At 66.1% G+C, this 57,671-nt stretch carries 46 protein-coding genes, 1 tRNA gene, 1 other RNA gene and 2 pseudogenes; 27 read left to right on the forward strand and 23 right to left on the reverse strand.

The window, feature by feature from the left end:
- The first annotated feature begins 44 nt into the window (after positions 1 to 44).
- Positions 45 to 1,442 (forward strand): WS/DGAT domain-containing protein, encoded by a 1,398-nt coding sequence (locus tag ACQPXH_RS02110; protein WP_433600662.1) that lies wholly within the window; start codon positions 45 to 47, stop codon positions 1,440 to 1,442.
- Positions 1,443 to 1,718: 276 nt separating this feature from the next.
- Here ACQPXH_RS02110 and ACQPXH_RS02115 read toward each other — a convergent pair whose 3' ends face one another.
- The 3 genes from ACQPXH_RS02115 to ACQPXH_RS02125 form a co-directional block, all read right to left on the reverse strand.
- A complete protein-coding gene (locus ACQPXH_RS02115) occupies positions 1,719 to 2,723 on the reverse strand; it encodes a sigma-70 family RNA polymerase sigma factor (RefSeq protein ID WP_433600663.1) in 1,005 nt (334 codons plus the stop codon).
- Positions 2,724 to 2,872: 149 nt separating this feature from the next.
- Positions 2,873 to 3,865 carry a zinc-binding dehydrogenase gene (locus ACQPXH_RS02120; protein WP_433600664.1) on the reverse strand — a complete coding sequence of 331 codons (993 nt, stop codon included), beginning with the start codon at positions 3,863 to 3,865 and terminating at the stop codon, positions 2,873 to 2,875.
- A 459-nt stretch (positions 3,866 to 4,324) separates the two neighbouring features.
- Positions 4,325 to 5,182 (reverse strand): hypothetical protein, encoded by an 858-nt coding sequence (locus ACQPXH_RS02125; RefSeq protein WP_433600665.1) that lies wholly within the window; start codon positions 5,180 to 5,182, stop codon positions 4,325 to 4,327.
- Between the two features lie 524 nt (positions 5,183 to 5,706).
- Here ACQPXH_RS02125 and ACQPXH_RS02130 point away from each other — a divergent pair.
- Positions 5,707 to 6,015 carry a putative quinol monooxygenase gene (locus tag ACQPXH_RS02130; RefSeq protein WP_433600666.1) on the forward strand — a complete coding sequence of 103 codons (309 nt, stop codon included), beginning with the start codon at positions 5,707 to 5,709 and terminating at the stop codon, positions 6,013 to 6,015.
- On the opposite strand, the gene ACQPXH_RS02135 is transcribed toward ACQPXH_RS02130, so the two are convergent.
- Complete coding sequence (locus ACQPXH_RS02135) at positions 6,012 to 7,607, reverse strand: helix-turn-helix domain-containing protein (protein WP_433600667.1); 1,596 nt, start codon at positions 7,605 to 7,607, stop codon at positions 6,012 to 6,014. The genes ACQPXH_RS02130 and ACQPXH_RS02135 overlap by 4 nt on opposite strands.
- 35 nt (positions 7,608 to 7,642) lie before the next feature.
- On the opposite strand from ACQPXH_RS02135, the gene ACQPXH_RS02140 reads away from it, so the two are divergent.
- Together ACQPXH_RS02140 and ACQPXH_RS02145 are read left to right on the forward strand one after the other, a co-directional pair.
- A complete protein-coding gene (locus tag ACQPXH_RS02140) occupies positions 7,643 to 8,155 on the forward strand; it encodes a hypothetical protein (RefSeq protein WP_433600668.1) in 513 nt (170 codons plus the stop codon).
- A gap of 47 nt (positions 8,156 to 8,202) precedes the next feature.
- A complete protein-coding gene (locus tag ACQPXH_RS02145; RefSeq protein ID WP_433600669.1) occupies positions 8,203 to 8,976 on the forward strand; it encodes a hypothetical protein in 774 nt (257 codons plus the stop codon).
- A 375-nt stretch (positions 8,977 to 9,351) separates the two neighbouring features.
- Here ACQPXH_RS02145 and ACQPXH_RS02150 read toward each other — a convergent pair whose 3' ends face one another.
- On the reverse strand, positions 9,352 to 9,849 hold the full coding sequence (locus tag ACQPXH_RS02150; protein ID WP_433600670.1) for a hypothetical protein: 498 nt from the start codon (positions 9,847 to 9,849) through the stop codon (positions 9,352 to 9,354).
- A gap of 19 nt (positions 9,850 to 9,868) precedes the next feature.
- A tRNA-Ser gene (locus tag ACQPXH_RS02155) sits at positions 9,869 to 9,956 on the reverse strand.
- Positions 9,957 to 10,096: 140 nt separating this feature from the next.
- Here ACQPXH_RS02155 and ffs point away from each other — a divergent pair.
- Together ffs and ACQPXH_RS02165 are read left to right on the forward strand one after the other, a co-directional pair.
- Positions 10,097 to 10,191: signal recognition particle sRNA small type (gene ffs / locus ACQPXH_RS02160), an RNA gene on the forward strand.
- A 143-nt stretch (positions 10,192 to 10,334) separates the two neighbouring features.
- Entirely contained in the window at positions 10,335 to 11,624 is a 1,290-nt protein-coding gene (locus ACQPXH_RS02165) for an aminotransferase class I/II-fold pyridoxal phosphate-dependent enzyme (RefSeq protein WP_433600671.1), read from the forward strand.
- A 50-nt stretch (positions 11,625 to 11,674) separates the two neighbouring features.
- Here ACQPXH_RS02165 and ACQPXH_RS02170 read toward each other — a convergent pair whose 3' ends face one another.
- Positions 11,675 to 12,112: an SRPBCC family protein gene (locus ACQPXH_RS02170; RefSeq protein ID WP_433600672.1), complete on the reverse strand. Its 438-nt coding sequence runs from the start codon at positions 12,110 to 12,112 to the stop codon at positions 11,675 to 11,677.
- Positions 12,113 to 12,114: 2 nt separating this feature from the next.
- Positions 12,115 to 12,921: a methyltransferase domain-containing protein gene (locus ACQPXH_RS02175; protein ID WP_433600673.1), complete on the reverse strand. Its 807-nt coding sequence runs from the start codon at positions 12,919 to 12,921 to the stop codon at positions 12,115 to 12,117.
- A gap of 195 nt (positions 12,922 to 13,116) precedes the next feature.
- Here ACQPXH_RS02175 and ACQPXH_RS02180 point away from each other — a divergent pair, with 195 nt between their 5' ends.
- The 3 genes from ACQPXH_RS02180 (at position 13,117) to ACQPXH_RS02190 (ending at position 16,154) form a co-directional block, all read left to right on the forward strand.
- Entirely contained in the window at positions 13,117 to 13,710 is a 594-nt protein-coding gene (locus ACQPXH_RS02180) for an HhH-GPD-type base excision DNA repair protein (protein ID WP_433600674.1), read from the forward strand.
- A gap of 113 nt (positions 13,711 to 13,823) precedes the next feature.
- Positions 13,824 to 14,537 carry a hypothetical protein gene (locus ACQPXH_RS02185; RefSeq protein WP_433600675.1) on the forward strand — a complete coding sequence of 238 codons (714 nt, stop codon included), beginning with the start codon at positions 13,824 to 13,826 and terminating at the stop codon, positions 14,535 to 14,537.
- A gap of 351 nt (positions 14,538 to 14,888) precedes the next feature.
- Entirely contained in the window at positions 14,889 to 16,154 is a 1,266-nt protein-coding gene (locus tag ACQPXH_RS02190) for an ROK family protein (RefSeq protein ID WP_433600676.1), read from the forward strand.
- Between the two features lie 23 nt (positions 16,155 to 16,177).
- Here the strand turns inward: ACQPXH_RS02190 and ACQPXH_RS02195 are convergent, their stop codons facing one another.
- Both ACQPXH_RS02195 and ACQPXH_RS02200 read right to left on the reverse strand, forming a co-directional pair.
- Positions 16,178 to 17,113, reverse strand: a complete 936-nt coding sequence (locus ACQPXH_RS02195; RefSeq protein WP_433600677.1) for a hypothetical protein — start codon at positions 17,111 to 17,113, stop codon at positions 16,178 to 16,180.
- A 134-nt stretch (positions 17,114 to 17,247) separates the two neighbouring features.
- Positions 17,248 to 18,858 carry a DUF2207 family protein gene (locus ACQPXH_RS02200; protein WP_433600678.1) on the reverse strand — a complete coding sequence of 537 codons (1,611 nt, stop codon included), beginning with the start codon at positions 18,856 to 18,858 and terminating at the stop codon, positions 17,248 to 17,250.
- 208 nt (positions 18,859 to 19,066) lie between these two features.
- Here ACQPXH_RS02200 and ACQPXH_RS02205 point away from each other — a divergent pair, with 208 nt between their 5' ends.
- Both ACQPXH_RS02205 and ACQPXH_RS02210 read left to right on the forward strand, forming a co-directional pair.
- On the forward strand, positions 19,067 to 20,230 hold the full coding sequence (locus ACQPXH_RS02205; protein ID WP_433600679.1) for a neutral zinc metallopeptidase: 1,164 nt from the start codon (positions 19,067 to 19,069) through the stop codon (positions 20,228 to 20,230).
- Positions 20,231 to 20,234: 4 nt separating this feature from the next.
- Entirely contained in the window at positions 20,235 to 21,422 is a 1,188-nt protein-coding gene (locus tag ACQPXH_RS02210; RefSeq protein ID WP_433600680.1) for a neutral zinc metallopeptidase, read from the forward strand.
- Positions 21,423 to 21,447: 25 nt separating this feature from the next.
- Here ACQPXH_RS02210 and ACQPXH_RS02215 read toward each other — a convergent pair whose 3' ends face one another.
- Together ACQPXH_RS02215 and ACQPXH_RS02220 are read right to left on the reverse strand one after the other, a co-directional pair.
- Positions 21,448 to 22,743 (reverse strand): ammonium transporter, encoded by a 1,296-nt coding sequence (locus ACQPXH_RS02215; RefSeq protein WP_433600681.1) that lies wholly within the window; start codon positions 22,741 to 22,743, stop codon positions 21,448 to 21,450.
- A gap of 82 nt (positions 22,744 to 22,825) precedes the next feature.
- Positions 22,826 to 23,650, reverse strand: coding sequence for a hypothetical protein (locus tag ACQPXH_RS02220; protein ID WP_433600682.1), 825 nt, complete (start codon positions 23,648 to 23,650; stop codon positions 22,826 to 22,828).
- 465 nt (positions 23,651 to 24,115) lie between these two features.
- Here ACQPXH_RS02220 and ACQPXH_RS02225 point away from each other — a divergent pair, with 465 nt between their 5' ends.
- The 6 genes from ACQPXH_RS02225 to ACQPXH_RS02250 all read left to right on the forward strand — a co-directional run bounded on the left by ACQPXH_RS02225 (position 24,116) and on the right by ACQPXH_RS02250 (position 36,308).
- Positions 24,116 to 27,097, forward strand: coding sequence for a DNA polymerase III subunit gamma and tau (locus tag ACQPXH_RS02225; protein ID WP_433600683.1), 2,982 nt, complete (start codon positions 24,116 to 24,118; stop codon positions 27,095 to 27,097).
- Positions 27,098 to 27,350: 253 nt separating this feature from the next.
- Positions 27,351 to 28,565 (forward strand): acetyl-CoA C-acetyltransferase, encoded by a 1,215-nt coding sequence (locus tag ACQPXH_RS02230; protein WP_433600684.1) that lies wholly within the window; start codon positions 27,351 to 27,353, stop codon positions 28,563 to 28,565.
- Positions 28,566 to 28,728: 163 nt separating this feature from the next.
- A complete protein-coding gene (locus ACQPXH_RS02235; RefSeq protein WP_433600685.1) occupies positions 28,729 to 30,879 on the forward strand; it encodes a 3-hydroxyacyl-CoA dehydrogenase NAD-binding domain-containing protein in 2,151 nt (716 codons plus the stop codon).
- A 266-nt stretch (positions 30,880 to 31,145) separates the two neighbouring features.
- Positions 31,146 to 32,255, forward strand: a complete 1,110-nt coding sequence (locus ACQPXH_RS02240; protein WP_433600686.1) for an esterase-like activity of phytase family protein — start codon at positions 31,146 to 31,148, stop codon at positions 32,253 to 32,255.
- Positions 32,256 to 32,459: 204 nt separating this feature from the next.
- Entirely contained in the window at positions 32,460 to 32,600 is a 141-nt protein-coding gene (locus tag ACQPXH_RS02245; protein ID WP_433600687.1) for a hypothetical protein, read from the forward strand.
- Positions 32,601 to 32,723: 123 nt separating this feature from the next.
- Entirely contained in the window at positions 32,724 to 36,308 is a 3,585-nt protein-coding gene (locus ACQPXH_RS02250) for a protein kinase domain-containing protein (protein WP_433600688.1), read from the forward strand.
- A gap of 22 nt (positions 36,309 to 36,330) precedes the next feature.
- On the opposite strand, the gene ACQPXH_RS02255 is transcribed toward ACQPXH_RS02250, so the two are convergent.
- Entirely contained in the window at positions 36,331 to 37,647 is a 1,317-nt protein-coding gene (locus ACQPXH_RS02255; protein WP_433600689.1) for a class I SAM-dependent methyltransferase, read from the reverse strand.
- Positions 37,644 to 39,080 (reverse strand): FAD-binding oxidoreductase, encoded by a 1,437-nt coding sequence (locus ACQPXH_RS02260; protein ID WP_433600690.1) that lies wholly within the window; start codon positions 39,078 to 39,080, stop codon positions 37,644 to 37,646. Before ACQPXH_RS02260 ends, ACQPXH_RS02255 begins: the two co-directional genes overlap by 4 nt.
- 313 nt (positions 39,081 to 39,393) lie before the next feature.
- Here ACQPXH_RS02260 and ACQPXH_RS02265 point away from each other — a divergent pair, with 313 nt between their 5' ends.
- Both ACQPXH_RS02265 and ACQPXH_RS02270 read left to right on the forward strand, forming a co-directional pair.
- Entirely contained in the window at positions 39,394 to 39,828 is a 435-nt protein-coding gene (locus ACQPXH_RS02265) for an SRPBCC family protein (protein WP_433600691.1), read from the forward strand.
- Positions 39,829 to 39,966: 138 nt separating this feature from the next.
- Positions 39,967 to 40,611 (forward strand): hypothetical protein, encoded by a 645-nt coding sequence (locus ACQPXH_RS02270; protein WP_433600692.1) that lies wholly within the window; start codon positions 39,967 to 39,969, stop codon positions 40,609 to 40,611.
- Between the two features lie 134 nt (positions 40,612 to 40,745).
- On the opposite strand, the gene recR is transcribed toward ACQPXH_RS02270, so the two are convergent.
- Both recR and ACQPXH_RS02280 read right to left on the reverse strand, forming a co-directional pair.
- Positions 40,746 to 41,354, reverse strand: coding sequence for a recombination mediator RecR (gene recR / locus ACQPXH_RS02275; protein WP_040685989.1), 609 nt, complete (start codon positions 41,352 to 41,354; stop codon positions 40,746 to 40,748).
- A gap of 13 nt (positions 41,355 to 41,367) precedes the next feature.
- The gene (locus tag ACQPXH_RS02280; protein ID WP_387294117.1) at positions 41,368 to 41,700 is read right to left on the reverse strand and encodes a YbaB/EbfC family nucleoid-associated protein; all 333 of its coding nucleotides are present in this window, start codon (positions 41,698 to 41,700) and stop codon (positions 41,368 to 41,370) included.
- A 211-nt stretch (positions 41,701 to 41,911) separates the two neighbouring features.
- Between ACQPXH_RS02280 and ACQPXH_RS02285 the strand changes: the two genes are divergently transcribed.
- The 7 genes and pseudogenes from ACQPXH_RS02285 (at position 41,912) to ACQPXH_RS02315 (ending at position 48,250) form a co-directional block, all read left to right on the forward strand.
- Complete coding sequence (locus tag ACQPXH_RS02285; RefSeq protein ID WP_433600693.1) at positions 41,912 to 42,544, forward strand: hypothetical protein; 633 nt, start codon at positions 41,912 to 41,914, stop codon at positions 42,542 to 42,544.
- Positions 42,545 to 43,067: 523 nt separating this feature from the next.
- Positions 43,068 to 46,319 (forward strand): circularly permuted type 2 ATP-grasp protein, encoded by a 3,252-nt coding sequence (locus ACQPXH_RS02290; protein WP_433603263.1) that lies wholly within the window; start codon positions 43,068 to 43,070, stop codon positions 46,317 to 46,319.
- Positions 46,316 to 47,230 carry a transglutaminase family protein gene (locus ACQPXH_RS02295; protein WP_433600694.1) on the forward strand — a complete coding sequence of 305 codons (915 nt, stop codon included), beginning with the start codon at positions 46,316 to 46,318 and terminating at the stop codon, positions 47,228 to 47,230. The genes ACQPXH_RS02290 and ACQPXH_RS02295 overlap by 4 nt, the downstream gene beginning before the upstream one ends.
- A gap of 4 nt (positions 47,231 to 47,234) precedes the next feature.
- Positions 47,235 to 47,456 (forward strand): zinc-ribbon domain-containing protein, encoded by a 222-nt coding sequence (locus ACQPXH_RS02300; RefSeq protein ID WP_433600695.1) that lies wholly within the window; start codon positions 47,235 to 47,237, stop codon positions 47,454 to 47,456.
- Positions 47,417 to 47,563 (forward strand): annotated as a pseudogene (locus tag ACQPXH_RS02305) (putative zinc-binding metallopeptidase); the annotation flags it as partial. The gene ACQPXH_RS02300 and the pseudogene ACQPXH_RS02305, both read left to right, overlap by 40 nt.
- A gap of 58 nt (positions 47,564 to 47,621) precedes the next feature.
- On the forward strand, positions 47,622 to 47,879 hold the full coding sequence (locus tag ACQPXH_RS02310; protein ID WP_433600696.1) for a type II toxin-antitoxin system Phd/YefM family antitoxin: 258 nt from the start codon (positions 47,622 to 47,624) through the stop codon (positions 47,877 to 47,879).
- Positions 47,876 to 48,250 carry a type II toxin-antitoxin system VapC family toxin gene (locus ACQPXH_RS02315; protein WP_433600697.1) on the forward strand — a complete coding sequence of 125 codons (375 nt, stop codon included), beginning with the start codon at positions 47,876 to 47,878 and terminating at the stop codon, positions 48,248 to 48,250. Before ACQPXH_RS02310 ends, ACQPXH_RS02315 begins: the two co-directional genes overlap by 4 nt.
- A gap of 23 nt (positions 48,251 to 48,273) precedes the next feature.
- Here ACQPXH_RS02315 and ACQPXH_RS02320 read toward each other — a convergent pair whose 3' ends face one another.
- From ACQPXH_RS02320 to ACQPXH_RS02350, 7 genes are all read right to left on the reverse strand, one after another.
- Positions 48,274 to 48,699 (reverse strand): hypothetical protein, encoded by a 426-nt coding sequence (locus ACQPXH_RS02320; RefSeq protein WP_387294122.1) that lies wholly within the window; start codon positions 48,697 to 48,699, stop codon positions 48,274 to 48,276.
- Between the two features lie 46 nt (positions 48,700 to 48,745).
- Positions 48,746 to 49,708, reverse strand: coding sequence for a DUF2637 domain-containing protein (locus ACQPXH_RS02325; protein WP_433600698.1), 963 nt, complete (start codon positions 49,706 to 49,708; stop codon positions 48,746 to 48,748).
- Positions 49,709 to 49,856: 148 nt separating this feature from the next.
- On the reverse strand, positions 49,857 to 50,594 hold the full coding sequence (locus tag ACQPXH_RS02330; protein WP_433603264.1) for a type 1 glutamine amidotransferase: 738 nt from the start codon (positions 50,592 to 50,594) through the stop codon (positions 49,857 to 49,859).
- A gap of 23 nt (positions 50,595 to 50,617) precedes the next feature.
- Complete coding sequence (locus ACQPXH_RS02335) at positions 50,618 to 51,853, reverse strand: MurT ligase domain-containing protein (protein ID WP_433600699.1); 1,236 nt, start codon at positions 51,851 to 51,853, stop codon at positions 50,618 to 50,620.
- Positions 51,854 to 52,114: 261 nt separating this feature from the next.
- Positions 52,115 to 52,750, reverse strand: a complete 636-nt coding sequence (locus tag ACQPXH_RS02340) for a pyridoxamine 5'-phosphate oxidase family protein (protein ID WP_433600700.1) — start codon at positions 52,748 to 52,750, stop codon at positions 52,115 to 52,117.
- A gap of 64 nt (positions 52,751 to 52,814) precedes the next feature.
- Positions 52,815 to 54,533: a hydroxysqualene dehydroxylase gene (locus ACQPXH_RS02345; RefSeq protein ID WP_433600701.1), complete on the reverse strand. Its 1,719-nt coding sequence runs from the start codon at positions 54,531 to 54,533 to the stop codon at positions 52,815 to 52,817.
- A gap of 486 nt (positions 54,534 to 55,019) precedes the next feature.
- Positions 55,020 to 55,988, reverse strand: a complete 969-nt coding sequence (locus ACQPXH_RS02350) for an EamA family transporter (RefSeq protein WP_433600702.1) — start codon at positions 55,986 to 55,988, stop codon at positions 55,020 to 55,022.
- Between the two features lie 607 nt (positions 55,989 to 56,595).
- Here ACQPXH_RS02350 and ACQPXH_RS02355 point away from each other — a divergent pair.
- Positions 56,596 to 57,491: pseudogene (locus ACQPXH_RS02355) on the forward strand (LysR family transcriptional regulator).
- The last annotated feature ends 180 nt before the right edge of the window (positions 57,492 to 57,671 follow it).

Genomic DNA, 57,671 nt, shown 5'->3' on the forward strand with positions numbered 1-57,671 from the left:
GTGCCTGCCGATAGTGCCGGTAACCGGTGTCATATCGTCGAGTCGTGAGTACGGTGGCCGCCCAGGACGCAACGATGTACTGGCTGTCGGGCCGTACCCGAAATGACCTCTTCATGCTGTATTGCTTCGAAGATTCCGGGCGTTCCGGTGCGCAACTGCGCGAGTTCGTCGCGCACCGCAGTGCGGAGATTGCCGACCTGTCGGTGCGGCTGCGCGAGCTGCCCGCAGATCTGGACTATCCGGCATGGGTTCGGTGTGAATTCCGTGCCGAGCAATTTGTGGAACATATCCTTCCGGAACCGGATTGGCCAAGTGTGTGTGAGGTGCTCGGCAAACTGCTCGGTACAGGGGTGGACGCCGCGGTGCGGCCATGGCGGTTGCACGTGTTTCGTGAGGTCGTCGGTGCACCGGGAGGTGCTGGACCGGCAATGGTAGCTGTGTTGCAGATGTCGCACGCGTTGGCGGATGGGCGACGGGGTGCGGAAATCGCCCGGAGGTTGTTTTCCGAGGTTGGTGGGGCCGAGATGGTTGCGCAAGACGTTTCCTCTGCGCAAGCGCCGGCGAATCCCATACATATGAATTCGGTACTGGCGCTGCTTCGGATGCCGATTCAGTTCGCGTGCACGGTGATCCGTGGCTTTCAGGCATTCCGCGCGCAGCGGGAGCTGGCCGAATTAGCCAGTGCGGGAAGGCTTCCGGGGCCGGGACCCGCGTTCACGCCGAGTCTGGTGAACCGTAGCGATTCGACAGATGGATACGCCCATCAGGCACGGATGATCATCTGCCATGCCGAACGGCTGCGCATCCCGGGCCGCACCGTGACCGTGGTCGCGCTGACCGCAGTGTCGATCGCGCTCGATCGCTATCTGACGGCGCGGGGGGAACGACCGGACCGCCTCGGCGCGCAAGTGCCGATGGCCTTGTCCGACAATCGGATAGCGGCTCGCAATAACTACCGAAGCCTCGGTGTCGACCTGTTCATCGACGAACCGGACCTGCTGGCTCGCGCGAACAAAATCGCTGCGGCCCTCGCCGATCGCCGAACCCGCGCACAGCACCCACTGCTCACCGCACAGGACCGCGTCACCGCCGTCACCCCGGCCGCATTACTGCGCCGCGACATCGAGCGCTACCCACTCGACACCGTCCCCGACTCCATCGCCGGGCACACTGTGGTCTCCAGCGTCCACCGCGGCCCCGCCGACCTGACCTTCGGCGGCGCACCCGTCCGCTTCACCGGCGGCTTCCCCGCAATCGGCTCGGTCATGCACCTGACCCACGGCGTACACGGCCTCGGCGACACCGTCACCGTCTCGATCCACGCCGATACCGCCGCACTACCGGACATAGACAATTACGTCGACTTGCTACGCGATGCCCTGAACGACGTATTCGACTGTGCCATAGCTGAATTGGGCGAGCCCGAAACGTCAACCGGATGATTCACCGCAGCCCGACGCCGTACTTCTACGAGTAGCCGAGCGACATCGGTATGTTCGAATGCATTGAACGCCTACATATTCGGGCGGAAACGGTGGCGGCGGCAATCGAGCGGGAGCGCAACCACAACCACATCACGAACCGACTTGGCTGAATGACCGAGCCGATTGCGGTGAAGTGACGGGTGCGCCGCCGAGCGGTCGCGGGCCGACTATCGCGGAGATTCGAGAGCAAGCGCAACAGTGCGTGTTTCCAGTTCGAGGATCGGACGGGCGGCGCTACTGCTGATTCGGCGCGAACACGCCCGGGAAGCCGAACATCGCGACCAGCGCCGGGTCGTGCAGTGCGATCACCCGGGAGACACCAGTAGTAGTTGGAGCCAGCACAACGATGCCGCTTGCCCGGAACACACAGTCGGCGTCTCGGTAGTAGATGACGGCGGCCGGCTGGCCGTTGGCTGTAGTAGCGATCATCCGCCAATCGCCGGGTCTGCCGAGCACGTACGCGTCGAGCATGTGGATGCACCGCACCCGGCCTGCGTACCATTCGCGGAATGGCGTCGCCTCCAGCGTGGCGTCGGTGCGCAGCACTTGTTCCAGCAGACCGGCGTCGGAACGCTCGAAGGCCGCGATGTAGCCGTCGAGTAGTGCGCGTGCCCGCTGGTCGGTCGGTTCGAGCAGCTTCTCGGGCTCCGGATCCAGTTCGTCGAGCCGGGCACGGGCGCGCTGCAGACCGCTCTTTACCGCCGCCGTAGTGGTGCCGAGGATCTCCGCGGTTTCGGCCGCGGAGAACGCCAGCACCTCGCGCAGGATGAGGATCGCGCGCTGGCGGGCGGGCAGGTGCTGCAGGCTGGCGATGAGTGCCAGCCGTAGCGACTCGCCTGCGATAACCACTGCGGCCGGATCGTCGGCGGCCGGGGTGATCCACCCGTCCGGCAACGGCTCCAGCCACGAGACCTCGCCCGTCGCAACGTGACTCGGCGGGCGATCGGGCCCATCGTAAGGCCCGGTCAGGCCCGAGGGCAGCACCCGGATCCGGCGCGGCTGCAAGGCCGTCAGGCAGACATTGGTGGCGATCTTGTAGAGCCAGGACCGAATCGACGCGCGTCCTTCGAAGCCGGCGTAGGAGCGCCATGCCCGAAGATATGTTTCCTGTACCAGGTCCTCCGCGTCCTGGGACGAGCCGACCATGCGATAGCAGTGCGCCAGCAGCTCCCGGCGGAACCGCTCGGTTTCGGCGGCGAACCGGTCCTGGTTCGCCGCCTCCGGCATGTGCGCCGTCATGTCGCGAGTGTAGGCCGTGGCCGGTCGGCCGGATGTGCGGTCGAATCCCACAGGCAGCTCCTTGTCCGCACCGCTCCCGCCGGTCGGGACGGTCGCTGATTACGACCGGGACGCTGTTGTGAAGGAATCGAAACGCAGCTCAGCGGGTGTCACGGCACCAGTGCCAGTTTGCCGGTGGTGCTGCGGGTTTCGAGTTCCGCGAGGGCTTTCGGGCCGTCGGACAAGTCGTAAGCGGTGGGGCGAGCGGGAGTGAGGACGCCAGCGGTGATGAGCGCGGACAGCTCACCCATGAGCTCGCCGAATATCTGCGGTGCGGCCTGGCTCAGCACGCCGATGTTGAGGCCGATGATGTGGACTTGGTGCTTGTACACCAACTCCCAATTGGTGATCGCGGCTTCACCGCCTGCCACGCCATAGACGACGATCCGGCCGGTGACCGGCCTGGCCGCGGCCACGCCGGCGGCGAAGGTTGCGCCGCCGGCGGACTCGAGCACCAGATCGGCGCCGATGCCGCCGGTCAGCCGCAGTACCTCGGCGGTGAGGTCGTCGGTGCGGGAGTCCAGGACGTGGTCGGCGCCGAGTGCCCGCACAGTCTCGTGCTTGCCCGGCGAGGCAGTGGCGATGACCGTCGCGCCATAATGCTTGGCCAGGGTCACCGCGGCTTGGCCGGTCGCGCCCGCCGCGGCGTGGATAAGCACGGTCTGCCCGGTGGTGATGCGGCCCAGAGGCCTGAGCGCGGCCAGCGCGGTGGGCCAGTTCACGACCAAGCCCAGCGCCTGCTCGGCGCTCCAGCCGTCCGGAATCGGCACCGCCGCAGCTGCGGGCAGGACCATGTACTCGGCGAAAGCCCCGTAGCCGACGCCGATAACCCTGGCCCCTGGTTGCGGGGCGCTCGTAGCCTCACCCACCGCCACGACCTCGCCGGCGGCCTCGAAACCCGCAAGATACGGTGGTTGCGGACCGCCGAGGAACGTGCCGTAGGCCCGCGAGATATCGGCGAAATTGACACCGGCGGCCGCGACCCGGATCAGGACCTCGCCCGGGCCGGGCACCGGTACCGGCGCGTCGATGATCGACCGCATATCCTGCGGACCCTGCAGCGAAGTCTGCTGCAGGGCGCGCATAGTGGTGGGAATACTCACAGCAATCAGCTCTCTTTCTCGGCTTGCGTCGCGGTCGGCCGCGTCGGCGGTCCGCACCGTCGACCATGTAGACCTCGGTCGCCACAGAAAGGAATCGGCAGCCGTGAATCGTGGCGAACCCACCCGTGATCCCGCGCGCACGCCATGCAGCACAGCGACCCAACCGTCGAAACGGGGGATGAAAACTTCGATCCGTGTTGACCGCGTCAATGCCCTGGTCGGGCAGCGCCTGAAGTGGCGGACCACACGCAGTCCGAAGACAACAGCAGGTCAGGACACTAAAATATGTCCTGACCTGCTATTTTATGGCGGAAGGCAGGGGATTTGAACCCACCCGCAACCCAAGGTCAACAGGTTCTTCGGTCGAATCCGCCGCATTTCAGGCTGTTTCGGCGCTGCTGACGAGGGCCGCGTGCCGCAGCCGTATAGCTGCCGGTTCATTTCAGGCGGCATCGCGACTTATTCGGCCATGTGGAACGGTCTGTCGATCGGTGCGGGTTCGGCTGTCGCAGCCTCAGCCGGGCCGAGAGCTCGTGGGGGTGCGGTGAGGGCCTGCGTCGCACCGAGAACCGCGCCGATACCCGCGCCGATGGCGGCGAGCGGCGCCGCCATGAGGGCCGCGCCGTATGCGGCGCCGATGGGCCCCGCGGCGAGACCGATCGGTGCGAAAGGCACGCCGACGACCAGACCGAGTGCACCGCCGACACCTGCGCCGATCAGCGCGAACGGGCTCGCCACCGCTGCGCCTGCGGCCGCACCGAGCGCCGCGGAGCCGACGGTCTGACCCGCAACGCGATCGGAGCGAGTGCGCTCCATACCCACCGAGTCGAAGAACGTAGCGAGATCGGCCTCGGTCACCGCCGCGGCGTCGTTGAGTTGGATGGCGGGCTCCCGCGGCAGCCAATCCGGTGCCTCGACCTGTACGTTTCCGAAACGCAACATGCCCGGCGGCGGCGCGATCGGCGGCACCGGTGCGACCGGGACCGGGCCGTGCAGCGACTCGACCGGCGATAGATACTCGTTTTTCGGTACTGGTCGCGCCCATTGCAGCGAACTGCGCGTGTCGTCCGGGATTCGCGTTCCCCGGTACGGGCGCACATTCGGCACCTGGGCGGCGGGCCAGTCCGAGGACTGCTTCGCCTGCTCTGCCTGCGCGGTGGGAGTCGCCTCGGCCGAATCCGTGTCGTCGGCCACGAAGGCAACGTGGTCGCCGTGCTCGGTCCGGCTCACCGGACCGTGCCGGTCGAGTTCGGCGTTCGCGGTTCCGTTGCTCCCCACCATGGTGAGAAGAACGGGAACCGCTCCCGCCACTACCATCGACCCCATCTTCTGTTGACGCGAACTGACTTTTCTGTGCTTGCCTGTGCTCATCGATTACCTTTCACAGTGCAGAGAACTTGTTGATTCGCATTCGGATCACGGGGCGTCTTGGATGGTCGAGAATGCGGTGACAGGTTCGAATCAGGGCCACCACCAGGACTTTCCGGGCATTTCAGCACCCACGGATCGTGGTGTCCATGTCCACCATCCATGCCGCGACAATGAACATGACTCGGTCGCCCTTTCCGAGCAGTCGGAGCCGGATCCTGAGAGAGCGGCTACGACATCCGCGTTGTTATGAACCGGCAAATGTAAGCCCGGTGTGGCGTCCACGGCGGCCGCGCGGTCCACCTGACGTATCAGCTGCTCCCGCCGATCGGCGCTGCCGCGCAAACCCAGTCGGTGGCGAAGGTGCGCCGGGATCAGGTGATAGCGACCGGCGGCGGCGCCGGACACCGACGCTGAGATTGGGGGAACTGATAGCCGGTGCCGTCGATGCTGCCCACTGCTACGGTCGTTCCATGTTCGCTCTCGTGGTGAAGTTCGACTTGTTCGACGAGGACGCGGCCGACGCGTTCGACCAACTCGTCGCCGATACCGTTCGGCAGATCATCGAACACGAGCCCGGCACGCTGGTCTATGCGACCAACACCGTTGACGGTGAACCGCTCTCGCGGATCTTCTATGAGGTGTACCGCGACCGCGATGCGTTCGAAGAGCACGAGCGGCAGCCGCACACCCGACGGTTCCTGGACAAGCGCAGCGAATACGTCGAGTCATTCCGCGTCGAGTTCCTGGGCCCGGCCGTCGCGAAGGGCCTGCCTGCTTAGAGTCGCTGGGCAATCCCGCACCACATGGCGAAGCCGTGCACGCTGTCGACGGCGCGGGCCTCAGCGCGAGCTAGCGCTCGGGCGGTCTCGTGAACCATTGGGTTGTAGCGGGTCTGCGCTGGTGCGATCGACTTCGCAGTGAGTAGCGCGTCGAACGCACGACGGCGATCACCGTGGAGTAGGTAGGCGCGCGACAGATCGATGTAGTGATGGCCCGCACGCTCTTTCGGTGCATCGGCGGGGAGCGCCAGAGCGCGGGCCCGGTTGAGCGCCTCGGTGCCGTCCATCGCTTCGACTGCCAGCGCGACCGACCAGATGCCGACGTTTGTCGGGCCGAAGCTGAGGACCCGATCCCGGTCGTCGCCAAGTCGCTCGGCAGCGGCTCGAGCCTCGCCGAGATGCTCGTCCGCCAGGCTACGACGGCCGGACCGTGACGCGGCCAAGCCGGATTGCAGGTGCAGCCCACCCCACGCGATCAGGTCATCACGACGGCCGACGCCGAGCCGAGGCTCGATGTCGCCGCGGCATCGCTCGAGGAAGCTGAGCGCAACCGTCCAGTCACCGCCAGAAGTGAGCAGCGCTGCGCGCTGAAACTGGGCTGTTGCCTTCCACAGCGGGTTGTCGGCTTCGGCTGCGGCCCATGCGATTCGATCGACGGCGAGCGCGGCGAGGTCGGAGTAGCCGAGCTTGTGCGCTAGCGAGTGCGCGGAGTAGTACAGCTCGCACAGCAGCACTAAAGCGCGACCACGGTCGACGCCGGTAGCGCGGTGCATGGCGGCGCGCAGTTCGCCCAGCAGACCAGGCAGGTGCTCACCGAGCTTGTGGAAGCTAGCAGCCCGCCGCCACGTGCACACTTTGTCGACTTCGGCGGCGAGCTGTGCAAGGGCACGGGGCTCGGCTACAGCGGCGTTGTCGATGTCGTAGGCGGCCAGCTCAGTACGAAGCACGGCGATCGCAGAGTGAACTTCGGTATCCGGGCCGGGCGCGGGCACGTACGGTTGCCCGGTCAGGTCGGTCACCGACAGCCGCAAGGCTTTCGACACAGCACCCAGAAACGCGGGCGTTGCTGGCGCTCGGCGCTGTTCCACAGAGCGGATAAGCGCCGTCGACACATTCGCCTTCTCTGCCAACTGCTTTTGTGTGAGTCCCGCCAGTCGTCGCGCCTCGCCGACTCGGGCCGCTACTGCCGCGCGATCCGCGCTCATGGTCACCACCGTTTCATTGAACGCCGTGCCAAGTCCGTAGTGCCAAGAGTACGAAATTCTTTCGCACTTCACAGTCGGAAGCTGCGCCATCGTTCTAACTACACCGCGCCGTCGGGTCGACCCGCATCCTCGGCGGCGTGGTGAGTCAGCGGTCCGAACCAGACGCCGGGGAATCCCATGGCTAAACCAGAAATTGCCGCCCTGATAGCTCGCGGCGATGAGCTGCTCGACCGATCCGTCCTGCCGCATGGCTGGCCGCATGAGGCACCCGAGCGGCCGTTCGCACCCGATGCCGCGCACTACGCGATGCAACGGCACGCCCGGTGCCCGTTCGACTCCTGCGCCCGTAAGCGCGCCGCGCATGAAGTGCTCGTCGAGGCCGGTCACATCGTGCCCGACCCGCGCAACTCGAAGAACCTCCCGTGATCGGCGAGGTTGCCCGGCTCGACGGGCACGACGACGACCCAGACCACCAGCCTGTGGGGTGGCTGCAACGCGATTCGCTACTGCCGCAACGGGATCCCTTCACCGGCGCACCCGCCACCTATAACGGCGCACCGGGCGATGTGGTCGAGGTGTTCGCCGAAGCGGTCCGCGAATGGGCAGATCGCCCCGCGCCCACAGCCCCAACGGCGAAGCGCTGCCCCCGCTGCACCTATGAGGACGTCGAGCCCGACACCGGCATCTGCCGCTACTGCACGGCCGCTATCGAGCGTGCAGGCAAAGCCGCGGTTGTCGCGATGCGCGACGCTGACACCGGAGCCGATCGCCCGGCGGGTTGGTTGCGGCGCGACGACGGATTGTGGGCGCCTGTCGACGATGAAGGCTTTGTCGGGCAGACCTTCGCATTCGAATCCGATGACCACCACGAACTCGGCGAACACGCAGTGATCACCGTCGAGCCGGTCTCGATCGACGACACGGAGGTCGACTAGCTGTGTCGACTACTGGACTCGTATGCGCAACCGTCGCCGGGGTTTTGATGCTGGGCGTCGTGGTCTTCTACCTGCTGCCGTACGTCGTCGACCGCCCGGTGCACGTCGACGGTGAACGCCCCAGCACCGAAATTCTCGCGCGCGTTGCTCGCGACGCATGCCACCGTGCACCGGATCGTCCGTACAGCGTCGAGGAAGCGCGCCGCGTATTTCGTGCGCGCATCAACTGCGACGCCGACTCATGCGGCGCGAAACATGAAGCGTTCTGGACCCTGGTCGACGCGGGAGTGCTCCGGCCCCGGCGCATATGTCGAGCAGTAAGACGCGCCTCGCTCGAGGCGGTTCTGACTCTCCCGTGGGGTACGGGAGTAGTAGGTAATGGAGGGACATCCATGGGATTCAACGCGATTCGGGCAGCCGTCACGGTCGTCGCTGTCAGCGCCGCACTACTCGGCGGGCAAACGCTCACCACCACGCCGGTCGCGCAGGCCGCTGGCGGTGTATGCACCTTCGAGTTCAACAAGAACCCGTATGTGCTGCACAAGGCCGTCGTCGTAGGCGGCATCGTGGAATGCGACCGCGCTCCTCTCCAGTTCCGCATCGAGTTGCAGCTATGGCATCGATCGGGCACCAGCAACCCGCAGCCGACGGGGGACCGCGCCGTTTCCACGCAAATCCCCAACCCACACCTCAACATCGCCGCGATGGCATTGGACTGCGTACCCGGCGTGTGGCAAGGCAAGATCGTCATGCGAGCTACCTGGGACACCGGGACGGATGAGGGCCGCAACGAGACACCGCCCACCTTCCTCCAGTGCTAAGTTGACTTCCGATGAAGCAGCTCCATATCAGTAGCGGCCCTCCCACATGGTCGAGTCGCTGGTTCTTGCTGCGCCGCAACCTGCACTACCGGTTCCGGCATGTCCCCCGTGAGCCCGGCTACACGGGGAAGAATCAGTGGAATCCTCACCGCGAATACGGTGGCTGGGTCATCCGACCGGGGAACGGGTGGCGGCGGATCCGGTGGGTGACCCCGCCTCTGCACTACACGCGCGCCATCCCCGCTGACGACATGTACGCGGTCGGCAGTTGGATGCTGGAGAAGCTGGAGAAGTAAGTCCAGTAATCCGGATACAGCGGCCCCACCCGATCCCCTTCCGGGTGGGGCCGCCCAATCCATGAACATCCAGGGGGATTCATGCACAGGCCTTCACCCACTGCCGGATCCGTTTGTCGGGGATCATGTCGGCTGCGGTGCTCGGGCCGAAGAACGGTTCGATGTCGTTGCGCATGTAGGCCCGGTATCGCTTGCGCGTGCCATCGGTGACACCGGTGAGGTTGTCGATGTGGTCGGCCCCGGCGCTGGCGATGGTGACGACGGGGTTGGCTTCGACGTTCTCAGCGATCTGGAGTCGTTCGAGCGCGCGCTCGGCGCCGAGTTCGTCGAGCGCCTTGCGCCAGCGGAGCCCTGCCGCGTGGTCGTCGAATGACATGGATTGCTGCTTGCCGTTATGGCGGAACATGACCTGTGTGTAGTCGGTGCCGTCGCGGCGGGTGCGTACACGGATGCTGGACATGCGGGTCGTCTCTCTGTAGTCGGGACACTGCCGTGCCGACTTCTTGGAGCATCCCCTCAGATGACATCCGTTGACCGCGCGTGTTGACCGGGACTGGTCAGGGACGGTGAAAACCATCCCTGACCAGGTATTTCCCTGGCGGAGGATAGGGGATTTGAACCCCTGAGGGCGTTAACCCAACCCGCGTTCCAGGCGAGCGCCATAGGCCACTAGGCGAATCCTCCGTGCAGCAGCATACCGGGTGCCCCCGGCCGGTCACCAAATTGGGGCTGCTCGGGGCGGGAACTCCCAGTTGGGTCCCGTTTCGACCCATTGCGGTCCACCCCGGTGGTGATCATTGTCGGAGCCGCCCGCTACACTTGCATATGGATCCCGCGCGGCGCGCATCCTGTGAACTCCCCCAGGGCCGGAAGGCAGCAAGGGTCAACGGGCTCTGCCGGGTGCGCGGGGTCCCCTATATTCACTCCAATTCGGAGCAACCGCCGGGTAACGTGAACACGGTCCGCCGGACGTCGAACGCGCTCGGCTGGATCAAGCGGTCCGACCGCGGTAATCGGCTCGGACGTCAATCGCCCCTTCGCTGCTTCGAAAGGCTGCTCAGGATGCCCCGGCAAACGCAGATCGGTTTGATGAGCCCCCCGGAGCTCGTGTCCGAACACGAGACCCAGACCGCGAATTACGCGACGCTCAAGACCGAGAAGCTCACACTGGATCTGACCAGGGGTAAACCTTCGCCGGAACAACTCGACCTCTCCACGGAACTGCTCACGCTGCCCGGCCCCGGCGATTTCAAGGACGGCGCCGGCACTGATTGCCGCAACTACGGTGGGCTGCACGGTCTCCCGGAATTGCGTGCGATCTTCGGTGAGTTGCTCGGCATTCCGGTCGAGAACCTGATCGCGGGCAATAACGCCAGCCTGGAGCTGATGCACGAGGTGATCAGCTACGCATTGCTGTACGGCACACCGGATTCCGAGCGGCGCTGGGTGGCCGAGCCAACGCTGAAGTTCCTGTGCCCGAGCCCAGGCTACGACCGGCACTTCGCGATCACCGAGGCGCTCGGCTTCGAGATGATTCCGATTCCGATCGGTCACGACGGACCGGATGTGCACGCCATCGCCGCACTGGTGGCCGATGATCCGCAGATCAAGGGTCTGTGGGCGGTGCCGAACTACTCCAACCCGACCGGCGTCATCTTCTCCGAAGAGGTTGTCCAGGAGTTGGTTTCGATGCCAACCGCGGCGCCGGACTTCCGCCTGTTCTGGGACAACGCCTACGCGGTGCATCCGCTGACCGATATCGCCGCACCCGTCCTGGATGTGCTCGGTATGGCCACCGCGGCCGGAAATCCGAACCGCCCCATTGTTTTCGCCTCCACCTCGAAGATCACCTTCGCCGGTGCGGGGGTGAGCTTCCTCGGTGCGTCCACGCCGAACCTGAGCTGGTACCTCGACCACGCGGCGAAGAAGAGCATCGGCCCGGACAAGATCAACCAACTGCGTCACTTGCGGTTCTTCAAGGACGCCGACGGCGTGCGGGCGCACATGCAGAAGCATCGCGCCATCCTCGAACCGAAATTCGCACTGGTGCTCAAGATTCTGGAGGATCGGCTCGGCGCGTCCAAGGTGGCATCCTGGACCGAGCCGAAGGGCGGCTACTTCATCAGCCTCGATGTCCTGGAGGGCACCGCGGCCCGGGTGATCGCGCTGGCCAAGGATGCCGGCATCGCGCTCACCGCGGCCGGTTCGGCCTTCCCGTACCGGAATGACCCGGAGGACAAGAACATCCGCATCGCCCCCAGTTTCCCGCAGCTGCCGGAACTGGCGAAGGCGATGGACGGTCTGGCCACCTGTGTACTGCTCGCGACCACCGAGAAACTGCTCCAGAAATAGTCGGCAAATACAGTGGGCGCGTATCGGATCCGATACGCGCCCACTGTATTTCAACCCTCTAGTAGCGCCCGCAGTCGTGCCAGATCGGCCCGATTGGCCCGCCGCATCGCCGCCTCCATGATCGGTGCGGCCAGCTTGCCGAATCCGCTCGGAATTCCGGTGTTGCGCAGGGTCATTCGGGTGCGGTCCGGTCCGGCGTCGGCCCAGGTGTAGGTCGTCTCCATCGGGAAGGGTCCCTCGGCGGTGCGCATTACGAGTCGTTCGCCGGGTGTGTACTCGACTACTTCATAGGTGTACACGAGTTGTCTGCCGAGGAATCGCGCGACGAATTCCATGCGCGATCCGATCCGCAGCGGCGGCTCGGTCTGCCATTCGATGCGGTCGATATCGGCGTACCACCGCGGAGCGTTCGTCGGATCGCCCGCGAAGGCGGCGACCTGAGCGCGTGGACACTCGATCACCGCCTCGGTCGATACGTCGACGGCCACGATCAGCGGGGTTTATGTGCAAGCACGGCGAACATGGTCACCGATAGGTGGACGTCACCGGTTTCGGCGCCCCGTTCCAGATCCGCGATGAGCTGGTCACGCTGTGCCTCGGTGATGGAACCGCGCGCGACCGCCATGGCGGAGATGCGGTTGACCAGCGCGCCCGCGCCGACTGTCCGGTCCTGCACCAGGGCGTGCGATCCGATCTCGTCGATAACCAGGCCTGCCTTGGTCAGCAGGCCGGGCAACCTGCGGCCGGAGAACGGGTTGGTGGTTGCGGCGATCAGGGTGTCGACGACCTCGCGAACCACATGACGGTCGCCGGGATGCACGATTGCCGTGCCCCAGTCGCTGTCCATCACAACGACACGGCCACCGGGCGTGAGCACCCTGGCGATCTCGTTGGCAGCACGACTCGGTGCGGTCAGGTGCTGGAACACCCGCTCGCAGAGTGCGGCGTCGAAGGTTTCAGCGCCGAACGGCAGCCCGTAGGCGTCGCCGGAATGGAATTTGGCCGTCGAACCGGCCTGTTCGGCGCGGCGTTCGGCGGAGGCGAGCAGCTGTGGATCGGGTTCGACACCGATCGCGGTGCCGGTCGGGCCGACCGCATCCGCGAAGGCGATGACCTCCGAGCCGGTGCCCGATCCGACATCGACCGCACTCTCGCCGGGCTGCAGCGCCAATGCTTCATGTGCCCACGTGCGCAGTCGGCGGATGCCCGGCAGCGCCGCCTGCAGATCCCGCACGTCGACCAACTGATCCTGGCCCGCGCTATCGAAGCGATCCGGGCGCAACCCCTGCATATTCATGGGCCCGATTCCGTCTCTGGGTATTGCCGTCGTCTGAGGCATGGCGCTGAGCCTACTTCGGCACCGACCGCATCGCACGGCAGGACTGTGAGGTGGGTCACGATTCGGACAGGCCACCGATCCGGGTGGGCCGGACCACGCAACGGTTCCGAGTGAGATGATCGGAGAAGTCCGGTACCAGCGAAAGGAAGTCCTGTGGCCAAAGCGAAGTCCGCGACTGTCAAGCTGTGTCTCGCCCAGGAGCCGGAGGCGGACAAACTCCTTTCCGAGGATTCCTTCGCGTTGCTGACGGGCATGCTGCTCGATCAGCAGTTCCCGCTCGAACACGCCTTCCGCGGGCCGAAGAAGATCGCCGACCGCATGGACGGCTTCGATATTCAGCGGATCGCCGACGCCGACACCGAGGCGTTCGAGGAACTGTGCGCGACCCCGCCCGCCATTCATCGCTACGGCCGGTCCATGGCTCGCCGCACCCAGGAACTCGCGCGCTATGTGGTCGAGCATTACGACGGCAGGACCGAACGCATCTGGACCCAGGGCGATCCGGACGGCAAAGAGGTGCTGCGCCGTTTGAAGGAACTGCCGGGTTACGGCGATCAGAAGGCCAGGATCTTCCTCGCCCTGCTCGGCAAGCAACTCGGTGTGCAGCCGAAGGGGTGGGAAGCGGCGGCGGGCACCTACTCCGAAACGGGCTCACGGCGCTCGGCCGCCGATATCGTCGACGGCGAATCCCTTTTGGAAGTAAGGGCTTTCAAGAAGCAGATGAAGGCGGCGGCCAAGAAGTCCTGAGGTCGCTCCGGGTTTGCCTATTCGAATCTGTCTGCATTTTTCCCTCGTGCCCGATTGAGTTCTCGCCGATGCTTTTCCCTCGGTAGCAACACCTAGATGAGGGAACGCAGTACATGAAGATGAGGAAACTCGCCGTCGTCGCGGCGCTGGTGACCATGGCGACCGGTGTGGCCGCGGGCACCTCGGTCGCCGCCCCGGCCACGACCGAAAGCGACGATAGCGCAATCAATTTCACCGCCGAAGCGGTAGGCGATTCATCGATTGTCAAGACCGACGCGGGTTCGCTGGCGGTCGAGGGCGATGTCTTCGAGATCAAGGCCGCCGATGGCACCGTGCTCGCGGGCACCCCGCTGCGGTTCCGGATCGACGACTTCGAATTCCCTATCGCCGCACAGATTTCCGATCGCACCGCGACATTGACCCCGCAAATCGATCGCGAACACGCGGTCTACCAGCCGATCGCGCTGCCCTACGAGGACCAGGCCCCCTGGAAGACCCCATACGACCGTGAGGTCGCGGCCTGGACCCGTCTGACGAGCACCGTTTCGGCGGCGGCCACCATCGGCACGCTGGTCGGCGGTCTCATCGGCGGTGCGGCGGGCTGCGTGCTCGGCGGTATCGCCGGTGCCACGGTCGCCTCGGCGACCATCGTCGGTCTGTTCGGTCCGTTCATTCCGGCCGCCGCCATCGGCTGCCTCGGCGGCATCATCGCCGTCGGTGCCCTCGGCACCCTGGCCGGTCAGATTCTCGTGACCGCGCCGGTCGCGATCGGTGCGGCGATTCAGTACTTCACCACCATCAACCAGCCGTTCGTCCCGGCCAAGTAGGTCGCACGGCATCCGTGCCCACCGTCGCCACGGAAACAGGCCCCGCCCAGTACCTCTCGACTGGGCGGGGCCTTCCTGTGGCCGGGGGAAGGCCGGGCCGAGGAGTTCCCGCTCCGCTGATGGGGCTTGGTGCGCGGCGATTTCGGTGTTAACTTTGATCCCATGTCTTCGAGCCGTCCGACCGCACTGCGGGTCACTTACGTGACCGCCGCGCTGGGTCTGCGACTGCCGTTGACTCGCGAACTGTGTTGTTCCTGCTGCAGCTGAGCCGCTGTTTCGGCTCGTGCGCTGCCCCGCCGCCGCACGTGTAGGCACGTCCCGTGGTACGGGACTTCAGCAAGGAATCTTCATATGTCCCTCACCCTTGATCGATCCGGCTCCAGGGTCGTAACCGGTCGTGTCCGTGTCCAGCGCCCCGTTGTCGCGCCGGAACTCCGCATCGCCGACAATCCGGCCGCAGCCGTGCTGCGCGCCGCGACCGGCGGTCCGGTTTCCCGTGACAATGCCGCGCGCACAACGGGTTTGAGCATCGCGACGGTCAACCGCCAAGTTTCGGCGCTATTGGCCGCCGGACTGCTGCGCGAGCGCCCCGACCTGACCGCATCGGGTGCGGTCGGCCGTCCGCGGGTGCCTTTCGAAATCGACCACGAGGCCTATCTGACCCTCGGCATCCACATCGGCGCCGCGGTCACCAAGATCGTCGCAGCCGATCTGCGCGGGCGCATCCTCGGCGGGCTGGCGATCGCGACGCCGCAAACCGGTCAGGACTTCGCGACCACGACCGTCGCGCGCAGCGCCAAGGCCTTCCTGCAGCGCTGGCATCGGCGCAAACCGCTCTGGGCCGGTGTGGCGATCGGTGGCCGGGTCGATGCCGCGACCGGTGTCGTCGATCATCCCAAGCTGGCTTGGCAAGGGGCGCAGGTCGGTTCGGTGCTCGGCGAGGTGCTCGAGCTGCCGGTCTCGGTTGCGCCGCACGTCGAAGCGATGGCCGCGTCGGAACTGCTGTTGCCGACCGGCGAGCCGCGTGGGACCACTGGTCCCGGCAGCAGCCTGTACTTCTACGTTCGCGAAACCGCCGGTATCGCGGTGACTTTGGACGGCCGGGTGCATACCCCCAGCAGCGGACCCGGTTCGATCGCGCACTTCCCGACCGGCTCCGATGTCCAATGCACCTGCGGACGGCGCGGCTGCCTCGAGGTGACCGTCGGTGATCGGTCGCTGCACGCCAGGGCCGTTGGGCGCGGGATCATTCCGGCGCACAAGGGCACCGGCGGCAGCACCATCGCCGACCTGTACCGCGCCGCAGAGGCGGGCGCGGCGGATGCGCAGGAGTTGCTCGCCGAGCGCGCCACCATCCTCGGACACACCGTCGCGATGGTCCGTGACATGCTCAACCCGGACCGGGTGATCCTCGGCGGCCAGGCCTTCACCGGCTACCGCCCCGCGGTCGCCCACGTCGCCCGCGCCTTCACCCAGTCCTCCCAACTCCCCCCGACCGACATCCGTATCAGCGGATTCGGCGGCAAGGTGCAGGAATTCGCAGCAGTGGTCACCTCACTCAGCGCCATCTACGCCGACCCCCTCGCCGCCATCCGCCGCACAGCGCTGAACGACTGACAATTCGCCTGCAGGTTTCTCGCCTACTTCAGGAAGTAGGCGAGAAGACCGGTCAGGAACGGCGCCAACGTCGTGAACGCCGCTCGGAATTGTGCTGTCGCCGTATTGGCGAGGCCTATCAGCTCAGTGAGTCGATTACGTCCGGCGGTCCACTCGTCATCGGGCAGTTGCGGAACGCCCGAAGCGTCGGTACGAACGATGGGATACGACGCGTCGAGGATCCGCGCACCGGCCGCCTGCCAGGACAGATGTACCGGAACGAAAAGGATTCCCAGCAGTCCGGCGAGCACCGCCCCGTACAACAGGGCATAGGTGGGCGGAATTTCGGCTGCCGTGCCGGCGGCGATCCGCGCATTGCGGAGCTGACCGGTATTGAGCACGCTGATCGAGACGACCATCGCCAGGATGGTCAGAGCCGTGATCAGGGCGGCGCGCAGCGATCTGATTTCCTCGATCCGATGTGCGGTCGTCGCCGCGAGCGTGTCCAGTGGCTGAACTGCGATGAACCGAACCCGTGCGCGCACAATCCAAATGACCGCGACCGCCGGCCACATCGCGACGGCGACAAGCACGAGCGCGATGCCGATCCGCACCGCACTCGGTTGAAGCCGGCCCCAGAACATCAGCGGCATCGCGGCGGTTCCCGCGATGGTCAGCAGGTACAGCGCGGTGAGTGCGGACAAGCTGGCGCTTGGATATCTGGCGCGAAGTTCACGCAGCATCGGAACGGTGAAAAGCGTTCCCGCAAACGCCATCGCGACGGTGATCCCGATCATTATGCGCCACAGGGCGTATGCGGGCCCGTCGCTGAACGGCGCATGCCGGCCGCGGTCCAGTCCGCCGACAACGAGCCAGCCGGCACCGGCGGCGGCCACCGTCACCACCACAATGCTGATCGGATACCAAAACCGTTGCGCGAATGTCTTGTTCAGATCGATGGTCGCCAGCTCCGACTCCATCGCACTCTCCCATCCGGACACGCAAACGAGCGGCCGGGAGCAATGCAACCACAACGAGGCCCGAGCGGCTGGTCTTCCGCGATCGGTGGACTGCTGCCGACGAAGTTGCTCGGCTCGCTGGCTGCTCCGAGGACTTACGTGAAGAGAGCTTCGAGGGCGGTGATGAAGTAGGGGAAGTGGCCTGCGAAGCGTTGCAGGTTGCGGTCGCGTTCGAAGGTGCCGAACCAGTACAGGCCGGGCTGGGAGTCGGCGGCGGGGTTCAGGTCGCGGAAGGTGCGGATCCAGTTGTCGGCGCGGCCGCCGATCACCATGAACGGCAGCGCACGGGAGAAGACCAATTCCTGGTCGGCGGGCGGGATCTGGTCGCGGGTGGTCGCGTCGAGGCCGCGCTGCAGTGCGCGGATCTGGCCGACGAGTTCGCGGCCCTGGGCCGTGCGCACCGGTAGGAATCGCGGCAGCAGGACCGCCGCGACGCCGGCGAGCAGGATCGCGACGCCGACCAGTGCGCTGCCCGAGGTGAGCGCCAGAGCGATGGTCGCGGCGATACCGGCGACGATCAGTGCCCCACCCACCAGGATCGGCAATCCGATGTGGGCCCGATCGATGAACGCGCCGCGTTCGACCGCATCGGCGAGCATTGCGCTGCGCACCGTTTGGGACTGCAGGCGTCCCGGCGCGCGCAACTCGCCGACGGTCACCGAATCGGTGCCGTCCGGCAGCAATGCGCGGTAAACCGCCTTCTCGTAAGCGCGCAGCTGGTCATCGGGTGCGTTCACCCGGTCGATGCGCCAATCGCTATCGCTGACGGGCGTGATCCAGATGTACCGGCGCACGGCGAGGTCGATCACCGTCGCGGCGATATCGCTCGGATCGGCATGTTCGTCGAGCAAGACGCCCGCCTCGCCGGGCAGGATGCCCTCCGGAGAGGTGAACTGGACCCGCGTACCGTCGCGCAGCAGCGGATCGATCGTCGCCGAACCGGCTGTGGCAGCGGCGTTTTTCCGCCTGGTCTCGACCACGTAGCCCGCCATCGCGGCCAGTGCGAGCAGCAGCACACCGAATGCGACGAGTACCGGAGTCGTGAAGGAGAAGGCGCCGGCCTCGCTGTTGTCGCGAATATCGGCGTTGGCGGGCACCGTGCCGGGCGGCAGCTGCAGGGTCAGGTCGATATTGTCGCCCTTGCGCAGGTCGGTCTGGCGCCAGTAGAGCACTCCGTCCGCCTCGATCTGCAGATCGGAGCACTGGCGCAGATTGCCGGGCGGGCCCAATTTGCAATCCACCACGCCCATTTCGTAGCTCGGGCTGATCAGGGATGCATCGATCGATGCGACATCGGCATTGATGGTGCCGAGCCAGCGGAAGACCTGGGTACCGGGTGCGTCGCTGACCGTGTTGTGGATCGCGTAGGTGAACGTCGATTCGCCCGGCTTGGCATCGATGGTGAACAGATCGTTCGCGACCGTCGCGGTGCCGGGGCCTTTGGTATCGACATCGGTGACTTTGAAGACGCGTTCGACATCGTCGCCGACCTTGAGGCGCAGCGGCAGCGTCATTTTGAAGCCGCTGTCGGCGGGGACCGTCACCTTCTCGGTGACCTCGAGGACACCCTCGCGGCTCAGTTTCAGATCCGCGACAATATCGACACCATCGGTTGCGGGCTCCGTGTGGGCAATCGGTGCGGCGGCCAGCATTCCCGCAGCGGCGAGAAGCAGCGCGCTCGCGGCGCCCCCCCGAAAAGTCAGCATGGCTGCCTACTCTAGACAAGTTGCTAAGCTGCGTCAGCAGCCCGGCGCGAGCGACGGGCCCGCAGGCGGTAGCGCTCGGATAGGTACAGTCGGCCGCCAGCCGCCCCGTTGAGGGTGGTGGTGGGTGACGGGCGGGCCCACGAAGGGTCCCGGGAGCGCCGCAAATTCAATACCGCAGGCGATCATGAGATGAGGGGGTACGGGGGACGTGACCCAACCACCGTACGGCTACGGGCCGGTTCCGTCTGGTGGACAACCGGTTCCGCCGCGTCCCGGTTCGGCGTATGGGCAGCCCGGATACCGTCCTGCGCCGGGGCAGCCCGTTTATGGTCAGCCCGGATATGGTCAGCAGCCCGGTTATCCGCCCGGTTACGGCCAACCCGGATATGGTCCGCCGCCGGGTTATGGCCAGCAGCCCGGTTATCCGGCGCCCGGATACGGACAGCGCGCGCCCATGCCGCCACCGACGCCCTACGGCCCACCCGGACGTCCACCGCAGAAGCGCAAGGGCGGCGGCGGGTGGATCGCGCTGCTGTTGATCATCGTCTTCGTGGTCGCGGGTGGCTTGGTGCGTGGTGCGTTTTCGCACGGCAGGCTCAGCAACACCGCGTCGGGCCCCGGCCCGAGCATGACCTATACGCCGGATTCGAACGGCGGCGTATCGGAGACCGGAACCAACCCGCTGCTGACCGATCCGAACACCACCTTGATCCCGGCGAAGTGCTCGTACGCACCGTGGAGCACACAGGTGGACACCGCGCGCAAGTTCTTCGAGACCGCCGCGAGCTGCCTGGAGTCGGCGTGGAAACCCGTGCTGGCACAGAAGAATCTGCCGTTCCAGTCGCCGACACTGAATGTCAGTGCGAGCACGGACGGCATCACCACGCCGTGCACCGGCTCCACGAGTAATTTCGCCGCGTTCTACTGCCCGGCGAACAAGACGATCTATATGCCGCTCAGTCAGCTGCAGACCGATCTGTTCAAGGACAACTGGATCGTCTACCTGTCGGTCTTCGCCCACGAATACGGTCACCACGTGCAGGCGATGGCCGGAATCCTGCGCAAGGCCAATAGCGATCGCGTCGACGCGGGCGTGCGCAGTGAGAAGGGCTTGGAGCTCTCGCGTCGAATCGAGTTGCAGGCCAACTGCTTCGACGGCATGTATCTCGGCTCTTCGGCCAATGGCGGTTCGCTGACCACGGCGCAGATCACCCTCGCCCGCCGCGACGCCCACGGCCGCGGTGACCAGCGCGGCGATATGCGCGATCACGGGACCGCGGACAACGGTGGTACGTGGTTCGAGATCGGCGTGGACAAAGACCGTGCGGCACAGTGCAATACGTTCACCGCGTCGGCCAGTTCGGTGTCGTGACCAGATGACGCAGCCGCCCTACGGCTATGGTTCGCCGCCCGGCTACCAGCCGTTGCCCGGATATCAATCCGCACCCGGATATCAGCAACCGCCGGGATATGGCACGCCACAGGGTTATCCATCCGGTCCTCCTCCGCCCTACGCGACGCCGTACGGTCCGCCGATGCCGTATCAGCGGCCGGGATATCCGCCGCGCCCGCACCCGCCGCGACGCCGGAGTACGAGTGCTGGGCTCAGTGCACTGCTCGGTGTGCTGACGGTCATCGTCGTGGTCGTCGGACTGCTTGTCTCATCGGCGATTTCGGCCGATGAGGAGAACAAGCGGCACCGCCCGTCGGCCTACACGCCGCCTACGCCGAGCTACACCTACACTCCGCCGACTTCATCGACCTCCTCGCCGAGCCCGACATCGCGCGCAGCGGCGACCACCAGTCGCGCCGCCGCGCCGACGACGACGAAACCCGCTGGGCCGCAACCGGTCGCCAAAACCGGTGACAACCCGCTGTTCAGTGACAGCGCCGCGGGTGTGGTCAATGCCGAGTGCAGTTATCCGGCCTGGTCCGCGACTGTCGAGGCGGCCACCCGATTCTTTCAGGCGGCCGCAGCCTGCCTCGACAAGAAATGGCGTCCCGCGCTACAAGGCGCCGACCTGCCGTACTCCAGCCCGGCTGTGAGCGTGCCGGCACGCGGGGCGGACGCGGCGTCACCATGCGGCTCCGGCAGTGCCAATTGGGCAGCATTTTATTGTTCGGCGAACCACACGATCTACATGCCTCTGGACAAAATCCAGATCGAGCGGTACGGCAACGACACGGTCGTCTACCTGACGGTTTTCGCGCACGAATACGGCCATCACGTGCAGGCGATCTCCGGCATCACCCAGGCAATGAGCAGTCAGCGTTCCGACGCGGGAGCGCGCAGCGCGCTCGGGCTGGAACTGTCGCGTCGCATGGAGTTGGAGGCGCAGTGCTTTGCCGGAATGTATGTCGGCACCTCGGTCGTCGATGGCGCATTCGACAAAGCGGCGCAGAACAGAACGACAGCGGATCAGTACGGGCGTGGAGATAAATCCGGCGATGCCCGCGATCACGGCACCACCCAGCACTACGGGGCGTGGTTCGAGCAAGGCCAGAACTACGACAGGACATTTCAGTGCAACACATGGAATATGTCGTCGGACGAGGTGTCCTAGCTAGCGCTTTCGTGCCCCCGGTGGATCAGTGATCGCCACCCGGCGTCTGCCCGAAGTGTCCCTCGCCCAAGCGGCGCGGCGCATGTCCGTGCACGCCTTCGGCATATGCGGTCTCCGCATGCAGTGCGAAGTCGATGCCCGCGGACTCGTCTTCCTTGCTGACCCGGAATCCGAGGAACCGGTCGATGGCCTTGCCGAGCACGAAGGAGACGGCGAACGCATACGCCGCGACCACCAGCACGCCGACCAGTTGCTTGCCGAACTGCGCGAGTCCGCCGCCGTAGAACAGGCCCTCGACACCACCGGTCATCACCTGGTTGGCCAACAGTCCGATCAGCAGCGTGCCGACGATGCCGCCGACGAAGTGCACGCCGACCACATCGAGGGAATCGTCGTAGCCGGCCTTGAATTTCCAGCCGACCGCGAACGAACACACCACACCCGCGGCCAGACCGACGATGAGCGATCCGAGCGTATTCACCGAACCGCACGAAGGTGTGATCGCGACCAGACCGGCAACCACGCCCGAGGCCGCACCGAAGGTGGTCGGCCGACCGTCGCGGATCTGCTCGACCCCGAGCCAGCCGAGCATGCCCAGACAGCCCGCGACCAGAGTGTTCAGGAATACCGCTGCCGCAATACCATTCGCCGATAGTGCCGACCCGGCATTGAAACCGAACCAGCCGAACCAGAGCAGACCCGCCCCCAGCAGTACGAACGGCAGGTTGTGCGGACGCATCGCATCGATCTTGAAGCCGATGCGCGGGCCGAGCACAAGGGCCAGCGCCAGCGCCGAGGCGCCGGAGGCAATCTCGACGACCATGCCGCCCGAGTAGTCGAGCGCGCCGAAGGAGGCCAGCCAGCCGTCCGGTCCCCACACCCAGTGCGCGATCGGCACATAGACCACAAGCGCCCACAGCGGCACGAACACCATCCAGCCCGCGAATTTCGCGCGGTCCGCGATCGCGCCGCTGACCAGTGCCGCGGTCAGGATGGCGAAGGTCAGCTGGAAGGTGGCGAACAGCAGTTCCGGGACGGTGCCGTGAACGGAATTCGGATCGATGCCCGCCATCCCGAAGTGGCCGAGATTACCGATCAGACCGCCACCCGCGTCCTCGCCGAAGGCCAGGCTGTAACCGGCCAGCAGCCACACCACGGTCACCAGCGGGATCGCGATGAAGTTCATCATCAGCATGTTGAGTACACCGGTCGAGCGCACCATCCCGCCATAGAAAATCGCCAGCGCGGGCGTCATCAGCAGCACCATGGCCGTGCTGACGAGCAGCCAGGCAGTTGCCGCGGGATCGATGGTTGAGGACACGAGGTAACTCCTTCCACGCTTGCATGCGTTGCGAAGAAGTTACCGAATCCTCACACCGTCGCTGGGCGTCGGCCCAGACAGTTCAGCGCCGCGCCTTCTTGGCCAAGGCACGCAGACCGCGTCGCCCGGGCACCGGAAGGTCGTCGCTCTCGGCCATCCATTCGGCGGTGGTGAGCCACCGGCGCTGGATGCGCGCGTCGGCGGTGTCGTGGAAGAGCCGGCGGCCGCGATCGTCGCGCAGGTCGTGGGCGAGAGTCGACCAGCGCGGCGCGCGGTCATTTTCGGCCAGATAGTCGCGCAGGTAGGTCGCGACGATCGTGCCGATGGTATTGACCGGTCGCAGCGAGACCCGATTGCCGTACTTGGCGGAGTAGAAACGTCGCGCAGCGCAAAGCGATCCGGCATTGGCATTGGAGGCGATCCAGCCTGCGCGCTGTGCGCGCTCGACCAACCACAGGTGTTTCACCGCGGACGGGGCGATATCGCCGATCCGGTCCCGGATCAGTGTCATCACCGGTTCGGACTGCAGTACATCACGTCGGGTGGGACCTGCGCCGTGCGCGAGCCAATGGTCCTCGGCCAGCCGGGCGAGTACACGGCCGAAGTCGTCGATGCTGCGCTGGGCCCGACGGCCGAGGCGTTCGATGCGTTCGGCCTCCCGGCGCATCTCGTTCTGCGCTGTGAGGGTGCGAATCGCCGCCATGGTCGGCACCTGGCCGCGTTCCAGTAGTTCGAGGATGGCGGCCGCGGTCGACGGATCGGCGGCAGCGGCCACCGGTAGCGAATCGCGCTTGATCGCGAAGTCCTGGGGGCTGATCGCCCGGCTGAGCAGGTCGACGGCGGCATGGTCATCGGCGAAATCGGTGCTCGAAAGCCAGGCGGCGGCAATATCGTCACACGACGGCACGGTGGAAATTTCCTCCGGTGGAAGTGGTGTGAGTTCGGCGAAAAGCGCCGGAATTGTGGATTTCAGGTTGTGCCCCGGTCGGGATGAGGGACCGGCCGGGGCCACCAACCTGATGAAGGTTTGGCTACCGAAGTTGCCGAGAACTACGGTAGCCAGGCGATTGCGTCATGTCATGCACGTTGATTGATTCGTTATCTCCGCAAATAGCTCCAGAACCGGGGCGCGAGTTCAACTAATCGCCGCGAAGTGCACTGGACGGGCGGCAAAATTCAGTGTTCGTCCATTCTCGATCTTCGATTGCTCCGACTTTGCCGCCTTCGGCGCTGATCAGTGGGGGCCAATGAAGATTCGAGCATCCTGTGATCTACATCACATCACTGTCGCGAAATGCCCGGCATCGCGCCACGCCCGGCCTGTCGGTCGAGGGGAATGCGCTTTGTCGGTGGGCGCCGGTAACCTCTGGCCGTGGCTCTGTACCGGAAATACCGACCGGCAACGTTCGCTGAAGTGGTGGGTCAGGAGCACGTCACCGACCCGCTGAGTACCGCACTCGACACCGGTCGCATCAGTCATGCCTATCTGTTCTCCGGTCCCCGGGGCTGCGGCAAGACCTCCTCGGCGCGCATCCTCGCGCGCTCGTTGAACTGTGTGCAGGGCCCGACCTCGACACCGTGTGGCGTCTGCCCGTCCTGTGTGGCGCTGGGACCGGGCGGTCCGGGGAATCTGGATGTGATCGAACTGGACGCCGCGAGTCACGGCGGCGTCGACGACACTCGCGAACTGCGCGATCGAGCCTTCTACGCGCCCGCGGAGTCGCGGTACCGGGTGTTCATCGTCGACGAGGCGCATATGGTCACCACGGCCGGGTTCAATGCGCTGCTCAAGATCGTCGAGGAGCCGCCGGCCCATCTGATCTTCATCTTCGCCACCACCGAGCCGGACAAGGTGCTGCCCACCATCCGGTCCCGCACGCACCACTATCCGTTCCGGCTGCTGCCGCCTGCCACCATGCGCGGACTGCTCGGCAAGATCTGCGAGCAGGAGCAGGTGCCGGTCGAGGAAGCGGTGTATCCGTTGGTGATTCGCGCGGGCGGTGGGTCGCCGCGCGACAGCCTGAGCGTGCTCGATCAACTGCTTGCGGGCGCCGGTCCCGAGGGCGTCACCTATTCGCGGGCGGTTTCGCTGCTCGGTGTCACCGATGTCGCGCTGATCGACGATGCGATCGACGCGCTCGCCGCCGGCGATGGCGCTGCCCTCTTCGGCACCATCGACCGTGTCATGGAGGCGGGTCACGATCCGCGCCGCTTCGCCGTCGACCTGCTGGAACGTCTGCGCGACCTGATCCTGCTGCAAGCTGTCCCCGATGCCGCCGACCGCGGTCTGGTCTCCGGCCCCGGCGATGTCCTGGACCGCATGCGCGAACAGGCCGAACGCACCGGCCCGGCCACCCTGGCCCGGCACGCCGAACTCCTGCACGATGGGCTCGGCGAAATGCGCGGCGCCACCGCCCCGCGCCTCCTGCTCGAGATCGTCTGCGCCCGCATGCTCCTCCCATCGGTCTCCGACGCCGAATCCGCAACCCTGCAACGCCTGGAGCGGCTCGAACGCGGCATAGCCACCGGAGCACTGGCGCCGCGCACCGCCGCGGCCCCATCCGCTCCGCCGCAGCCCGAAGCCCCGGCACAATCGGCACCGCCGCGTTCGTCCGACGAACCTCCCCGCCGCCGAGGCGCGGAACTGCTCGCGGCCGCCCGCCGCGAAAAGGGCGCCACCCGCGCAGGCGCGAGCCCGGCGAGCGCTCCGGCGCAGGCTGGTAGCCCGGCGCAGAGCCTGCCTGCAGAGCGGGCAGCGGCTGTTGATCAGCACTCGACCGCTGAACATGGTGTCGGTCCAGCGGGTTTGTCCGGTGGGCCGGATCCCGCGGTCGGACCGAGCGCTGCGGCAACACAGCCCTCATCGGTGCCAGCGGCTTCGGCCGCCCACCAGCATTCCGCAGAGCAGGGCGCAGCCGCAGGGCACGCCGAAGCGGGAGCCGGATTCGCTTTCGTGCCGGACGAGCGCGGCGATACGCGGGCGGGTGCCGATCGCACGGCTGTCGATCGGGGTTCGAGCACTGGACAGGTTGGTACGGCAGAGTCGGCCGGAGTAGATGCCTCGGCTGGGACGAGCGGCGCACCCGTCGATGCGGCGTCTGCGGGACAAGCACGCGATGCCACACGTGAGGCTTTCGCCTCTTCAGGCGTCGAATCTGCGAATCGAGCCGCCGCACCCGGTCGAGGTGTGGCCGACCCGGCGGGCGACGCGGGTTCGCAGGCTGCCGCCGGATTGCTGGAATCCGAAGGGACGCAGGAGGTCTCCGAGACAACTGCGCCGCGAGAGCGCGACTACCCGGGGGCCGCGGCGGCTGGTGAGGGCCGAGCACCGGCCAATTCAGAAGTTGCGCAGTCGATTTCGGCTCGGCAGCCCGACCAGGCTGCCACCGATCGGGCGGCGTCCACGGCCGGTGCGGCGCAAGCGAGCAAACAGACCGGTGGTGCGGGTGCCGCAGGACACCACGACGCCGCGGTGCAACCGTCGGAGCGAGGTGTCGCGGATCGGGCCGCAGGTGGTGCGGCGCCGGAGGACGGCGCACAAGGTGTTTCTGAAGGTGTTTCCGGGCAGCGGGGGAGCGTGCAAGGTCCCGCGCAGGACAGCGGTGCGCACGGTCTCGCTGAGCAGGCCGGTGGGCAGGGGGATGGGGATTTGTTGCGGGCGGTGGAGGGGGCCTGGGCGGAGATTCGGGCGAAAGTTCGGGAGTTCGGGCCTACCGTGCAGGCGTTGCTGTCGGGGGCCTCGGTGGCGCGGATCGAAGGGGAGGTGATCGTATTCGCGCATCAGCATGCGCCGTTGGCGCAGCGGTTGTCCGATCCACGGAATGTGGAGGCGGTGCGGTCGGCGGTGCGGGCCGTGCTCGGCAGCGATCATCCGGTGCGCTGGGAAGCGGGCGGCGCCGCGCCTCGGCCCGCGGCTGCCGCGCCGAAGGCGAGTCGGGGGCGTGGTCAGGCAGGGCAGGCTGTTGGTGCGCCGGGACGCGAATCCGGCACTGCGGCCGGACGCGCTTCGGATGCGCCTACGCCGCCGCGGTTCTCGCGGCCGAGTCAGGCCAGGGCGGCGGCCGCCGATCCAGCGGCGGGCCCTGGTCGGCGGCCCGCACCGAGTAGTGACGCGCGGTCGTTCCGCGGCGACGACGATATTCCGCCGCCCGACTTCCCGGATCTCCCGGATGACCCGGGTCCGATGGATTACGCGCCGATCGATGGCGTTCCGCCGCCCTCCACGCCGGAGGAGGAACGGGAGATGCTGGCCGAATCGCAGACCCCGGTGGCGCCAGGGGATCGACGCGACCCGGATGAGGTGGCCTTGGAATTGCTCAAAAGTGAGCTGGGTGCCACACGGCTGGATGGTTGACAACCCTCGTTCACAAGACGTTAAGTTAACCGGAGTTCGCACACCACGGTAGTATGAACGGGTGGCCGCGAGCCGCGGTGTGGCGAAGTTCTATGGTATGCGGAGGCATGCGGGTATCTGGAACTCGTCATCGCCGCTGCTTGTCGACTTTTGTACAGCGTCAGGACGGTCGGTCTCCGGACCGATCGGCGAGTCACTCGCATGGACGGACGAATGTTCGGCCGCCGCACCCTTGAGGAAGGAACACTCCGATATGACCACAGAGGCCTACATTTACGAGGCCATCCGCACCCCGCGCGGACGCGGCAAGAAGAACGGTTCGCTGCACTCGGTCAAGCCGATCGACCTGACTGTTGGTCTGATCCAGGAGCTGCGCGGCCGTTTCCCGAACCTCGACGAGGACCGGATCTCCGACCTGATCCTGGGCGTCGTCGCGCCGGTTGGTGACCAGGGCGCCGATATCGCCCGCACCGCCGTGACCGTGGCCGGCCTGCCCGACACCGTCGGCGGCTTCCAGCTCAACCGCTTCTGCGCCTCCGGCCTCGAGGCCGTCAACCTGGCCGCGCAGAAGGTCCGCTCGGGCTTCGACGACCTGGTCCTCGCCGGCGGCGTCGAGTCCATGTCCCGCGTGCCGATGGGCTCCGACGGTGGCGCCTGGGCGTTGGACCCGGCCACCAACTACGACACCTACTTCGTGCCGCAGGGTGTCTCCGCCGACCTGATCGCCACCATCGAGGGCTTCTCCCGCGATGACGTGGACGCCTACGCCGTGCGCTCGCAGGAGCTCGCCGCCAAGGCCACCACCGGCGGTTACTTCGCCAAGTCGATCGTTCCGGTCAAGGACCAGAACGGCCTCGTCGTCCTCGACAACGACGAGCACATGCGTCCGGGCACCACCGCCGAGGACCTGGCCAAGCTGAACCCGTCCTTCGCCGTGGTCGGCGAGATGGGCGGCTTCGACGCCGTGGCGTTGCAGAAGTACCACTTTGTCGAGAAGATCAACCACGTCCACCACGGTGGCAACAGCTCGGGCATCGTCGACGGCGCCGCGCTGGTGCTGGTCGGTTCGGAAGAGGCGGGCAAGGCCTCCGGCCTGACCCCGCGTGCACGCGTCGTCGCGACCGCGACCAGCGGCGCGGACTCCACCCTCATGCTGACCGGTCCGACCCCGGCCGCCAAGAAGGTGCTGGCCAAGGCGGGTCTGACCCTCGACGACATCGACCTGGTCGAGATCAACGAGGCCTTCGCCTCGGTGGTGCTGAAGTTCCAGAAGGATCTGCAGATCCCGGACGAGAAGCTGAACGTCAACGGCGGCGCCATCGCGATGGGCCACCCGCTCGGCGCCACCGGCGCCATGATCACCGGCACCATGGTCGACGAGCTGGAGCGCCGCAACGGCCGCTACGCGCTGGTCACCCTCTGCATCGGCGGCGGCATGGGCGTCGCCACGATCATCGAGCGCGTCTAACCCCAACCGACAGCTGAGAATTCACGGCGGCGTACGCGCAGGCCCGGAGGCGGTAGCTTGCGTAACCACGTAGGGACCGCGAACGCCGCCGATTAGACACAGGAGACACAGAGCAGTGAGCGAGCGAACCGAAGGCACAGGGCGCCTCGCGAACGGCGGAGCCGTGAGCGAGACCAACATGATCGGTTGGGAGCAGGATTCGGACGGCATCGTCGTTTTGACGATGGACGACCCGAACCAGGGCGCCAACACGATGAACGAGCTGTACAAGACGTCGATGACCACGACCGTCGACCGGCTCGAGGCCGAGAAGGACAGCATCACCGGCGTGGTGATCACCTCGGCGAAGAAGACCTTCTTCGCCGGGGGGGACCTGAAGAACATGATGAAGGTCGGCCCGGAAGACGGCCAGGCCCTCATGGAGGAACTCGGCACCATCAAGTCGGCGCTGCGTCGGCTGGAGACTCTGGGCAAGCCGGTCGTCTCGGCGATCAACGGCGCCGCACTCGGCGGTGGCTTGGAGATCACCCTGGCGACCCACTACCGAATCGCCGCGGATGTGCCGGGCGTGCAGCTCGGCCTGCCCGAGGCGACCCTGGGCCTGCTGCCCGCCGGTGGCGGTGTGATCCGCACCGTGCGCATGTTCGGCCTGCAGGGCGCGCTGATGCAGTTCCTGCTGCAGGGCAACAAGTACCGCCCCGGCAAGGCCAAGGAGATCGGCCTGATCAACGAGGTCGTCGGCTCGGTCGAGGAACTGTTGCCCGCCGCCAAGGCGTGGATCAAGGCCAACCCCGAGGGTGGCGTGCAGCCCTGGGACAAGAAGGGCTTCAAGATCCCGGGCGGCACCCCCTCCAGCCCGGCCTTCGCCGCCAACCTCCCGGCCTTCCCGGCCAACCTGCGCAAGCAGCTCAAGGGCACCAACATGCCCGCACCGCGCGCCATCATGTCGGCCGCGGTCGAGGGTTCGCAGGTCGATATCGACAACGCGTCGCTGATCGAATCGCGCTACTTCGTCTCGCTGCTGACCGGCCCGGTCGCGAAGAACATGATCCAGGCGTTCTTCTTCGACCTGCAGTCGATCAACAACGGCGGTTCGCGGCCCAAGGATGTCCCGAAGAAGGAGATCCGCAAGGTCGGCGTGCTCGGTGCGGGCATGATGGGCGCGGGCATCGCCTACGTCTCGGCCAAGGCGGGCTACGAGGTCGTGCTGAAGGACGTCACCATCGAGGCGGCTGAGCGCGGTAAGAACTACTCCGAGAAGATCGAGGCCAAGGCCCTCTCTCGCGGCAAGACCACCGAGGAGAAGTCCAAGGCGCTGCTGGACCGGATCAAGCCGACCGCGGATGCGGCCGACTTCGCCGGTGTCGACTTCGTCATCGAAGCGGTCTTCGAGAACACCGAGCTGAAGCACAAGGTGTTCCAGGAGATCGAGGACATCGTCACCCCGGACGCGCTGCTGGGATCGAACACCTCCACCTTGCCGATCACCGGTCTGGCGACCGGTGTGAAGCGCCAGGAGGACTTCATCGGCATCCACTTCTTCTCGCCGGTCGACAAGATGCCGCTGGTGGAGATCATCAAGGGTGAGAAGACCTCCGACGAGGCGCTGGCCCGGGTGTTCGACTACACCCTCGCGATCAAGAAGACCCCGATCGTCGTCAACGACAGCCGCGGCTTCTTCACCTCGCGCGTGATCGGCACCTTCGTCAACGAGGCGATCGCCATGCTCAACGAGGGCATCGAGCCCGCGACCATCGAGCAGGCCGGTCTGCAGGCGGGCTACCCGGCCGCGCCGCTGCAGCTGTCGGACGAGCTGAACCTGACGCTGATGCAGAAGATCGCCAAGGAGACCCTGGAGGCCGCCGAGAAGGGTGACAACACCCTGGGTGTGAAGCGGCACCCGGCGCAGGATGTCATCGACTACCTGGTCGAGCAGGGTCGCCCGGGCCGCCTGGGCAAGGCCGGTTTCTACGAGTACGACGAGGACGGCAAGCGTCTCGGCCTGTGGCCGGGTCTGCGCGAGCACTTCAAGACCAGCGCCGGTTTCGGTGTGCCGCTGCAGGAGCTGATCGACCGCATGCTGTTCATCGAGGCGATCGAGACCCAGAAGTGCTTCGACGAGGGTGTGCTCATCACCACCGCCGACGCCAATATCGGCTCGATCTTCGGCATCGGCTTCCCGGCCTGGACCGGTGGTGTGCACCAGTACATCGTCGGTTACCCGGGCGGCCAGGCGGCGTTCGTCGAGCGCGCCGACTACCTCGCCAAGACCTACGGCGAGCGCTTCGAGGTCCCGGCCTCGCTGCGCAAGTAGTCACGCGGTAATTCGCGACGGGCCGTAGCGACTGCTTGCAGGTCGCTCGAAAAGGTCAGCCCGCCACCGCATTTCGCGGTGGCGGGCTTTCGCTGTTCCCGGCCCGGCTTGCGGCCGCGCGAGCATTGCGAGAGTGTGCTGGTTCACCTGGAGGGCGCAACCTGGGGCCTGCCGTCGGGCGAACGCACCCTGATCCTGGTGGGCGACAACACCTTTTCCAATGCCGTTAACCTGTGCGACCGGCCTCGTCGATACGGTGGTTGATTGTGGTCAGAAGTAAAGCGTCCCTGGTTGTAGCGACCGTCGCGCTCGCATGTGCTGTTGCCCCGGTTGCCAACGCGGCGCCGCAGCCGGTCGCGTCCGATGTCGCACCGGTGCGCATGCTCGGCCAGCAGATGATTCCGTTCGACATGGACTTTCGGGGCACCACGGTCGGCGGACTGTCCGGTATCGATTTCCAGCCGAGCACCGGCGAATACGTGTTGATCAGCGACGACAGGTCCGAGCGTGATCCGGCGCGTTTCTATACCGCGCGATTCGGCGTGGACGACAGCGGCGTCGGTCCGGTGATGTTCACCGATACCCGCGCGCTGCGTACTCCGGACTGCTCGCGGTACGCGCCGAAGTCTTTGGATCCGGAGGAGATTCGGGTCGATCCGTGGACCGGTGATTACTTCTGGACGCAGGAGGGTGAGCGCACCGATGCGGTGCTCGCCGACCCCTCGGTCCGAATCACCCACCCGGATGGCACTTTCGCCGCCGAACTCCCGATTCCGGAGAACGAGCGGATACGCCCGACCACCGGCCCGCGCCAGAATCTCGCGCTCGAGGGCGCGACCTTCGCGGCGGGTGGCGCCCTGTTCGTGACCGCCATGGAGGGCCCGCTGCTGCAGGACGGACCTGTCGCAACGGCGAAAACCGGTGCCACTTCACGGCTTACGGTGCAGGCGCGCTTCGGTCGGCTGCTTGCTCAGTACGCCTACCCGATGGAGCCGGTCTTCGCCGAGTCGAGTCCGGAGCCGGGCCAGGGCATGAACGGCATTGCCTCGATCCTGGCCGCCGATCCGCTCGATCCCACGAAATTCCTTGTCCTGGAGCGCTCTTACGTGCTCGGCGTCGGCAATAAGATCCGCATCTACGAGGCCGATACAAGTGGCGCGACCAACGTCCTCGATGCTCCGCTCGGCACCGCCCAGCCGGTCGCCAAGCGCTTGCTGGTCGACCTCGCCGATCTCGGGCTCGACCCCATCGACAATATCGAGGGTATGACCTGGGGGCCGCGCCTGCCGTCGGGCGAACGCACCCTGATCCTGGTCAGCGACAACAACTTTTCGGATAAGCAGGTCACCCAGATCGTGGCACTGGCCGTCCGGTAGCAGGTCGGCCAGCTGGCCCGTAGTTCAGCTGGGCCGCAGATCCTCCGCCGCCCGGTAGTACGCGTCGGCGGCGCGGGTGAAGTAGTCGAACAGCACTTCACGCTATTCGCGCCCCGCCATCGCCGCCGCATCGTCTCCCGCGTCCTGGCCGCCTCCGCCATCACCCGCGGTGTCGCCGTGGGCGGCAGCCAAGACGGTCGCTGGTTGATCGCCGCGTTCCAGAACACGCAGCGCGAGAACGTCACGGAGCGGATCTCGTTTCTCTACGATCCGACGACCAGGCCCGCGACCGAGCGCTGCGGCGGTCGCAACCACGCTGTTTCGAAAGCCACCCACTCGGGTTGATACCGCGCTACGTTGGAGTATGCGTGACATATCGGGCATCGCGAGATCGTTTCGCGATGTCCGATGTCCGTGTGTTTCTCGGTCGCCGGTGACGCCGATTCGATGTGAATTCGAGGTGGTCACATGAATCCACAGATGCGTTCGGGCAAGGCAAACGCCGAATCGACTTCGGCCGAATCGGACACACAGCGGCATGCACCCATCGAAATGGTCGACGAGCTGGAGGCGATGGGCCTGTCGGGTGCGGTCGAGGTCGGCCGGGGCGGGTTCGGGGTGGTGTACCGCTGTGTCCAGTACGCCTTGGACCGGGTGGTCGCGGTCAAGGTGCTGTCATCGGAGATCGATGCCGAGAGTCGGGAACGGTTCCTGCGCGAGGAGCAGGCGATGGGCCGACTGTCCGGCCATCCGAATATCGTCGACATCCTGCAGGTCGATGTCACCCCGACCGGCCAGCCGTTCATCGTGATGCCCTTCTGCACCCGGGGCTCGCTCGAACAGGTAATTCGGGACCAGGGTCCGCTCACCTGGGCGGATTCGCTGCGGGCCGGAGTGAAGCTGGCGGGTGCGATCGAGAGCGCGCATCGGGCCCAGATTCTGCATCGGGACGTCAAACCGGCGAATGTCCTGCTCAGCGCGTACGGCGAACCGCAACTCACGGATTTCGGAATCGCCAGGATTCCGGGCGGTTTCCGCACTTCCAGTAGTTTGATCACGGGCTCACCCGCCTTCACCGCGCCCGAGGTACTCAAGGGCGACGAGCCGACCGTGCTGTCCGATGTATACGGACTCGGCTCGACGCTGTTCGCCCTGTTGACCGGCCATGCCGCCTTCGAAAGGCAATCGGGGGAGAAGGTGGTCGCGCAATTCCTGCGGATCACCACCCAGCCGGTGCCGGATCTGCACGGCCACGACCTTCCCGACGATGTCGCCGATGCCATCCAGTATGCGATGGACACCGATCCGGGTAGCCGGCCCGCGTCGGCCTTCGAGTTCGGCGAGCTGCTGCGCACGGTGCAGCGCGAGCACGATCAGATGCCCGATGAGATGGCGCTGCTGGATACCTCGGAGGTGGCGCCGGAGGAGACGGAACATCCGAACGCGGCCGAGGTGACGGTAACGCGACCGGCGGTGACCGCGCGCCGCAGTTGGCCGTTGACACTGCGCCCCGCGGTCTCCCAGCATCCGGCCAACTCGCGCTCGGTCGCGCCGACACTGCCCCCGACCGCCACGACGAAATTCCGTCCGCCGACCCCGACCCGCGAGCCGGTGCCGCGCCCGCGCCTGCTGGACACCCTGCGCGCCGGTGGCCGCCGCCGACTCGCGGTGATCCACGCGCCGGCCGGATTCGGCAAGAGCACGGTGGCCGCGCAGTGGCGCAACGAGCTGACCGATGCCGGGGTCCCGGTGGCCTGGCTCGGCATCGACCAGTACGACGATAACGAGATCTGGTTCCTGGCCCACCTCATCCAGGCGATCCGCCGGGTTCGCCCGGACATCGGCGACGGCTTGGACCAGGTGCTCGAGGAACGGCCCGCCGACGCGGTCGCCTATGTCATCTCCACGCTGATCGACGAGATCCACGCCAGCGGGACCACCGTCGTGGTGATCGTGGACGACTGGCACCGGGTCGGCGATGCGGATGCGCGGCGCGCGCTTGATGCGTTGCTGGACAACGGGTGTCACCACTTGCGCTTCGTGGTGACCAGTCGGGAGCAGTCGGGTCTGCCGACCAGTCGGATGCGGGTGCACGACGAATTGGTCGAGATAGGCTCCTCGGCGTTGCGCCTGACCACCGAAGAGACCAAGGAAATCCTGGTGCAGCGCAACGGATTCGCGCTCACCGATAACCAGATCGAGGAGATCCACGTGGCCACCGACGGCTGGCCCGCGGCGGTGCAGCTGGTGAGTTTGTCGTTGCGCGGCAATGTCGATCCGGATCGATTGATCGCGAATCTGGACGAGGGCAGTCACGGCATTCGTGAGTATCTCGCCGAAAACGTCTTGGACACCCTCGAACCCAAGATGCTCGACTTCCTGACCTCGATCTCGATCACCGAGCGGGTCAGTGGTTCGCTGGCCTCGGCGCTGTCGGAGGAGCCGGAGGCCGAATCGATGCTGGAACAGGCCGAACAACGCGAGTTGTTCGTCCGGCGCATCGCCCATGATCCCGAGTGGTTCCGGATGCAGCCGCTGTTCGCCGAACATCTACGGGCGCGGTTGGAGCGGGCCGATCCGAGCAGGGTGCGGGCATTGCACCGCAAGGCATCTCGCTGGTATGCCGAACATAATTTGCTGCGCAAGTCGGTCGATCACGCGCTGGCGGCGACGGATCTGAAAATGGCGTTGGATCTGCTCGAGAGCGGCGGCATGGATCTCATCGATAAGTCCCGCCTAGCGACGCTGCTCGGGACGGTATCGAAGCTGCCGATGCAGCAGGTGGCTTCGCGATCCAAACTGCTCATGGCCGTGGCCAGGGCGAATGTGAATCTGCAGCAGCCCGCCGCGGCGCGCGCGGCCTTGGGCCGCTTGTCCAATGTGCTGGCGCGCGGATCGTCCACCGATGACGATGCGGACCGACAGCGCTGCCAGGCAGCGGTGCTCGCGGCCTCGGATCAGATCGCGCGCGACCACACCGAGGGTGTTCTCGACCGGGTGGCCGAATGCCTGGAGAAACCCGATGAACTACCCGCTTGGACCGTATCGATCGCCGCGAATCTGACCTCCTTCGTGCGCTTGTGCGAATTCGACTTCGACGGGGCGCGCGAAATCCAGGAATGGGCGGCGCCGTTTCACGCTCGATCCAAGGATCCGCTCGGCGAAGTTTTCGGACTGTGCGGCAAGGGTGCGGCGGCCTATGAACAGCTCGATATCGCCACTGCCACAAGCTGTTTCCAGCAGGCGTGGGAGACCGCGCGGCAGAAGTCGGGGCCGCGCTCCGATGCGGTGCGGGTGGCCGCGGCGCTGCTCGGCGAAATGAGTTACCGCCGGGGCGATCTGGATTCCGCCGACCGGCTGCTCGACGACAGTCATCAGTTGGTCACCCGAGTCGGGCCGGTCGACTTCCTGATCTCCACCTTCGTCGTCGGTGCCAGGGTCAAGGCCGCGCTCGGCGATCTGTACACCGCGACCGCCCGCCTCGACGAGGGCGATCGAATCGCGGCCGATAGCAGATTGATCCGGCTCGCCGCGCATATCCGCGCCGAGCGGCTGCGTCTGGGATTGCTGACCGATACCGCGGCCCGGCGCGTCGCCGATGCCGCGACCGGATACGAATCGGATATCTCCGGAACCATTCACCAGGCCCATCGGATGACGGGCGCGGCGGCGCTGGCCGCCGAGGCGGAGGAGATCGCCGCGATCCGCGCGCTGCTGTCCGAACGTCAACTGCGCGCCGACGATCGCGCGGTGCGTCGGGCCCGTGCGCTGCACGCCCGCATGGTCGAACAGCGCCGTCCCCGTGCGGAGTTGGACACCGCACTGCTGCTCGCCGAATGTCTGGCCGCCTCCGGCTGGGTCGGCGAGGCCACCGGACTGCTGCTGCCCGCGGCGGCCACCTGCGCCGAACACGGTTGGACCATGCCACTTTTGGATGCGGGACCCGGCGTGCTCGGTATCCTGCGCGTGCTGCGCACCGAAGTGCGTGCGACACCGGGACAATCCGGCGAAACGACGCTGCCCGCCCTATTCCTGGATGAACTCCTGGGCTAGGACGGGCAGTATCAGTCGCTGATTACGGCTGCCACCACGGGCGCAGCGGCAGACCCGATTCGCCGTTCGGGCCCAGCTTGACGCCGAGCACCTGGTGCAACTGAACCACGTTGCGCTGGAAGCCGAGTCGGCAACCGGCCATGTACAGGCCCCACACCTTCGCGGTGCCCTCGCCGACCTCTTCGACGCAGGCATCCCAGTTGGCGACCAGATTCTTACACCATTCGTGCAGGGTGAGTGCGTAGTGCTCGCGCAGGTTCTCCTCGTGGATCACCTCGAGGCCTATGTTCTGGATCTCGGAGATGATCCGGCCGGAGCCGATCAGTTCGCCGTCCGGGAAGACGTAGCGGTCGATGAAGTCACCGGCCTTGGTGGTCCGGGTGTTGTCCGGCCTGGTGATGCAGTGGTTCAGGAACAGGCCGCCCTCGCGCAGCTTGCTCTTGATGTAGTCGAAGTAGAACGGGTAGTTGTGCACCCCGATGTGCTCGGTCAGGCCGATCGAGGAGACGGCATCGAAGTCGACCTCCGGAATATCGCGGTAGTCGGAATGCCGCACTTCGGCGAGGTCGGACAGACCCGCTTCGGCGATCTTCTGCTGCGCCCATTCCGCCTGTTCCGCGGATAGGGTCGCGCCGATGACCTTGACGCCGCGCTTGGCCGCGTAGCGCACCATGCCGCCCCAGCCGCAGCCGATATCGAGCAGCCGGTCGCCCGCCTTCAGTCGCAGCTTGTCGAAGACCAGGCGGTACTTGTTCTCCTGGGCCTGCTCCAGGGTCCAGTTCTCGTCCCCGTAGGTCGCGCAGGTGTAGGTCATCGAGGGGCCGAGGACGTATTCGTAGAAGGTGTTGGAGACGTCGTAGTGGTGGTGGATGGCCTCGGCATCGCGAGTCTTGGAGTGCCGCAGGCCCTCCAGCGCGATCCGGCGCCAGCGCGGCAGCGTCTCCTGCGGCGGCGGCGCGATCGGCTTGAGCCGCTCCCAGCCGAGCGAGCGGGCGATGGTGACCAGCGCGAGCGCCGACGGACGACGGAACTTCATCCCGTCCATCGCCCGGAGAATGTCGTACGGGTCGCCGGGGTGCACGCCGGTGGCGTTCATATCGCCTGCGATGTAGGCACGGGCCATGCCGAGATCACCCGGCGCGGTGGCCAGGTAGTTGATCCCACGCGGGGACTTGATCTCCAGGGTGTATTCCGATTCCTCCGGCCCGGTCGCGCTGCCGTCGTAGGCGGTGAGCCGAATCGGAACATCGCCGTCGATCAGCGTCTCGAAGATCTCGGCAATGCTGAGTTTTGTCCCGAGGTCCGCGAAGACATCGGAACGGTCCTTGAATGTAGTCATTTGCGTTGCACCGCCTTCGAATACAAATCCAGCAGTCGCTGGTCCGGGTCGTAGCGCTTCTTCAGTTCGGTGTAGGTCTCGCCGCCGTACAGGGCCGCGAATTCATCCTTGCCGTAATACGAATCCGAGTACAGGGATTTGTGCCCGTCGAACTCGGTGACGGTCTGCTCGATCGCGCGATTGGCCTTGCCCTCCTGCTGACCCGCGACGGTCGGCACCGCGGACCAGAATCCGACATTGACGTAGGTACGGTTCGGCTGCAGCGGATACAGCGGCCATGGACGCCCCGTTGCCGATGCGTCGTTTTCGCGCAGTCGCAGCGGGCACAGCCAGATCGGTTCGATCGGAATTTCGCGCAGGAACCATTCGACGAAATCCGCGGTCCGCTCGACCGGAACCTCGACGTCCTGCACCACGCGCTCGCGCGGCGGATTGCCCTGGCGGGCCTCCAGTTTGTCGCCGATACCGTACTTGTGATCGAGTGCGATGAGCTTCCAATAGAAGCTGCTGCGCCGGTAGCGCTTCGGCCAGAACCGGCGGATCTTCGGGTTCTGGGTGCCGAAGGCGCGCGAACACCAGAACCAGTCGGTGTCCCAGCGCCAGAGATAGTCGTGGATGCTCAGCCGGTCGCGCTTGGGGCGGTCGGAGTCGTGCTGGATGGACCGGTAGTAGATGTCCATGCCGGTGTAGTCGCTGACCGGGCCGGGTTCGTCGGTCTGTCGGCCGAGCGTCAGATAGCTTTCGTCGGCGGTGAAGACCACGCCGTCGAGGTAGTCGACGCGTTCGCCGTCGTGGGTCTTGTCCGTGACGATCCGGGCGAGGGTGGACTCCAGCTCGCGCAGGTCGTGGAAGCGGACGTGGCGCAGCGCCACATAGGGCTGGACGGTCTCCAGTTCGATCTTCAGGCGCACCGAGTAGCCGAGGGTGCCGTAGGAGTTCGGGAAACCGCGGAACAGGTCCGCGTGCTCGCCATCCGGTGTCGCGGTGATGATCTCGCCCGCCCCGGTCAGCACGTCCATCTCCAGCACCGACTCGTGCGGCAGACCGCTGCGGAACGAGGTGGATTCGATGCCGAGGCCGGTGACCGCGCCGCCGAGGGTGATCGTCTTGAGCTGCGGCACCACCAGCGGGGCCAGGCCGTAGGGCAGTGTCGTGGCGACCAGATCCTCGTAGGTGGTCATCCCGGCGACGTCGGCGGTCTTGGCTTCCGCGTCCACCGCGATGACCTCGGCGAGGCCGGAAACATCCAGGCCGGGTGCGGTGTTCTGGGCCCTGGCCCGGAATAGATTCGAGGTCTTCTTCGCCAGTCGCACGTTGGCGTTCGCGGGTATCGCGCGATAACTGGCCAACAGTCGGTCCACACCCGCTCGATGCGCGGCGAACCCTGATTCGTGTGCGGCCGATGCGGGCCCGGCCTTCCCCAACAGACTCACTGCCACTCCTCGACGCTAGTACGCACCGGTAACACAAGCCACCGCAAGGTCACCGACGAGGGATAAATGTCACGCTTCTGTTGCATCGGGAATACCCAGGACCCGCCGTGTCAGTCCGGCGGCGGTCCGGGCGGTTTCGAACACCCGCTTCGCACTACATATTGCATGGATCCCCTCCGGCGCAATCTGATCGGGAAGCCTAACAGTGCGGACCGGTCGGCGCGCGGTGATCAACAGGACCGACCTGGTCGTCGCACAGTGATGGGGACAGGGCAGGATAGGGGCAAATCACTGCCCGGACAAGGAGCTCATCGTGGGACAGGTCAGCGCCAGCAGTTCGATCGCCGTCGCGGCGGATCCGCAGCGCGCACTCGAGGCCATCGCGGATTACGAGAAGGTGCGTCCGCGCATCCTCTCCGCGCACTACCGCGACTACAAGGTGGTCGAGGGTGGTCAGGGTGCGGGCACCGTCGCCGAATGGACCCTGCAGGCCACCGAGAAGCGGTCCCGCAACATCCACGCGGTCGTGTCGGTCTCGGATTCCATCGTGACCGAACGTGATTCGAATTCGACGCTGGTGAACACCTGGACGGTGACGCCGGACGGTACGGGTTCGCGGGTCACGCTGCGCACGTCGTGGAAGGGTGCGGGCGGCATCGCGGGAATCTTCGAGGGCATCTTCGCGCCGTTGGGGCTGAAGAAGATTCAAGCCGAGGTGCTCGCGAACCTGCAGCGCGAACTCTCCTGAGATAGCGGGGGTACGTCAGCCGGGCGAGTCCCCAATCGAAACTGTCGCTGCCATACCCTCCAGCGAAGACTCTCCCACCACGGGAGAGTCGACCTGGTGAGCAGCTGTCCACTTCCTACTCCCCCGTACGCTGTTCTGGTGAGCTACGACCACGTCTTGTTGCCGTCCGGTGTCGCGATGACGATCGCGCAGATCGACGCGTATCTGGCTACCCAGCAGGGACGACCCGAGACGGAACCGGTCGTGGCGATGGCGGCGGAGCTGAACAGGCGCAATGCCGAACTACCCGAGCAGGACGGATTCCTCAGCACGGTGCCGGTCGGCGGCGCGGCGACCGGTGCGGTATTGCACGTGCCGTGCCCCTACGACGCGATCGGATTCGTCCGGCAGTTGCTGTTCGATATCGCGACACCGCTGAACTACGCCGTCTACGATCCGCAGCTGGCCTGGCTGATGGATCCGGCCGGACATGTGCCCGCGCTGGTCACCCACGGTGGCGCGGGCGAGTTCCCCTATTTGACGAAAGCGCTTGCCGACCAGTGGATTTTCGAGCTGGCCCCGCCGAATCCGTATCTGGTCGTCGAACGTGACGAGCAGGTCTACATTCAGACCTACCGCGACAAGTCCGGGACATTCACCCTCGAATATCGAGATGGCGCCCCGGAGAAGCACTTCGGCATCACCGTCACCGACCCGCAGACCGTCGCGGACCTGATCTGGGATTGGGCGATCGACGACCGCACCCGGCTGCAGGCCCTGCCCTGGAGTCGAATCACCGTCTGACGCTCACTGGTTCTGTACCGCCAGCCGACCGGCCAGGGCAATGAACGAGGCCCCGAATACCCGGCCGCATCCAGGTGACCACGGTGGGCCGGGAAATCACCTGGTTGCGCACGGCGGCCGCGCAGGCACGCAAGCTACAGTGCCCGCCTACCCGATAGCGCGCGGCCGAGAGTGAGTTCGTCGGCGAATTCGAGATCGCCGCCCATGGGCAGACCGGATGCCAAACGCGTCACCGACAATCCGGGAAAATCGCGCAGCATTCGCACCAGGTAGGTGGCCGTCGCCTCGCCCTCGGTATTCGGATCGGTCGCGATGATCACCTCGCTGACATCGACGCCGTCCTCCTGATTGCCGATGCGTGCCAACAGCTCTCGAATGCGCAGCTGATCCGGCCCGATGCCGCTGAGCGGATCGAGCGCGCCGCCGAGCACGTGGTAGCGTCCGCGGAATTCGCGGGTGCGCTCGATGGCCTGCACATCCTTCGGCTCCTCGACCACGCAGATCATGGTGCGGTCGCGGCGCGGATCCGAACAGATGCGGCACATTTCGTTATCCGAGACCGTGCCGCAGACGATGCAGAACTGCACGCCGTCGCGCACCTTCTGTAAAGCGGCCTGCAGCCGGTCGATATCGGGCGGCTCGACCTGGAGCAGATGAAATGCGATGCGCTGCGCGCTTTTCGGACCGACGCCGGGCAACTTGCCCAACTCGTCGATCAGATCCTGGACCGGGCCCTCGTACAAAGACGTCCCCGGATCAGAAGTCGGGCAGACCCGGCAGCGACCCGCCGCCGGCCAGCGGGCCGAGCCGCTCGGCAGCCAGCTGCTGCGCGTTGGACATGGCGTCGTTGACCGCGCCGATCACCAGATCCTGCAGCCCCTCGACATCGTCTGGGTCGACGATCTTCGGATCGATGCTCAGCGTGACGACCTCACCGGTCGCCTTGATGGTGACCTGGACCAGCCCGCCACCGGCCTGACCCTGCACTTCGGTCGCCGCGATCTCGGCCTGGGCCTGCATCACCGCCTGTTGCATCTGCTGCGCCTGGGCGAGTAATTGCTGCATATCGAACTGACCACCGGGCTGCACGGCTTGTCCTCTCTGCGGAAAGTGTCGTCGTCCAGCCTAGTGGGCGCGGCAACAGCGGTGTCCGCAGCCCCGAGCCGCCAGATAACAGTTCGATTCTCGACCAGATGTCTGCGAGGCCACCGTCTTACGATCGATACAGGGTCGGGATCGGGTGTGGTGAGTTCTGGAGACAGCAATGCGCGCAAACCGAGTTCTTTTCATGGGCACCGCGATGCTCACACTGGGATTTCCCAGTCTTTTCCTGGGGGCAGGCCTCGCCGCCGCCGACTCCGGCATCGTCGACCCCGAGGTTGCCGACGTCGAGGTTGCCGACCCAGAGGTTGCCGACCCAGAGGTCGTCGACGCCGAGGTCGTCGACGCCGAGGTCGTCGACACGGCGGTGGACTACGGCGGCGGGTGTGTCCTCTATCCCGACAATCCGACCGCCACCATCGACTCGCTGCGGTCGCGCTGCTCGGCCGAACAGCAGGACGCGATCTTCCGCGATGCCCCACGCGGCGAGGTGCCGAGGGGAGTTACGAACGGCTGGGTGACCAGGCCGCCCATCATGGAGGTGGTGGCCCCGGCCTTGTGGATCGGTAAGACGTTCTACACCGACCCCGACGGTGGCTTTCTGGTGAACCGGGTCACCCAGGCGGGCCTCGAGGCCTGGCAGGCCGATGTGTACACCGCACCTGCGATCACCGATGGCGGGCCGACCTGGGCGTTGAACTATGCCCCGTCACCGACCCCGCAGGTCTATGACGAGATCCGTGAGGTCACGCCCGATGTCTGGTTCGGCTACTCCTGGTGGCGCGGCTACTTCCAGACCACCTTGCTGCTCACCTTCGCGTTGACCTACTAGCTCGTGCGGTGCGCGTGACGTCCCGTGCGGCGCAGGCGCAGCCGCCGGCAATGTCACCGCAGTCGACGACGAAGGCGTGCCGTGCGTGGTCGACATCGATGCAGTCCGCATCGGTGCATTCGGCGGTGCGGCCGAGGTGGACGGTGAGGGTGCCGTGGCAATGGTCGGTGGTGGATTCGCAGGACGGACACATCGGCGCGCGCATATGGCCTCCAGACGTGATCGGTTCGTGAATCGGTCATAGCACCCGTCCCGGACAGGTGGTGGGAGATCGGTCGCGTGTCGCGCGACGGCATCGCCGACGGCGGCTGTCCGGAAACCGACTGTTCATGCCGCGTCCCGCGGTGTGCGGGAGGCGGCGGGCCACACCACTCCCGGGTCGATCCAGGGATGCTACGTGCGAAAATGGCAGCACAGTCCATCGATATCGGTGCGCCGGGCATCCTCGATCTGCGTCGGGCGCGCACGGTGTGGGGACTGGTCAGCGATCGGTAAGCGAGGGGCGGAGGTCGGCGCGGTGACTATGCGCGACGAAGCGCGCGGCTCGGGTGCTCGGGAATCCGAGACGACGCTGTTGAATGCCGGACGGCTGAGTGTCCGCCAGCAGGTCGCGGAACAGTTCGCCAGATATCGCGCCGAGGGTGCCGATACCGCGGGCTACGACGAATGCGGTCGGCCGACCAGCGGGTATTACGACGAGCTGGTCCATCCCGCGGGTGGTGTGCGGCGCATGTGGTCGGAGCTGTCCGCCGATTTCGTGGAATTGGGCACGACCGGGCTCGGGCGACTGGACAGCCGGGTGCGCAGGCTCATCGATGACGACGGCATCTACTACACCGAGGTGGGTGCGGCGGGCGAACCGCCCATGCCGACCGCATGGCGGCTGGATCCGATTCCGCTGCTGGTCTCCGCCGACGACTGGACTCGGCTGGAGGCCGGGCTGGTGCAGCGCTCGCGGGTGCTCGACGAGGTGCTCACCGATATCTACAGCGCGCGTCGCACCATCACCACCGGTCTGCTGCCGCCGGAGGTGGTGTTCGGCAATCGTGGATATGTGCGGGCCGCGCACGGCATCACCATTCCCGGGCGGCACCAGTTGTTCCTGCACGCCTGCGATCTCAGTCGGTGGAGCGACGGACAGTTCCGCGTGATCGCCGACTGGGCACAGGCGCCGTCGGGTGCCGGATACGCGCTGGCGGATCGGCGGGTGGTGTCGACGGCGATTCCCGAGGCCTTCGAACATTCCAATCCGCGTCCGCTCACGCCGTTCGCGCGGGCCATGCGATTGATGTTGATCGAGTCCGCGCCGATGGCCGACGACAATGATCCGGTCGTCGTGGTGCTCAGTCCAGGTGTGCATTCCGAAACCGCCTTCGACCAGGCCTATCTCGCCTCGACGCTGGGTTTTCCGCTGGTGGAGAGCGCGGATCTGGTGGTGCGCGACGGTGCGCTGTGGATGCGCTCGCTCGGCAGGTTGAAGCGGGTCGATGTGGTGCTGCGGCGGGTGGACGCCGAATTCTCCGATCCGCTCGATCTGCGGCCGGATTCGCGGCTCGGGGTGGTCGGGCTGGTCGAGGTGCTGCGACGTGGTGCGGTGACCGTGGTGAATACGATCGGCAGCGGATTGCTGGAGAATCCCGCGCTGGCCGGATTCCTGCCGCGGATCTCGCGGGCCCTGCTCGGCGAGGAGTTGGCGCTCGAAAGTGCGCCGACGTACTGGGGTGGCAATGACAGCGAACGGTCTCATCTGATCGCGAATCTGGATCGGCTGATCATTTGCTCGGCGGTCGACGGTGCGATGCTGTTCGGTCCGGAACTGTCGAATGCCGAACGCGCGGAACTCGCCGCTCGGATCGAGGACTGCGGCTGGCAGTGGGTCGGGCAGGAGCCCGCCCAGTTCTCGGTCGCGCCCGCAGTGCAGGGTTACGGCGGACTCGCCTCGGCACCGGTAGGTATGCGGTTGTTCTCGCTCGCCCGACGCGGCGGCTATACCGCAATGGAAGGTGGCCTCGGCCAACTGCGCCAACGCCTGCAACCCGAGCGGATAGTCATAAAGGTTGCCGCCAAAGACATTTGGGTTCGCGCCGCTCCGACCGCCGTCGCCGCCATCAGCGCCGAACCCGCCCAGGAGGAACGCGAACGTCGCGCCCCGGCAATCGAGCCGGTCAGCTCCCCCCGCGTGCTCAACGACCTGTTCTGGATGGGCCGCTACAGCGAACGCGCCGAAGCCGTTGTGCGCCAATTGATCGCAACGCACGACTGCTACCAGGACTACCGCTACCGTCCCTGGCTGGATGGCGCCGACGCGCTTCCCGTACTCATGGCCGCGCTGGCCCGCACCACCGGAACGCCGGCTCCGCTCAGTGTGCTGCCCGGTGGTGTGCATGGTGCCGGGGTAGTCGAGAAGGTGTCCGCTGAGCCGAGTTCTTCTGGTGGAGAGCATGATTCGAGTGCCGGTGTCCATGGTTCCGCGACGAGTGGGTCAGGCAGTGGCAAGGCCACGGAGGCTGCCGGGCCAGCGGCGGATGCCGGTGCGACGGAGCCGAGTGTGACTGGGGCGGAGCCGCGCCGGTCAACTGCACGGTCGCAAACGCAATCGCAGGCGGCAGGACCCGGTCCGCGTGCAGCAGGGGCGTCGGATCCGGCCGGAGCGGAACCGCCTGCGTCGAAGCCGGTGGGCCAAGGGGCCCAGGCGACGGGAGCGCCGTCTGGTTCCGCCGAGCCAGGGTTGGATGCGAATTCCGGTGCGCAGCTGCCAGGGTCCGGTCCGGCCGCCTCGGAAGCGCCCGGATCGCAAACGCGATCGCAGGCGGCCGGGCGAGGACCGGGTGTCAGGGGAGCGGTTTCAGGCTCCGATGAGCCGGGATCGTCGCAGTCGGGTGGACAAGGGCCGAGCGCCTCGGAAGCGGCATCGGGCGCCGCTGATTCCTCGAAGCCGGTTGCGGCGATTACGGCACGGTCGGTGGCTGATGAGGGGCGGGAGGGGCATGACTATTTGGTGGCGTTGACCGTTGATCGGGATATGCCGGGGTCCATGGCGTTTGCGATCAATCGGTACGGGTCGGCGGCGCGGGCGGTGCGCGATCAGTTGTCGGTGGATACCTGGATGATTCTGGGTGCGGTGGATCGGGCGCTGGAGGAGTATCGATTCACCGGTGACGATCAGGAAGCGGCATTGTCGGCGCTGCATTCGCTGTCGTTGGCGGCGTTGCTTTCACTGTCCGGTATCGGTGCCGAATCGCTGGTGCGCGATACCGGTTGGTTTGTCATGGATATCGGCAAGCGCATCGAGCGGGGCCTGTCGTTGACCGCATTGCTCGCGGCCGCGCTGACGACGGTCTATCCGCCGGAAGCCGAGCGGGTGGTCACCGAAACGGTGCTGCGGGCGACCGAGTCGTCGGTGAGTTACCGTCGGCGGCACCGGGATTCGGTGCGGGTATCGGCGGTGGCCGGACTGCTGCTTTTCGACGCCGGGAATCCGCGTTCGCTGGCCTATCAGCTCGATCAGCTCGATGCCGACTTCCAGGCGCTGCCGGGCGCGTCGGGATCCTCACGCCCGCAACGACTGCTGGCCGATGCCCAGCGCATGCTGCGCCGAGTGGATCCTGCCGATCTCGATATCACCGATGCCGATGGCCGGCGAACCGAACTGGCCGAGTTGCTGGAAGGCGTGCATTTGCGGTTGCGCAAGATCTCCGAATCCTTCGAGACCACGAAACTGGCGCTGCCGGTGGGCATCCAGCCGCTGTGGGGTAGCACGAGGGTCGTTGGATGATCGCCCGCAACGCCGCCGCCCGGCACTACCAGGTCGAGCATCGCACCACCTACAAATATTCCGACGAGGTCACCAGCTCCTATGGGCGCGCCTATCTGACACCGCGGGAGTTTCCCGGACAGCGCCTGCTCTCGCATGAGATCCATATCGATCCGACGCCGTCGGACCGCTCGATCGGCACCGACGTGTACGGCAACACCACCTCGTATTTCCATGTCACGGTAGAACATACGAAGCTCGTGGTCACCGGGGAATCCGTGGTCGAGGTCGACATACCCGATGCGACCGCGGTGAGCGCCATCGGCAAGCCTTGGGAGCAGGCCCGCCCGTCCACCGCCACTGGTCCGCTGGCGGTGGAATTCACCCTCGACCTGCATCCGCCCGAGATCACCCGCGACGTCACCGCATACGCCGCCGAATCCTTGACGCCCGGCAGGCCGCTGCTGGAAGCGGTGACCGAACTCAACACCCGCATCCACGAGGACTTCACCTACAAATCCGGCTCGACGACGGTATCCACCAGAGTCGCCGACGTCTTCGTAGCACGTGCGGGCGTCTGCCAGGACTTCGCCAGGATCGGCGCCGCCTGCCTGCGCTCACACGGGCTGGCCTCGCGCTATGTATCAGGTTATCTGGCAACCGATCCGCCGCCGGGTAAGGAACGCCTGGTCGGCGCGGACGCGACGCACGCCTGGTCCGCGGTATGGGTTCCCGGCGATACCGCGCACGACCGGACCGGTCACTGGATCGGCTTCGACCCCACCAACGACCAATTCGCCGACGAGCGGTACGTAACCGTCGCGTGGGGTCGCGATTACGCCGATGTGCCCCCGATGCGTGGCATCATCTACACCGACGCCAAGGAGAGCTCGATCACCGTATCCGTCGACGTGGCGCCGGTAGAGGTGTAGCCATATGCGCGATTTCACCTGTCCGAACTGCGGACAACAGTTGGCCTTCGAGAATTCGGTGTGCCTGTCCTGTTCCAGCCCACTGGGTTTCAGTCTCGCCGATCGCGCGCTGGTGGTGATCGGCGATCCGCCGGGCGACGCGGCGGTGGATCGGTCGCGCGGCGTTGTCGATCGCGACCGCTTCCAGACCTCTGGCTGCCCCTGGCCTGGTCACTCGATATGGTGAACCGCTCAATGGGCCACGACGACCTCTATCCGTTCGTCCTGCCCGGCCCGGTGCTCGAAAAGATGCGCCTGATGCACGACCTCTGCACCACCCCCGACCCGCGCTGAACTGCATCTCCTGGTCCCCGTCCGCCAGATGGACTAACCTCTTAGCTAAGGAGGTGTCATGTCAGGAAACGCAGCCGAGCAGTTCAATATCCACGACGCCAAGACCAACCTGTCGCGAATTATCGAGCGAGTTGAACATGGTGAGGAGATCGTGATCAGCCGTGCGGGCCATCCTGTCGCCAAGGTGGTGCCACTGGTTCGGCGGGCGGAGCGCACCGGCCGCGGCTCGCTGCGCGACCGGCTGGTGCTCGCTCCGGATTGGGACTCCGAGGTGACCAACACCGCCATCGCCGACGACTTCGGGCTGATGCCGTGAGTCTCCTTTTGGACACCCACGTGGTGTTGTGGTGGTTGACCGACGATTCGGCGCTGTCGGACGATCTGAAGGAGCGGCTCGACCATGATCCCGACGTATATCTGAGCGCGGCGACGATCTGGGAAGTCGCCATCAAACACGCCATCGGAAAGCTGGCGGGCCCGGACGATTTGCCCGAGCGGATCCGGGACAGCGGATTCATTTCGTTGCCGATTGGCCACGACCATGCGATCGTAGCCGGACGCCTCCCGATGATCCATCGGGATCCGTTCGATCGCATGCTCGTCGCCCAAGCCAAGTGCGAGGATCTGACGCTGGTCACGAGAGATCCCTACTGTCAGAAATACGAGGTCGCCATTTTGGTGGTCTAGCGGATATCTTGCGTATCGCTCGCCTAGCCGACCCCGTTTGTCGCGATCACGTGGTCGGCCATGCCCTCCGGTCCCCATTGGTTCTGCGCCAGCGCCTCGTATACGCAGATCAGCAGTAAAATCCGGGCTCGCTGTCCGGCCGTCAATTCGGTATCCAGATACGAATCCTGGACACGCAGGCCGGCGCCGGATACCCGGCGCGGGTTCGGCTCGGACAGCAACCAGAACAACTCCGGACCGATCAAAGTCGAGCGGCCGCCGGTTTCGGTGAACCACCGGGACGCGTATTCGATCATCAGATCGGTGAATGTTTCTCCGCTGCTGATCGATTCCGCGAACTGGTTCAACGCGCCCGAGCGATCGATGCCGCTCTGGATCACCGACGCGAGCCGGCCCGCGACCTCCCGGAATTGTTCTACGCCCTGGTCTTGCCAAACGGTAAAAGCCATCGCTTACTCCATCGACGTGTCCGATTGTGGCTGAAGCAGTTTCGAGTCAGAAGGGGTTGATCGTTGTCTTGCCGCCCGCGCCGTTGGTCGCGAATGTCGGAGTGATCCGCGGCGCTGCTGCTGTCGCAGGCAGTGCGCTGGCCAGCAGCTTTTTCGGAGCGACGGGCAGCGGGTCGGTATTCTCCAGGATCGCGGCGCCCCGCGTGGACACGACACGCTCTTCCTGGGCCACCGAATCCCAATCATCCTCCGCCGCGTCGTCCCAATCCTCCTGCGCGCGGTCCCAATCCTGTTCTGCCGCTTGATCACGGACTTCTGGCGTTACCGGTGCGAGGTCCTCCGGCATCGCCGGTGTGCGATCCTCCTGCGCTGCTGGAGTCTGCTGCGCTGCTGGGGTTTGCTGCGCTGCTGGAGTCTGCTGCGCTGCTGGGGTTCGCTGCGTTACTCGAGTCTGCTGCGCTGCTGGAGTTCGCTGCGTTACTGGAGTCTGCTGCGCTACTGAGGTTTGCTGCGCTGCTGGGGCCTTCTCCGCCGTACGGCCCCGCCCGAACAGCATCAGGGTGAGATGCACCGCGAACAGCATGGTCAACGGCATACCGGCGTACAGCGACAAAGACACAGGGCTACCACCGATTTCGCGCGCGTACTCGATATTTCCGGCCACCGACACCAGGGTCCAGAAGACGAACAGCGCGGTGGCGTACCACCAGGCCGAACTTCGCCGCTTGAAGGTAGCGGTGGCAATGATCGAACCGATGACCAATCCGTCGATGGCGATCGGCACATTCGCGGCGAGCGCCGGAGCCACCAGGTTTCGCACCGACAGGTCGTGCAATGCGGCAAAAGACATTTCGAACGAGGTGAGTGCGACGACGCCCGTGACGATTGCCGAAGCATGTAGCGGGCGCGGTCGCCATGCCCGAAGCCGGGTGATCGGCGACGGCCGATGATCCGCCGGTGCCGACTGTTCCTCGAGCAGTTCCGTTTTCGTTGTTGTGATCGTCGCCATAGCGGGAGCGTATCGTGCATCACTGCGTATTCCGTCGAGGCTCCCAGCGAAGGCCCGGCGCGTTGTCCGTATATCGGACATCGCGCCCAAATCCGCCGTGCACATTGGGGACCCGGTTGCGCCCGCTATGGCACAACCAGGTCAGCGCTCAGGCGCGCAGGCGTTCTCGGCGGAGTTGGTCTACCTCGGGGAGGTGCAGTGGGGGGAGTACATCCACGCCGAGGACGCGCGCGAGCAGGAGGTCGGCGAGTTCCGGATTGCGGGCGAGGGCGGGGCCGTGCATGTAGGTGCCGATGGTCGAGCCCTGGACCACGCCCTCGAGTCCGTCGCCCACACCGTTGCCGACGCCGCGGGTGACGTGCGCCAGCCCGGTGGCGTCGCCGCCGAGTTTGGTTCCGCCGCGATGGTTTTCGAAGCCGGTGAGGGCAGCGGTGAGACCGGGGAGCAGCGGGGTGGTCGTCACCTCGCCGATGGCGCGCTTGGCCTGCGGGGAGGTGGTGACATCGATGAGGCCGACGCCGTCGACGCGCTCGCCGGTGGAGGTCTCGTACCAGTGGCCGAGCACCTGGATGGCGGCGCAGATGGCAAGTACCGGAGCACCTTTCGCGGCAGCCCGCTGCAGGCCGGGATAGCGCTGCAGGTGCCGGGTGGCCAGGCGCTGCGCCGAATCCTCCGCTCCGCCAAGGGTATAGATGTCGAGCGACTCGGGAACCGGGTCGGACAGCGTGATTTCGACGATCTCGGCGTCGTGGCCGCGCATGCGCAGCCGCTGCCGCAGCACCAGCGCATTGCCGCCGTCGCCGTAGGTGCCCATCACGTCGGGCAGCACCAAGCCGATTCGTACCGTCGATTCGGGCCCGCCCGTCACCGGGCCACCACCCGCCATCGAATCGCTACGCGATGCTGACATTATTCTCGCTCCTCCAGATCGCGGTTGAGATCGCGGAACGCGGTGTAGTTGGCCAGTACCTCGACCCGTCCCGCCGGACAGGATGCGATGGCGTGCAGCGGATCCGGCACCGTGGTGTGCCGGACTCCGGCATAGGTCAGGCGCACCGCGAGATCGGTGGCGCGCTCACCGGCGGCCACCACCTGAATGCCCTCGAAGTGCTCGAATCGCACATCCCACAGCCAGGACAGATCCTCGCCGTCGGGCACCTGCCCGTTCACCGCGATCACCAGACCGGCCGAATCGGACTCGATCATCGACAGCGCCTCCTGCCAGCCGGCCGGATTCTTCGCCAGCAGCAGCCGGGCGGCGTGCTCGCCGACCTGCACCGTCCGATATCGACCGGCGATCTCGCGCACCGTACCCGCCGCGGTCGTCGCCGCCGCCGGATCCGCACCGAGGGCGACCGCCGCGGCGACCGCCTGCGCGGCATTGCCCTTGTTGGCCCGTCCGGGCAGCGCCAATTTCAGTGGCAGCCGGACACCGTCGGGTCCGACCAGCTCATCGCCGTCCAGCCACCAATTCGGTTCGGGCCGTTCGAAATCCGTGCCGGTGCTGCGCCAATGCGCGCCCTCCCAGACGATCGGCTCACCGCTGCGCGGGCAACTCGTCGCATCCATCGACCAACCGCTGCCCGCCGCGACCCACACCACATTCGGGTGGTCGTAGGCAATGGAAGTCACCAGCACATCGTCGCAGTTGGCGATCACCACGGTCTGCGGATGCCGCGCCAGTCCGGCGCGCAGCTTGCGCTCGATCATATTGATCTCGCCGACCCGATCCAGCTGATCGCGGCTGAGATTCAGCAGGACCGCCACGGACGGATTCAGCGAATCGGTGACGTGCGGCAGATGCAGTTCATCCACCTCGATCGCGGCCAGTTGCGTCCCGCGATGCGCACTCAGCGCGGCCACGATGCCCGCGTCCATATTCGCGCCGTCGGCCTGCGTGGCGACCTTGCCGAGAGTGCTCAGTGCGGCCGTGGTCATCCTGGTGGTGGTCGACTTGCCATTGGTGCCGGTCACCAGCACGGTACGCCGCCCGCGGCCCAGCTGATCCATGATCGTCTTATCGATCTGCAGGGCGATCAGCCCGCCGATCATCGACCCCTTGCCGCGGCCCGCCTTCTGCGAGGCCCACGACGCCGCCGCCGCCGCCCGCAGCGCGAGTCGCCCGCGCACCGTTATGTCTGCCACGCCGCGAGTCTATGTGTTCTGCCCGGCGGCGCATTCGCTGCGGCCAAGCTCCCCGCCTCCCCAGAACTTTTGCCGGTCGTCGAGCACGGGGAGATTCCCGTTCCGGGTCGTTCGTCTGCTCCGCCAGTTCCGCATACGTCCGCGCATCCTCGACGTACCGTTCGCGCAGCGTCGGATCACCGGGGTCGGATCTGTGCCGGACGACTATTGGGCGTACCCGACGAGTTACCCATGTGCCGACGAGATCAGTGCTTACGTTGTCTAATACAGCTTGGCGTTGTAGTTTTCCGGCGAATAGTAGCGCTCCAGCTCCTCCACCGACTCCGTCACATTGGGCTGGACCTCTTTGACGAGCTGGGCGGGAGTAGGCAGATTGTCGACCGGCCACTGCTCCGGTTCCCACAGGTGACTGCGGATGAACGCCTTGGCGCAGTGGAAGAAGATCTGCTCGATATCGACCTCGATCGCCAGGATCGGCCGATGGCCCTTGACCACCATGTCGTCGAAATACGATGCGTCGCGAACCAGGCGCGCCCGGCCGTTGATGCGCAGCGTTTCGCGGCGGCCCGGAATCATGAACAGCAGCCCGACGTGCGGATTGCTGAGGATATTCAGGTAGCCGTCGGCCCTGCGATTCCCCGGCCGTTCCGGAATGGCGATGGTGGTGTCGTCGAGCACCTTCACGAACCCGGCCGGATCGCCCTTCGGTGAGGTGTCGCAATTGCCGTCGGCATCGCTGGTACTGAGGGCGATGAACGGGGTGGCCGCGATCCAGTCGCGGTCGCGCGGATGCAGTGCGACGCGCTCCTTCGTCGCGGCTCGCGGCATGACCTCCCCGAGCAACTGCCGCAGCTCGCCCGGGTCGGTGATCTGATTGATGTCGGTGATCTCGCCCATACTCCGATCAAAGCACCGGCGGGGGTCGACGACGATCGAATTATGTTCCCGCGAGGGAGATCGATCACAGGCGCAGGTCGAACAGGTTCGGCTGGCCCGCGGCATAGCGGTCGGCATCGATGCGGCGCAGCGGTTCCAGTTCGGTGGCGCGATAGAGGGTGAACTTGCGGCAGCGTTCGGCATTCGAACCCGAAACGTCGAGAATGGCATTGACCGCGTCGCGCGCGGATTCGTTGGCGCCCTCCATGGTTGCCAGATCGACATTGGTGCGCACGTAATCGCCTGCCAGGAACAGGTTTTCGAGCGCGCCGTTGGCCTCCGGCCGGCACTCCCACGATCCGGCGGAATTGATCAGCAGCGGATCCGCATTGGCATTGCGCCGCTGGGACTCCTGCCAGCTGATGCCCGGATCGAGGAACCAGGAATGCAGATCGGCATCGCGCAACAGGTCGTCGCGGTCGTTCAGATGCGCCCGCAGTTGCGCCCACACTTCGCGCGCGATCTCCTCGTGCGTGCACTCCTTGGCGGGCTTGCCGTAGAGCATGCCGGGGGAGTTCCAGTCGGAGATATCGACCGAGAGGCAGTCCTGCACTGTGCCGTCGCCGAATTCGGTGAGTTTGCGCGTCCACAGCTGATTCTGGGTGATCGAGGTCAGCGACCACGGTGCATCGATATAGGCGGTGTGACCGTGTGAAATATCCATCGGCCTGCGCAGATAGAACTGGATTCCGTTCATCCAGTCGACGAAGAGGCGATCCATCGCGGCCAGTTCCGGGCGCACCTCGAGTACGTCGGGCGACCAGAGCGCGCGGGCTCGTTCGGCGGACAGCGCGACCACGAAATAGTCGGCGTCGATGCTGCGCTGTGCGCCGTTTTCATCGACGATGCGGGCCGAGGCGATCCGCCGATCGCGCACCTCCAGTCCGCGTACTTCGGCCCCGACCGCGAATTGCACGCCGAGGTCGTGCAGTCGCCGCACCCATGGATCGATCCATACCGAATTGGTCGGGCCGTTGAGCACCCGGTCCAGCGCGCCGTCGTTGCCGATTTCGAAGGGGTTGCCAAGGAACTGTTCGCCCATGGTGCCGATGGTGCGGACGCTGGCGACATCCTCCTTCGCGGCGACCATGATGCTGGTCAATGTGCGCGAGAGCAGGGCACGGAATTCGTGGGAGCGCTGGTGGCCGCCGACGAAATCACGCCACGAGGTGTGCTCCCACTGCCCTAACCGCCGGGCATCGCAGCTGGAGTTGAATACCAGCAGGCGATCGGCGAAGTAGGCGCCTTCCTCGGCGGGCATTTTCAGGGCCGTCGCGATTGCCGCGCCCACCGTTTCGCGGAACGCGTCCGGAGTGAAATTCGTGCGGGCCTTGGGGCCGAGGGGAAGTCGGAAATCATCGCCGCCGCGGCGGGCGAAACGCGCCTCCGGCACGCCGATCAGATTATTCCAAACGCCATTCGGATTGCCCGCGAACGGAATTCGCCGCATGGTGTCCGGAATGTGTTGATAGAAGCCGGGAAAGAAGCGGAAGCCGTGCTCACCGGGTAGATCCGGCCGTTCGCCCGACCCGCTGCCCGGTACCGGAATACTGCGCGCCTTGCCCCCGAGCGCACGTCTCTCGAATACGGTGACCTGGAACCCCCGCTCGGCCAATTCGTGCGCCGCGGTCAATCCCGCGACCCCACCGCCGAGCACCGCGACCCGCCCGCCGCCGGGACTACCCGCGGCAGGCGCCGATCTCAGCCCACCGGCCGTCAGCGCCGCCGCCGTTCCTGCCCCCATCGCAACCGTGCCGCGAAGCATCGTTCTTCGCGAAACGGTCCACCGTTGATGTGCCATGCGCTTCTTTGCTCTAAGCCTTTGGACCGATCTCTACCGCCGCCGAACACTGTAAAGCGACTGCTTGCGGATGAGCCGACCCACCCCTACCGCCGCCGGACCCGGTCGGCCTCGCATTCGACCAGGTCACGAATACAGCGGGGCAGACACTACCGGGCGTGTGACCGGGTCGAGTTGGTTTCTGGAACCGGGTTGATACGCAAACTTCGCAGGTCAGGCGATCGTTATGGCGGTGTTGGCGAAAAGGGGCAGGTAAATCGCGTACGGCTGAGCCGGGCTGTTTATCGCACGCTGTGTCGGCGAGACGGAAATGGACCTGCGCGATGGCTCTGGGCCGTACGAACCAGGGTTGTTTGCCTAGGGTTGGCTCCGGTGCCGGGGGACGGTCGGGGTCGGTTGCGCTGCTGTGGCGAGTCCATGGCGGTCGGCTCAGGCGTCCACCAGTCGGGGTTGTTTGCCGTGGGTTGGCTCCGGTGCCAGGGTAGCGGGGGAAATCGGTTCCGCCGCTGTGGTATTCGCATCGCGACGTCCAGCCTTCGTCGCCGCGAACGCGCCCGCGATCACGATGGCTCCGCCGAGCAGTGACAGCGGTGTCGGGTCCTCGCCGAAGGCGGCCCAGGCGGCGAGGATGCCGACCACAGGGACGAGCAGGGACATGGGGGCGACCGTGCTCGCCGGGTACCGGCTCATCAGGTAGGTCCACAGACCCGCGCCCGCGATGGTGCCGAGCGCGACGATGTAGGCGAGGCCGAGCAGCGCGTGCCAGCCGCCGGGGGACGTGACGTCGGTCAACGCGTGCAGGCCGGTCGTCGGCCCTTCGATGAACGCGGACAGCGCGAACATCGGGATCGGCGGCACAACCGTCATCCACAGCGTCAGATGCAGCGGGTTGACCTCGCCGGATGCCGTGGCCAAACGCGAGCCGACATTGCCGAAGGCCCACCCGAGCCCGCCCGCCAGCGTCAGCAGCACCGGCAACAGGGCCGCATGCTGTGCACGATCGAGCCCGATCACCACGATGCCCGCCACGGCGACGCCGATGCCGAGCAACTGTGTCACCCGCAACCGCTCCCGCAGAAACAGCGCACCCAGCACAACCGTGAACGGCGCGGAGGATTGCAGCACCAGCGAGGACAACCCGGTCGGCATGCCCACGCGCATCGCGGTGAACAGGAACGCGAATTGCAGAATCCCGAACCCGATCCCATACAGCAGCAACCACCGCAGCGGCACCTTCGGTCGCGGCACGAACGCCAGCACCGGCACCGCGATCACCACGAACCGCAGCGCAGCGAAGAAGAACGGCGGAAAGTGGTCCAGCCCCACCCGAATAGCAATGAAGTTCAGCCCCCAGAGCAGGACAACGGTAAGGCCGAGCAAGCGGTCGCGATTGGTCATGTTCTTTATCGTCGGTAATGAAACCAATAAGAACAATCGAATAAATATGCACTATTAATGTAGCATCGCTTAATGGTTTTCGGCAGCCGCCCCTCTCTGACTCCCGACGCCGCGCGATCGGTCGGCAACACCGGCGAGTGCGGCGCTGTCGCGGCGTCGGTGTCAGCACTTGCGACCGAGGCCGCAGCCTCACCGCCGGCCGCAATGTCGGAACAAGCTGCGGCTGAGCGATCGGGCCGCGCAGGAATGGCAGGGATCGCAGTATCGCCACCGGGCGTAGGGGCGGCGTATGCCGTGGCGTGGCTGACGGTTATGGCTCGTGCGGCGTTGCCTTCGTTGGCGGTGTTGGCGCGTGCTATGGGTGCGCGATCGGGTGGTGCGGGGACGGTAGGGATCGCAAGTTCGCTACCGAGCGTAGGGGCGGCGTATGCCGTGGCGTGGCTGACGGTTATGGCTTGGGTCGCGGCGTTGCCTTCGTTGGGGGTGTCGGCGCGTGCAGTGGGTGCGCGATCGGGTGGTGCGGGGATGGCAGCGATCGAAGGTTCGCTATCGGCTATTGGAGCGGCGCATGTCGCAGCCGCCTGAGGACGTGCGGGTTGGGCCGCCGATGGCGGTTGAGCGGCTGCGGGTGCTACGGGAATTCGCGGATCGCGGGACGATCGCGGCTGTGGCCGAGGCGCTTTCGATGACTCCTTCGGCGGTATCGCAGCAGCTCAAGGTGCTTGCCAAGGAGGCGGGTGTCGCGTTGCTCGAACCCGATGGGCGCCGGGTTCGGCTGACCGATGCGGGGCACGCGCTTGTCGTGCGCGCTGACGAGGTGCTCGCCGCGATGGACCGTGCGGTGGCCGAGATGGCGCGCTATCGCGGGTCCGCGCGTGGTCGGGTCCGGGTCGCGCTGTTCCCGTCCGGTGCGGCGCTGCTACTGCCGCGGGTGCTGCCCGCGCTGGCCGACAGTGGTGTCGAGGTCGTCGCCCGTGACGAGGACCTGCCGCCGAGTGAAGTGCCGCGGCTGCTGGCCGACTACGACATCGTCCTCACCCACCGCGACGAGCGCTCATCCGGTATCGCGGGCCCTCGCGTCAGCACCACGGTCATCATGCGCGAACCCACCGATGTCGTTGTCGCACCGACCCATCCGCTCGCGACCCGCACCGAGGTGACCCCGGCCGAACTCGCCGAGGAGACCTGGCTCAGCGTCCGCGGCGGCTTCCCGGTCGACGACGTGCTGCGCTCCATCGCGACCATGACCGGGGTGCAACCCCGTATTGCCCAGCGCCTCAACGACTTCCGCGTCATCGAAACGCTCGTGGCCGCGAACTACGGCGTCGCTCTCATGCCCCGCTGGGCCGTCGTGCACCCGAACCTCGCCGTGCTACGCCTGTCCGGCGTGCGCGCCGCCCGCCTGTACGAACTCGCCACCCGCCCCAATCCGCCACCCGCCCGGCGATAGCCACCGTCCTGCAAGCCTTCAGCACCGCCGCAGCCGAAATAACCGCCGAATAACCCCCCGCCGCCGACGCAAACCGCACGGCACCGTCCCTCGGGTCGCAACCTACGCGGAGTCCCCGAGCGGTCGCCCCCCTCTCAATTCCCGAGACATGGCGCCAGTTTCAACGCGCCATCCAGATGAGATGCCAGACAGGCGGAATCGCTGGCGCAGACCGCGTGGCACCGTCACATAGG

The organism is Nocardia sp. CA-135953 (genome assembly GCF_050955735.1).
Classification (GTDB): Bacteria; Actinomycetota; Actinomycetes; order Mycobacteriales; family Mycobacteriaceae; genus Nocardia.

Excerpts from the sequence above, each read along its gene's own strand:
- ACQPXH_RS02115 (WP_433600663.1), bottom strand. The coding sequence starts at position 2,723 with ATGACGGCGCACATGCCGGAGGCGGCGAACCAGGACCGGTTCGCCGCC.
- ACQPXH_RS02125 (WP_433600665.1), bottom strand. The coding sequence starts at position 5,182 with ATGGTAGTGGCGGGAGCGGTTCCCGTTCTTCTCACCATGGTGGGGAGC.
- ACQPXH_RS02130 (WP_433600666.1), top strand. The coding sequence starts at position 5,707 with ATGTTCGCTCTCGTGGTGAAGTTCGACTTGTTCGACGAGGACGCGGCC.
- ACQPXH_RS02145 (WP_433600669.1), top strand. The coding sequence starts at position 8,203 with ATGCTGGGCGTCGTGGTCTTCTACCTGCTGCCGTACGTCGTCGACCGC.
- ACQPXH_RS02150 (WP_433600670.1), bottom strand. The coding sequence starts at position 9,849 with ATGGTTTTCACCGTCCCTGACCAGTCCCGGTCAACACGCGCGGTCAAC.
- ACQPXH_RS02165 (WP_433600671.1), top strand. The coding sequence starts at position 10,335 with ATGCCCCGGCAAACGCAGATCGGTTTGATGAGCCCCCCGGAGCTCGTG.
- ACQPXH_RS02175 (WP_433600673.1), bottom strand. The coding sequence starts at position 12,921 with ATGAATATGCAGGGGTTGCGCCCGGATCGCTTCGATAGCGCGGGCCAG.
- ACQPXH_RS02185 (WP_433600675.1), top strand. The coding sequence starts at position 13,824 with ATGAAGATGAGGAAACTCGCCGTCGTCGCGGCGCTGGTGACCATGGCG.
- ACQPXH_RS02190 (WP_433600676.1), top strand. The coding sequence starts at position 14,889 with ATGTCCCTCACCCTTGATCGATCCGGCTCCAGGGTCGTAACCGGTCGT.
- ACQPXH_RS02195 (WP_433600677.1), bottom strand. The coding sequence starts at position 17,113 with ATGGAGTCGGAGCTGGCGACCATCGATCTGAACAAGACATTCGCGCAA.
- ACQPXH_RS02200 (WP_433600678.1), bottom strand. The coding sequence starts at position 18,858 with ATGCTGACTTTTCGGGGGGGCGCCGCGAGCGCGCTGCTTCTCGCCGCT.
- ACQPXH_RS02210 (WP_433600680.1), top strand. The coding sequence starts at position 20,235 with ATGACGCAGCCGCCCTACGGCTATGGTTCGCCGCCCGGCTACCAGCCG.
- ACQPXH_RS02230 (WP_433600684.1), top strand. The coding sequence starts at position 27,351 with ATGACCACAGAGGCCTACATTTACGAGGCCATCCGCACCCCGCGCGGA.
- ACQPXH_RS02250 (WP_433600688.1), top strand. The coding sequence starts at position 32,724 with ATGAATCCACAGATGCGTTCGGGCAAGGCAAACGCCGAATCGACTTCG.
- ACQPXH_RS02255 (WP_433600689.1), bottom strand. The coding sequence starts at position 37,647 with ATGACTACATTCAAGGACCGTTCCGATGTCTTCGCGGACCTCGGGACA.
- ACQPXH_RS02285 (WP_433600693.1), top strand. The coding sequence starts at position 41,912 with ATGCTCACACTGGGATTTCCCAGTCTTTTCCTGGGGGCAGGCCTCGCC.
- ACQPXH_RS02290 (WP_433603263.1), top strand. The coding sequence starts at position 43,068 with ATGCGCGACGAAGCGCGCGGCTCGGGTGCTCGGGAATCCGAGACGACG.
- ACQPXH_RS02295 (WP_433600694.1), top strand. The coding sequence starts at position 46,316 with ATGATCGCCCGCAACGCCGCCGCCCGGCACTACCAGGTCGAGCATCGC.
- ACQPXH_RS02300 (WP_433600695.1), top strand. The coding sequence starts at position 47,235 with ATGCGCGATTTCACCTGTCCGAACTGCGGACAACAGTTGGCCTTCGAG.
- ACQPXH_RS02310 (WP_433600696.1), top strand. The coding sequence starts at position 47,622 with ATGTCAGGAAACGCAGCCGAGCAGTTCAATATCCACGACGCCAAGACC.
- ACQPXH_RS02320 (WP_387294122.1), bottom strand. The coding sequence starts at position 48,699 with ATGGCTTTTACCGTTTGGCAAGACCAGGGCGTAGAACAATTCCGGGAG.
- ACQPXH_RS02325 (WP_433600698.1), bottom strand. The coding sequence starts at position 49,708 with ATGGCGACGATCACAACAACGAAAACGGAACTGCTCGAGGAACAGTCG.
- ACQPXH_RS02330 (WP_433603264.1), bottom strand. The coding sequence starts at position 50,594 with ATGGCGGGTGGTGGCCCGGTGACGGGCGGGCCCGAATCGACGGTACGA.
- ACQPXH_RS02340 (WP_433600700.1), bottom strand. The coding sequence starts at position 52,750 with ATGGGCGAGATCACCGACATCAATCAGATCACCGACCCGGGCGAGCTG.
- ACQPXH_RS02345 (WP_433600701.1), bottom strand. The coding sequence starts at position 54,533 with ATGGGGGCAGGAACGGCGGCGGCGCTGACGGCCGGTGGGCTGAGATCG.
- ACQPXH_RS02350 (WP_433600702.1), bottom strand. The coding sequence starts at position 55,988 with ATGACCAATCGCGACCGCTTGCTCGGCCTTACCGTTGTCCTGCTCTGG.